We start from the raw sequence: 57,671 nt of genomic DNA on the forward strand, positions 1-57,671 counted from the left end.
CATTTAAATTGTCCAAAACAAAAACATTTCTAGAACTTCTGAACATGGTATCACCTCCAATAAGTTTTGGGTACAATATAATAATACTACAAAAGTAAATCAACACCAAGTGTGGGGGTGATGCCCTTTTTAGAAATAGCTTATAATCAATATTCTGTAAATTGAATTTACACTATTAATCTAATTAATTTTGAGGGGGGATAAGTATGAAAAAACTCATTTATTTTATAATGTTGATAGGATTTGCTTCAATTATCTTTTATGGATGCTTAAATAGTAAAGAAATATTGGCGAATAATAATTTTGAAATTGATTATTCAGAAAATTGGGCTGTAGAGAATGTTGAAGGTGTTCCCGGGGAAATTTTAAAACTTGGAATAATTGGATCCATTAAAACCTTAACTCCATTTGCAACTATTACAGAGAACGAAAGCAAATTAATTAACTTGTTTTTAGATTCGTTAATGTATATTTCAAATGATGGTATACATAGTAAATCTGGATTGGCTAAATCTGTAAATGCAGAAGTAACTGAAGATGGTAGTACAATGTATACTTTTGAACTTGGAGATAATATAAAGTGGTCTGATGGAGAACCACTAACCATAGATGATGTAATATGGACCTTTAAAAATATATGGTTTAATCCTTTATATAGTAAATATGTAGGAATTGAAGATCAAAACGGTGACCTACCCAAAATCGTTAAAATTAATGACAATACTATTCGATTTATTTATAATTCAAAATATAGACTTGGATATGAACGAATAGCATCTGCTAAAATTCTACCAAAACATATTTTAGAAAATTATGTTAATGATAGTGATTTTGAAAATGTTTGGAATTTAGATAACTTGAATTCTGAATTGTTTGTGGGGTCTGGTCCTTTTATACCAAAAAGGTATTTACCAGATGAAGAAATAGTTTTTGAAAAAAATCCTAATTATTATAGGAAAGATAAAAATGGAAATTCTCTACCATATTTAAATCAGATAATTTATAAAATAGCTAATGATGAGGATGAAATGAAAAACTTTTTTATTAATGGTGAGATAGATATTTATGAGTTTTTGCCAAGTGACTATGAAAGTATTAAAAATTTGTCTGAAGAAAAAAACTGGGAAATCATAGAAGGGAAACCTTTGTATGGGACACAATTTATAGCTTTTAATTTTAATGCCAAAGATGCTATCAAAAGACAATGGTTTAGAAATAAGTACTTTAGACGTGCAATTTCCAGAATATTAGACAGAGATAAAATAATTCAAAATGTATATTATAATCATGGAACAGCATTATATGGTCCTTTATCACCTTCATCATTTTTTTATAATTCTAAAGTTGAAAATTTAAATCTTGATTATTCTGTGGATGGGGCAATTTCTGAACTTGATAAAGGCGGATTTAAATTAGAAAATGGCATTTTGTACGATTCAAATGGTAATCAAGTAACATTTAATTTAATAACAAATATCAATAACACTATAAGATTAGAAATCGGTAACATTCTAAAAGAAGACTTAAAGAAAATTGGAATAGAGATTACATTTACACAAATTGAATTCAATGATTTAGTTTCTAAATTAGTTGGTACAGGTGATTGGGAAAGTGTTATTATAGGTTTTACAGGTTCAGTAGATCCAGCATCAAGTTGGAATGTATGGAGGACAGATGGAGGGTTACACTTCTGGAATTTTTCACCAGAAATAAGACCAGATATGTTCGATGATGAATTAAGAGCAGATTATGTAGTGCCTGAATATGAGAAAAGAATTGATGAAATCATGAGATTGCAAGTCGAAACTTATGGAGAAGAACTTGAAAATTTATTTAATGAATTTCAACTATTGGTAAGTGATAATCAAATTTTGGTTTATACTGCATCTCCAAATTATCTTGCTGCATATAATAAAAATATTCATGTATATAATATTGATTCTCCTACACAAGTGGCAGGTATTTTGTGGAAAATTTGGAATATATGGAAAGAACATTAATTTGGTTAGAGGCATTATATATGAAAAAAATATTTATTCTTTTCATTATTTTATTGTTTATGTTTTCATGCACAAAAATAAATAGATTACCTCTTGTAAAAACTAATGTAATATTTGAAATTGATTTATCTGATTTGCGTTTTGAAAATGAAAATATTAATTATGTAAAAATTAAACTATATAATTCATTTAATAATTATGAAAAAGATTTAAATTATTTAAATAATAAAGCTACAGGAAATTATAATAATATTGAAGTTGGTACATATAATTTAATCTTAAAAGCTTATTATAAAAATAATAATGAAAAGAAGTTACTTGCTATTGGTTATAGAAAAAATATTTTTATAGCAGATAATAAAACTAATGTTATAAATACGCTGGATACTTTAAAAACTATATATTTTGACAAGGATTCTATTATAGATTTAACAATTGGGGAACCAGACACATTAGATCCACATCAAGCATACGATACAGCAAGTGGAGAAGTTATTTATAAGGATTAACTGGAAAATCATGGTCAGAATTAGTAAATCCTGAAACAAAAGAACCAGTAAATGATGAAGCAAAACAGATATTATTAGATTTCTATGAAAAATATATAAATTCAAAAGTTGAAGTAGATGGAGATTACGTAGTATTCCATTTAGCAGCACCAAAAGTATATTTCTTAAACATCATAGCTCAGGGTTCATCATGGGGAGCAATATTAGACAGTAAAGCAGCAATGGGATTAGGATTATGGGACGGAAAAGCAGACGGATGGTGGAAATTCCATGATTGGAAAAAAGAAGATTCACCATTATATACAAAAGAAATAGGTTCAGGGCCATATGAATTAGTAGAATGGAACAGAGCAGAACAGAAAGTAACATTAAAAGCATTCACAGAATACTGGAGAGGTCTAGCAAAAGTTGAAAACGTAGTTATCTGGGGAGTAGATAAATGGTCAACAAAAAAAGCATTATTAGAAAAAGGTGAAGCTGATATAATATATGTTCCGTATGAACACATACCAGAAATACAAAACGATTTAGATTTAAAGATAATCAATAATTTATCAACACTTTCTATCACTGCTATGGCTTTTAATTGGAATATATCACAAGATAGTCCCTATATTGGAAGCGGAAAATTAGATGGAAATGGTATACCAGTAGATTTCTTTTCAGATAAAAATGTAATATTAGGATTTATTTATTCTTTTAAATATTCTAAACTAATAGATTCTGTTCTTGGTGGAAACGGTAAAATTATTCCTACCTGTTTACCTCAAGGTGTTTTAGGATATTCTGATACTCTTCATAAACCTGCATATTATTATAATACTGCAATCAGATATTTCAAGGACGCATTTAATGGAGATTTATGGGAAAGGGGTTTTAAAATTACAATTTTATATAATGTTAATAATTTTTCAAGGCAGAAAGTTGCTGAGATATTAGCTGAATCATTAAAAAATATTAATTCTAAATTTGAAATTAAAGTGAAAGAAGTTGATTGGCCAACATTTTTAGATGCAAGAAATAATGGTAAAATGCCTTTATATGTCTTAGGTTGGTTGGCAGATTATCCGGATCCAAACAATTTTATTTATACATTTTATCATAGTAATGGTACATATGGTTACTATTATGGTGAAAAATATACGCAATTTGCAAACAAATCTCAGGCATTTTTTGACGGAAAATCTTTAAATGAAATAATTATTGATGCAACAGAAGAATCAACCATAAATTTTAGAGAAGATATATATATAAAAATTCAAAAGTTTGTTATTAGTGAAGGAATAAATGTTCCATTATACCAACCACTAAAAAATAAGGTTTTTAGAGAATGGTTAAAAGGTTTTGAATTCAATCCTATAGTTCCAGGAGATGACTTTTATAAGTATGAAAAAATAGAATAAAAAATGCGGTGAACGTCGTATTTTTTATTGTTTATTTAATGATTTTTTGAAATATTGGATAGTTTGAATGTACTTGTTCTATTAAAAAATGAGCTTTTGCGAAGGCAAAAGCTCATAAAATATTATTTATAAATTCAACTATAAAATAAATTAAATAGAGTTTTTTCCGGATTTGTTGTATATATAATAATCTTTTTTTCTTCTGGAAAATGATTGAATTTTCTCGAATGTTTTTTAAGCTTCTTGATATCAATATCAAGTGATTTTTTATATTCTATTATTAATGTATTATCATATATTTCAATATTTTTAGCTCCTTTTTGATATGTTATAATTCTTAGTTTTGTATATTTTAATAAATTTTCAAGTTCAATTGGGATTTTTCCAAATCTATCTTCTATATCTTTTTTTATATTTTCTATGTTGTCTATTTTATTTTCATTGGCGATTTCTCTATATATACGCATTCTTTCAATGGGATTAGAGATATATTTTTCAGGTATGATAATAGGCATTTTTATACCTTTTATTTCCAGATCAATTTTCTCAGATACTTGTTGTTTTATATCTTTAGAATAGTATTCAGCTATTGTTTTGTTCAATATTTCTTTATACATATTTAATCCAATATTATTTATATGTCCTTTTTGTTCTATCCCAAGTAAATCGCCAAATCCTCTAATTTCCAAATCATGTAAAGCTAGTTTAAATCCGCTTCCCGGACCTGAAATATTTTTTATTGATTCTAATCTTTTCATGGTTTCTGTTTTTAGATTATTTTTATATAGAAAATATGCAAAAGCTCTTTTATTACTTCTTCCCACGCGACCTCTCAATTGATATAATTGAGAAATTCCATATTTTTCAGCATCATCAACAATTAATGTATTTGCATTTGGTATATCAATTCCATTTTCTACAATTGTTGTGGATATTAATACATCTATTTCACCTTCATAAAACATTTTTATTATTTTTGATAGATATCTTTTAGGCATTCTACCATGAGCAGCAATAATTTTAGCTTCTGGAACTATTTCTCTTAAGGAATTTTCTACATTTTCTATATCGTTAATTCTATTGTGTATATATAGAACCTGTCCTCCTCTGGCTTTTTCTCGCAATATTGCTGTTCTTATAATTTTTTTGGAATATTTGAATACAAAAGTTTCTACAGGAATCCTCCCAAAAGGTGGAGTTGAAATTATTGATAAATCTCTTAATCCAGTTAATGAGAAGTATAAGGTTCTTGGTATAGGTGTTGCACTCATTGTTAAAACATTTATTCCGTGAGATAATTCTTTTAGTTTTTCTTTTTGAAATACTCCAAATCGTTGTTCTTCATCAATCACTAAAAGTCCAAGTTTTTTAAATTGTATTTTTTTATTTAATAAAGCATGTGTTCCTATTATTACATCAATTTTTCCTGAATTTATATTATCTATAATTTTTTCCTTTTCTTTTAAAGTTTTAAAGCGATCTATTAGCTCTATGTTTATACCAATTTCTTCAAATCTCTCTTTTATATTATTATAATATTGTTGAGCCAATATTGTGGTTGGAACAAGGATGGCAGCTTGATAACCAGAACTTACGCATCGGACAACAGCGCGCAATGCAACTTCTGTTTTCCCAAAACCGGCATCACCCGCAATTAACCTATCCATAGGTTTTGTTGAAGATAAATCAGCTAATGTTTCTTCTATAGCTTTTTCCTGATCAATTGTTTCAATATATTCAAATGTTTTTTTGAATTGTTCTTCAATATCTTCATCACCCTTTAATGATATACCGGTAGTATATTCTCTTAATGCATACAATTTTACCAGTTCTTTTATTTTTTGCCTAATATTATCTTCGACTTTTTTCTTTCTTTTTTGCCATGAAGACGATCCAATTTTATCAATTTTAACTAAATCTTTGTCTCCTATATATTTAGTAATTTTGTCTATTCTCTCTACAGGTAAAAATACTTTTGCATTATTTGCATATTCTAATTTTATTAATTCTTTTTCTCCAGAAGTTGTTTTAACTTTTTCTAATCCTTTATATATACCTATTCCATAATTTTCATGAACTATTAAATCATTGATTTTCAAATCTTCCCAATCTAAAATAGGTAAGGATTCGTTTTTTTTGTGTGCTATTTTTTTTATAATAAAGTTATGCTTATCAATTTCTATAGACTTATATTTTAAATTTATAATGTTTTCTAAATTTTTTCCACTGTATTCTTTATATATGATTTTATAAAAATCTGAAGATATAAATTCTAAATTTTCTCTTTCTCTTTCATAAAAAGACTTAATACTTTCTTTTTCATTTATAATAAATATATCTGTTTTTTTTAGATCAATATAATCAAGTACTGTATTTTTTTCTTCATATAATAGACCGGGTATAGTTTCAAATTTCTCAATTTCAATTGGAATATCTTTATGATGATATTTTTCTTTTAATTTTTCTATATTTTTATAAAAATTTTTTTCGAATTTATATATAAACTCAGTGCCAGGAATAAATATAAAGTTTTTAAGATTATTAATACTTTTCTGAGAATTAATATCAAATTGAGTTATCCTTGTAATTTCATTATCAAATAATTCTATTCTAATTGGATTGTTATATATAGGAATAAATATATCTTTTACAAAGCCTTTGTGTGAATACTCGCCAAATTCGTATACATTCCAGACTTTATCATATCCATATAAAAAGGGATTAATACTGAAATCATCATTGAGTGAAAAATTAAAAATATTTTCTTTAAAAATATTTTTTGGTATAGTATATCTTGATAATGCATGAAATGTTGTAAAGATTGTCAATTCTTTTTGATTTAAAATATTATATAAAGTATTTATCCTTGAAGCATTTATTTTTTTTGATATTTTTATAGATTCAAATGGGAAAACATCGTAATTTGGATATAGAAAAATATTTTCTTCTAAAAAGTTTTCTAAATTCCATGTTTCTGGGAAAATTAATATTTTATATTTCTTTTTTGATTTTTTGATTATCTCGTTTATTATTTGAACCACCTCACATATAAAAAACGGACTTTCGTCCGTTAAATTCTTATATCCAATGAATGTCCTCTATATTCATCTACAATTAAACGCTTCTTTTCGGCATTCTCTTTTTTAGACTCCTGTCTCTGTTTATATTCTTGAGATGTGCCTTTATTATCTGCATTAATATTTTTAGATTCTGATTTTTCATCGGTGTTTTTTACCTGAGACTTAGCTTCTTCATTCTTTTTTATGTGTTCTTCCAGATTAGTTGTACGCGCTGCTAAAAGTGCGTTGTTTAAATTCTGTATATTATTTGAAATATCAACATTTGTAATGTATGAAATGCTCAGGTTGATAGGGTCAGGCATGTTAATCACCGCCTAATTTTTTCTTTAATTTGCTGATAATTGAAGTATGAATTTGGGAAACTCGAGATTCCGAAATATCTAAAACTTTACCAATTTCTTTAAAGGTCAATTCTTTTTCATAATACAAAGATAGTATAAGCTGCTCTCTTTCATTTAGACTCAATATAGCTTTTTTGAGTTCATTTTTTAAAATATCTTTATAAGCTAAAATCTCCGGGTCATTTTCATCAATATCAGATTCAACATTTATTTCATTATTTGTTAATAAAAAAGAATCTAAACTCAATATATGGCTTCTATGCAATTCAGCCTTTAATTTTTTTACATCTTTTTCTGAAATCTGAAGAATATTTGCCAGTTCATCATCACTTATATAATCGTCTATATTTTGTTCAGCTAAAATTTCTTCCATTTTTTTTATTTTATGTCTTAACTCTTTTGGAAGCCAGTCAATTTTTCTTAAATAGTCGAGCATAGCTCCCCTTATTCTTTTTATAGCAAATGAATAAAAAGATACCCCTTTTTTTGGATTATACTTATCTAAAGATTGAAGTAGTCCTATAATCCCTTCCTGTATTAAATCATCAAGTTCTACATTTTTTGGAAGGGTGGATAATAAATTTAAAGCTATATATTTTATTTTAGGCAAGAAATTTTTTATTATGTCATCTCTATTTATATTTTTCATTATTTATTAATCACTGCCTTTATAGTTGTATTTAAAATTATGATTACAGCAATACTTATTATAGAGCGTAAAATAGAAGTTATAAAAAAATTTTTTGATATTACTAAATTTATAAATAGAAAAATAAAGAATAATACAGCGTAAAATTTTAATTCAAAATTTGAAAATTTCAACTTTTTCACCACCACCCACCTTTTTAACCATAACTTCACCAGTATCAAGATTAAACTCTATACTTCTCGCTCTGTTTCCTCCAGTATCTTCTGCTATAATTTTGATTCTTTCTTTTTTTAGTTGTTCTTTTACAGCAATAACATTTTTTTGACCCACATCCATTGATGAACCTTTAAACATAGCAGCTCCACCAAATATTTTTGCAGTATAATTAGAACCACCCAACTTTTTTAATTCTTCCAGTAATAAAGGTATTCCAAGATCAGCATATTTTCCCGGTTTAGTTACGTTTGAACCAGGAGACTTTGGTAGCATTACATGAATTAATCCACCAATTTTTTTATTTTTATCCCAGATGCAAACGCCAACGCATGAACCCAAGCCTAAAGTAACTAAAATATCTGGACTTTTTGAAGAAAAGTATTCTCCAATTCCTATTATTTTTTTCATTGTTTAACCCCCATAAAACACTTTTTTTACATAATCAAACAATTTATTTCTGTTTTCTTCATTCATGAGAAAAATAATTTTACCTTTAATGACCTTTTCCCAATCTTCAACACTTATTTCTGTTTCTGTTAATATAACTTCATCTTCAAACGTAATGCTCATTACAATAGATTCAGCAATTAAAGATGCAAATGTATCTACAGCAACCTGAGGGGGGGTAACCTGAATATTTATTTTTAAAAATTGAGAAATAGCACTTACATAAGAGCCAAACATTATATTGCCTAATTCTCCGATCATTGAAGATGACATTTCATCCAATTCTGTAATATTTTGTATTTCTAAACCTACACTTTCTTTTATTAATCTTTTTACAGAATCTTTTTCAATCAAGAATACCAGAGATGAATTTAATTCACCTTCCATTTTTACATAAGAACACGCATATATCTCATCAGGTTCTTCCATATTTAAAAAAATATCTGACAATTTTATTACATCTAAATTTGGTACTGAAATATCAACCTTTTTATTTAACATCATCGATAATGAGCTAACAGCATTTCCCATTCCTATATTGGTAATTTCACTGAAAGCAGACATAAAAAAATCAAAATTTTCATTGTTCATCAGGTTGCACCTCCAGATTTTTTTTATTTTCAAAAAAGTTTTTTCCACTGATGTGTTTTAAATAATGACCAAATAAACCTGTTGGATCCTGTAATATTTTTATTTCATATATAAATTTACTTAAATTAAAAAATTCCTGTCTTATTTTAACAATAGTGCCGTGAAATATTATATTAAAATTTATTATGGATAGTTTAATACTGTGATTTTGTTTTATTTCATTTAGATATTCATTTAATAAAACAATACCAAGAAAATTTTCATTTAAATCCCATAATAATCCTTTAAATTTATCTTCAATTAAAACAGGAATGGCAATGTAATGTCTCTCATTTATACGTTTGTTTTTAATTTTAAATGCACTTGTCAAATTTAATAATAAAAGAATTTCATTATTCCCAAAATTTACAATATCTTTTATTTGAAAATTAGCCTGATAATAAGCGCCTTCAAATATAGATTCTAATATGACTTCATCACCGATTTTGAAGTTATATTTTGGAGATATTAATTCAATTTCTTTTCCTTTAAATGTTTTTATTTTTGCTTTTAAAACATCATCTTTTGCATATATTCTAATGGAATTTCCTGGGAAAAAAACCAGAAAAATTCTTTTAATAAAACTTTTTTTATCCATAATTTCACCTATTATAAAAACCAAAAAGTAAAAGCAGTTTTTTTAATAAATTATCATTTTTACGGTTATTAGATAATTTGTCATTCTCTATTTTTTCAGCAATATTCATTAAGTCATTAGCAACATTAGAAGAAGGTTTAAAACTTGATATAGGAGTTTGTGATTTAACGCTATCATGAACAATATGATCAAAACTTATATAAAAAACATGTCTTATATCTTTAAATAGATATTCTTTTATCGTTTTTCTCAAAACCTGTTCAGCTGTATTTGCTTCAGATTTTTTTCTTATCATATTTATAACAACATCAACAATGCCATCTACTTCCAGAATAGATAAAGCCTTAACTACAGTATATGCATTAACTATAGCTGTAGGTTCTGGAGTGGTAACTAAAAGTATATTATCTGCAGCGATATAAAAGGGTTTTAAATTCTCATTATATCCTGCACTAACATCAATTATTACATAATCATGTTCTTTTGCAATATTAAAAAATTCTTCAATGGCTTTTCGTGTAAAATTTTTTTGAAAAGATATCCAATCTTTAATATCCATTCCTGTACTTAATAATTTTATACCATAAGGAGTTTTTATGATACATTCGTCAAGGGTTAATCTTTTATCAAAATAATCTTTAATACTAACAGATGGAGATACACCTAATAATATAGAAGCATTGGCAAATCCAGCATCTGTATCAAAAATTAAGACTTTTTTATTCATTTTTGCAAGATTTACAGCGGTATTAACCGCAATTATAGATTTTCCGACACCACCTTTTCCTCCAGTTACTAATATTATTTTAGTTTGATTTTTAGAAAATGTTTTTCTAAGGTTTTCTGCCTGATCTTTTATAATACTCATAATGTCAACTCCTCATAAAAGAGGTTAAATAACTTTTGAAAGTTTGGAAATTCAATATCATTTGGAACATTTTGCCCAGTTGTAACATAACTAATTGGCAAATTTGTTTCTTTAATTAAAGAAGGTATCTGTCCATATGATGAAGTTTCATCTAATTTTGTAATTATTAAATGTGTAGGTTTACAAATGGCAAATTTATTATATACATCAACCATATCTCGCAAACGCATATTAGCTGAAATAACCAGAAATATATAATTTGGTTTTATAGAATCAATATACATTTTTAATTCACCTATTTGAATATCATCTTTATGACTTCTTCCTGCTGTATCTATTAACAATATATCATAATTTTTTAAAGATTCAACAGTTGTCTTTAATTCAGTAGGAGTATAACATATAGATGCTGGAATATCCATAATTTCTGCATAAGTCTTTAATTGTTCAGTTGCTGCAATTCTATATAAATCTATTGTGGCAATTGCAACACTTTTATTACTATTCAATTTATTTAAAGCAGCAATTTTAGCTAATGTAGTGGTTTTACCTACTCCTGTAGGACCTATAAGCATTATTGTTCCATAAACATTTGGAACATCTACTTTGAAATTGTTTTTTAATGTTTCAAATAATAAGTTTTTAAATTTTTCATCTGATTTCCAGTTTTCTTTGTTTAATTCGTTTGGAATGTTATTTATTATATCTTCTATAAGTTTGTCAGATAAATCCTGTTTTTTTAGTGATTCAATTAATTCGGATATAAAAGGATTTATACCATTCAAAATAACTCTTTTAGAAAGTTTTTCTATTAGGTTTTTTATTTCGGTTAATTCATTTTGAGAACTTTTTTGATTTTTCGACATATTATTTGATATAGTATTTTTTATATTCTCATTTTTATCAAATATTTTTTTATTAAATGATTTTTGATTATAAAATTGATCAGGGATTCTATTATACGTTACTTTTCTATAATTTAAATTTTCAAATTTATCTTTTTCATAAAAATTTTTTGCATCATTGTCAATTAATTTTGAAACTTCTCTTTGCTGTTCAATTAACTTTAAAATTTCATTTTTCGCGGTTATTTCCAGTTTATCATTACCTGGCGCATAAGAGTTTTCTTCAAATAACTCTTTCTTTTTGGCTCTATTAATTCTTTCGTCAAGTCTTTTGTTTCTTTCAACCATTTCTTTGATTTCGTTAATTTTTCCTTGAGAATTATTAGAAAAACCTGCTCCAGAGGGTCTCTGGCTATTCTTTATTATTGTTTCCACATTATCTTCTAAAACAGCTGTAACTTCTATATATTTTTTTCCACCGAGTCCAAGGAAACCACCTTTATTAATTCGTTTGGTATCTAAAATATAAGCGTTTTCACCTAATTCATTTCGGATTTTTTCCATTGCTTCAGGAATAGTATTAACAATGTATTTTTTTATTTTCATAAACTCACCTCTAAACGTTTATCTAAATGCTTATATTACCGTCTGCGGAAATGGGGATTTCCTGAATTATTTCATTATATGAAATAACATTTACATTTGGAATATTTGACACTAACCATCTTGCAAAATAAAATCTTAAAGGAGAGCTACATAATATAACAGGATTATACCCTTTCATCATTTGTGATTCTAACATTTGGCTTATATTATCAATAAGTGTTTGAGATAATTGTGGAGATAAAGCCAATGTATAGTTTCCTCCATACTCAATTGTGTAATTGTTTAATGTATTTTCTGTATTTTTATCTAGTATAAGAAGATGCAATACACCATCATTTGATTTTACACTTTCACATATTTGTCGCCCCAAGGCACTTCTAACTCCTTCAACAAGCGAAACGATATCTTTAATTTCATTGCTTCCTAATTCCATTAATTTCTCAAATATAACAGGTAAGTTTCTTATTGATATTCTTTCATATAAAAGTTCTTTTAAGACATTTCTAATTTCAAATGTTTTAAATACCATAGGAGTCAGCTCTTCCACCAATGAAGGATCTTTAATTCTTAATCCTTCTATGAGCATTTCAGTTTCTTTAGAACCAAGTATTTCATGAGCGTATTTTTTAATTATTTCTGATAAATGCGTTGCAAAAACACTTGGTGAATCAACAACTGTATATCCAAGATTAACAGCATTTTCTTTTTGATTTTCATCAATCCAGTATGCATCAAGATTAAAAGAAGGCTCTTTTGTATGTATTCCAGGAATTTCTTCAGTAGCCATTCCAGAATTAATAGCTAACAATTTTTCTGGAAATAATTCAAATCTCCCAACTTCAACACCTTTTAATTTTATTATATATTCATTAGCACTTAATAATACGCTATCTCTTACTCTGATTGGACTTATTACAATACCAAGCTCATAGGCTATTTGCTTTCTAACCATTGTAATTCTTTCAAGCAAATCTCCACCCTGGGATGGATCTGCTAATGGAATAAGTCCATAACCAATGTCTATTTCTAAAACATCACTCTGTATTATTTCTGAAACTTCTTCAGCAGATGTTAAAGGTGGTCCTGAGACAGAACTTTGTGTACCTTCAGTTGTTTCAGAAGGAGCTGTCTCAAAACTATCTTTTGGACCAGCTGCAGGTACAACTTTTTGTAAATAACCTTTTGTTGATAGATAAGCTAAAACCAACATTCCCCCGCCCAATAATAAAGCAGGCATTACGGGTAATGGTGTAATAAGTCCTAAAGTTAGAATAACTCCACCAGTCATATATAATACACGTTTTTCAGAAGAAAGTTCTTTTAATAAATCTTTACCAAGATTTTCTTTTGAAGCAGCTCTTGACACAACTATACCAGTTGCAGTTGAAATTAATAAAGCGGGTATTTGAGCTACTAATCCATCACCTACAGTAAAAAGCGTATATAATTGAGCAGCTTCACCTATATTCAATCCCTGTTGTAAAACACCTATAATCAAACCACCTAAAATATTTATAATTGTAATTATAATACCGGCAATAGCATCTCCACGAACAAATTTAGAGGCACCGTCCATTGCACCATAAAAGTCTGCTTCACGTCTAATATCCTCACGTTTTTTTCTTGCTTCTTCTTCAGTGATAATACCAGCGCTTAAATCAGCATCTATACTCATTTGTTTTCCAGGTAATGCATCAAGCGTAAATCTTGCTGCAACTTCAGCGATTCTTTCTGCACCACGTGTAATAACAACAAATTGTATAATAACTAAAATTAAGAATATAACAATACCAACTACATAATTTCCTCCAACGACAAAATCCCCAAATGCCCTGATTACTTTCCCCTGAAAATTTTTCCCCTGTAACAATATTAACCTTGTAGACGATACGTTTAATGATAATCTGAATAATGTCGTAACTAATAATAGTGTTGGAAAAGCGGAGATTTCAAGAGCATTTTTAATATACATGGTAACAAGCAACAAAACAATAGCTAATGATATATTAGCCATTTGAAGAAAATCTAAAAGAAAAGGAGGAATTGGAATAACCATTAATATTACAACACTAACAATTAATAAAGGAACTATAATATCCAATTGTTTAAAAAATCTATTTAAAGCTTCTCCCATTTAATCACCTCGTTGGTTTCAAAACAGAAGCTATTATTTTTGCAATAATTTCATACATATCTTCTGGTATTTCATCATTTATTTCAACTCTTTCATATAATTGTCTCGCAACTGGAGGATTTCTAATAATTGGAACATGATTATCTCTCGCAATTTCTTTGATTCTAAGTGCCAGTTCATCATGTCCTTTTGCCACAACTATTGGAACGTTAGTTTCACTTTCTTCATATTTGACGGCAACAGCGTAATGAGTTGGATTTGTAACAACTACAGTGGCTTTTGGCACTTCTTTCATCATATTTTTATTAATGATCTGTCTTAACATTCTCATTCTTGCGGATTTAACCATAGGATCTCCTTCTATATCTTTCATTTCCTGTTTTACTTCTTGTTTTGTCATTTTTAAATTCTTTTTATATTCTCTCTTCTGATACCAGAAATCAAATATTCCTAATAAGAACATTAATAATCCTAATTTAAAAAATATTTCTATGATTAGAGCATATAAAAAAGAAATTGCTGATTCTATGTTAGAATATGGTAAAGAAATAATATTTTCCCATTTTCCTTTAACAACACTGTAAGAAATATAACCAACTAAAAATAACTTTATTAAAGATTTTAAGAGTTCAAACAAAGTTTTCATAGAAAAAATTCGTTGAAAACCCTTTATTGGATTTAATTTTCCAAGATCAAATTTCATAGCTTTTGGGGCAAATAAAAATTTAGTCTGTATCATTCCTAAAATAAGACTGATAATAGCAGATGAAAATAAAAATAATGAAATAATTATAAATAAGTTTTTTTGTTGAATTAACAAATTCATCAAAGCATTTTCATCTAAAAAACTTGTGTCAAGATTTAAATATCTATTAAAAGAACTTTTTAAATCAATAAATAAATATTTTGAAAGGACATAAAATACTGTAGCTACACCTAAAAAGGAAAAAGCTGTAAGTAGTTCCTTTGAAACAGGAACGTTGCCTTCTTCTCTTGCCTGTTGCAATCGCCTGGGTGTAGGCTCTTCTGTTTTGCTCGGATCAGCAAAAAGCTGAATATTTATTTTAAATTTAGTTATTTTAAAATAAGTGTCATTATAGAATTTATCCATTTTATAATCTCCGACATATTAATACTGAATATTTCTGTCCACACTCCTATAATACTTAATAGAATAAGAGAACCTATTAATATATTTATGGGAAGTCCAACTATAAAAACATTTATTTGTGGAATCATTCTTGAAACAATACCTAAACTAATATTTACACTTAACATAAATGCGCTCATTGGAATTGCAAGTTGAGCTCCTATTTCAAAAATTTTTCCAAATGTAGAAATAATTTCAGGAAAAAATTTAACATCCATAGAAAAAATTAATGGGATAACCTGAAATGAGTTTATTATTACCTGAAACAACAAGACATGCATTTTAAATGATAAAAATGCAAATACGCCTATTAAAAAAGATAATTGCCCTATAATAGGAGATTCTTCTCCGCTTATTGGGTCGAATATTCCGGCCATTGCAAATCCCATTTGAAATGCAAAAAATTGCCCTGCAAATTGAATAGCAGCAATTGGAATGTATGATATTAAACCTATTAAAATTCCAAGAAAAAAATTAATTAGCATTATTGTAAATAAATAAATCAAAGACATATCTGGTATAGTTAGACTTATCAGAGGTAAAGTAATCCAAGATATAAACAATGATGAAAAAAGTCTTAAATAAAACGGAATAGCTCTTGAGCCGATGATCGGTGCTGAAACGCTTAAGCCTATGATTCTAAAAAAAATAATAGCCCAAACCCAGAATTTTGTTTCTAAGAACACAACTATATCCATATTAAATCATTCCAAAAAATGTTGTTAATATTTGATAGGTAAAATCCATTAGTTTTTGTGCAATCCATCCAAATAATAATCCTACAACCAGAAATGTAATAATAATTTTTGGAGCAAATGTTAGTGTTTGCTCATTGATTGAAGTAATAGTTTGAAAAATACTTATAATTAATCCAACACCTAAGCTTACCAGCAGTATTGGTGAAATAATTGTTAAAAATACAGTAATTCCATCTCTAAAAACATCTATAAAAACCTCTAATGTCAATTTTATAGACCTCCTGATGTTTGAAAACTTCTGATTAAACCTCCTATTAATAAATCCCATCCATTTACAAGAATAAATAAAAGTAGTTTAAAAGGAATAGAAATCATTATTGGAGGTATCATAACCATTCCCATTGACAAAAGTATACTTGCTACAACCATATCAACAATTATGAAAGGAATATAAATTAAAACTCCCATTTTAAAAGATATTTCTAATTCGCTCAAAGCAAAGGCTGGAATTAATATTTCTGGTGGTGTATCATTAACATTTTTAATTTCTTTTTTTACACTTGATGCAAGCATAAAAATATTATCCTGATTTTTATGAGAAACAATTTCGTTTATCATAAAATTTTTAATAGGATTCCATGTATTTTCAAACATTTGCGTATATGATATTTTTTCTTCAGAATATGGTATTATAGCATTTTGATATATTTGATTAAAAACAGGTGACATTATTAAAAAAGTTAAAATTAAAGCTATACCTATTAGGACCTGATTTGGAGGGGCCTGACGGCTACCAAGAGCAGTTCGTAAAAACGATAATACAATTATAATCCTCATAAATGATGTAAACATCATTATAAAAGATGGAGCTAAAGTTAGAATAGAAAGTAATAATAATATTTCAAGTGTTGGAATTAAAGTATCTGGACCTGGTGTATTCCCTCCAATGTTTATAGTAATTTCAGGAATGGGCAACGGTTCCTGGGCGCTGCCAATAAAAAACAAAAATAAAAATAAAGTTATTAAAATGTATTTTTTATTAAAATATGTATTTTTAAAACATTTCTTCATTTGTTTTTTTCTCCCTTTTTAAAGCTCCAATAAAAGTATCAAAAAATTCTTTTTTTCCTTTTAATAGTTCGGCAAGCTGTTCATATTCTAATTTATCAAGATATGAGATAGAATTATTGTTTGTTAATATTAAATAATAATTATCCAACACTTTTATAATATTTAAGGTTAAGTTTCTATCAATATAAAATTTTTTTACTATTCTTACAGAAGGAGTGTTTAATAAACCTTTGTTTATTAATTTTTTTTGAATAAATAATAATAATATAATGAATAATAAAAGAAAAAAGATCAAAAAAAAAGCCCACAAAGTCCAACTGCTAATAAAGGTTGTTTGAGTTGATGAAAAAGTAAGGGGCGTAAAATCACCCCCTTGAAACTTTTTGAATAGCTTCGATTACTCTATTAGCCTGAAAAGGTTTGACGATAAAATCTTTTGCGCCTGCCTGTATTGCTTCGATAACCATTGCCTGTTGTCCCATAGCACTACATACAATAATTTTAGCAGCCGGATCTTGTTTTTTAATCTCTTTTATTGCTTGAATTCCATCCATTACAGGCATTGTAATATCCATAGTAACAACATCAGGTTTTAATTCAGTATATTTATCTATAGCTTCCTGACCATTAGCCGCTTCTCCAATAACTTCCATCCCCGCTTTTGTAATAATATCTTTTAATAACATTCTCATAAAAGCAGCATCGTCAACTATCAAAACTTTTATAGCCATTAAAAGCACCTCCACATAATATTATTATACTTCTATTGATTCAAATAGATTTTCAAGGTTGAGATATACAATTAGTCTGTTATTTATTTTTAAAACACCATTAACTTTTCCAATGAATTTTCCGCTCTTTGATGGGAGAATATCCAGCTCTTCATCATCAAAAGAAATTACATTATTTACCTTATTTACCAATATTCCCAATTCTTCTTTATCATGCTTCATTATAATTATACTATCAAATTCAAAATCTTCGTCAATTTCTAAGTCTAAAATTTTTGTTAAGTCAAAAACAGGAACAATTCTTCCTCTTAAATTTACAATTCCCACAATGAATTCTTTGGAATTTGGGACAGGCGTAATATCTTCTTTTTCAATAACCATTTCTACATATTCAACATCGATTCCAAATTCCTGACTTGAAATTTCAAAGGATAAAATTTCTTTTTGCATAAAATCACCTCTTTATATTTCGTTTAAGTTCGTAATGTCTAATATTAAAGCTATTCTACCATCACCTAAAATTGCACCACCACTGAACTCTTTTACACTATTTAAATATTTACCCAGAGGTTTTATAACGATATCGTCCTGTCCTAAAAGGCTGTCAACGACAACACCATATTTTTTATTTGCAGTTTTTACAATAACAACCTTTTCTATATAATTATTATCATTTCTTTTCATTTTAAAGATATCTCTTAATCTTATTAAAGGAATGACCTCACCTCTTAAAACAAAAACTTCATTTCCCTGAACTATTCTAATATCACCATCTGTCATTTTTTGTGTTGTGTCAATATTAGCAATAGGTATTGCATAAACAAAATCGTCAATTGTCACTAACAAAACCTGTATTATGGATAATGTCAATGGAAGTCTTATAATTATTTTTGTTCCAATATCTTTTTTTGAAGAGATAGTAACACTACCATTTAAGGATTCAACAACAGTTTTAACTACATCCATTCCGACGCCGCGGCCAGATAAATCTGTTGCCTGTTTTTTAGTAGAGAAGCCGGGTAAAAATATAAAAGAGAAAATTTCTTCATCACTCATTGTTTGAATCATAGAAGGATCAACAAGTCCTTTTTCTACCGCTTTGTTTGCAATTATTTCTCTATCTAATCCTTTTCCATCATCTTCGACGCTAATTACAACGCCATCACCTTCATGCCATGCAGATAGTTTTATAGTACCAACTTTAGATTTTCCTTTCTTTATTCTTTCGTCAACGGGTTCTATGCCATGATCTATAGCGTTTCTTATTAAATGAATTAAAGGATCACCTATTTCATCTACAACAGTTCTATCGAGTTCTGTATCTTCACCTTCAATTATTAAATTTACTTCTTTTTTTAGTTTTTTTGCAGTATCTCTAACAACTCTTGGAAATCTATTGAAAACAAATGCAATAGGAATCATTCTGATTTTCATAACAATATTTTGTAAATCCAGCGTTATTCTACTTAAATTTGCGAGACTTTCATCCACATCTTTTATTTCGTATTTTCTCAGTGTTTCAGTTATTCTACTTCTGGAAATAACCAATTCAGCCATTAAATTCATCAATTGGTCTAATTTTTCAATATCGACCCTTACTGATTGAAGTTGTATTTTTTTCTTTGATGTGGAAGGATTTTCCGCTGAAACACTCTCTTTTTTATTATTGTTTATTTCCTTTGGGACACTATCCTGTTTTTCAAAATCTTCATTTTTAAAAGTATTTATGGCTATACTTTCAACTTCTGAAATTCCTAAAAGCTGTTCTCTTAATTCATCAGCAGAGACATTTATTATTACGCCTAATTCAATTTCGAGGTCGAATTTTTCATCCTCTATATCCTGCGAAGAAGGGTTGGTATAGACAACTTCTCCTCCTAAATCATCGATTTTGTGTAAAACCATAAAAGCTCTTGCGGCTTTTAACTGTACATTTTTATCAAACTTAACATTAATTAGGAAAAAGTTAAGATTTTTTTCCTTTGCGACATTATATAAATTTTTCAAGGATTCTCTTGTTATGTCATCTAAATGAGATAATTTATCGGAAGCATTAGCAGCTTGAGATGAAACGGTAATGTTTTCATTTGCATTCTGTAATGTTTCTATATTTTCAACAATATATTTTTCTAAAATAGATATTAAATCATCTAAAGAAGTTAAATTTCCTTTTCCACCATTTGAAATATCGGCTATACTTTCATTGAGAGCGTCAAGTGTTTTAAAAAGTAAATCAATTAAATCTGAGGTAACTTTTGTTTCACCTCTTCTTATTTTGTCCAGGATATTTTCCATTTTATGGGATACTTTTGCAATTTTATCAAATCCCATGGTACCCGCCATACCTTTAAAGGTATGCATAACCCTGAAAATTTCATTTACTTTTTCCATATTTTCAGGATTATTCTCTAATTCTAATAATTCATCATTTAGTTTTTGTAAATTTTCATTGGCTTCCTCGATAAAAACATTTAAATAAATATCCATTTCACCCATAAGAAAAACCTCCTATAAAAACAATTTTAAAAATCTTATTAGCGAGTAGAAAGCAGCTTTTCTTTTTATTAATATTCGATTTCCAGAAAATATTTTCTTTTCTATTATTATTTTACCACATAAATTACAATAAAATCCAAAAAAGATAGTTCCTACCGGTAAATGTTTTGTTCCACCTTTAGGTCCAGCAATACCGCTTATCGAAATTGAATAATCAGAATTAAATATTTTTGCGGTATTTATTGCCATTAATTTAACAGTTTCCTCACTTACGGCACCGTAATTCTTTAAAACTTCATTATCCACATATAATAATTTATTTTTTATGAAATTATTGTATGCAACAATAGAACCTTTATATACTCTGGAAGATCCAGGAATATTTGTTATAAAATTGCCAACCAGCCCACCTGTACACGATTCAGCAGTGCTTATGGTTTTGTTATTATTAGATAAGTTGTTTATAATATATTTTAATGGATTATATGGAACGACATATTCTATAAGTTGATTATTTATAAAATCAATAATGGATTTTAATTTTTCTTTATTATCTTTAAATATCAATGAAGGTCCTATATCCAATTCGAGTTTTGTAGAATAATTGATATCTTTTAAATGCTTTTCTAATATAGAAATTAGCTGCGATTCAGTAATATTATAAAATTGTATTTTTTTTGTATATATTATTTTTTTATCGAATTTATCAAAAATATTTTTGAAATACTTTTTGAAAATATAAAGAGCTTCATCAGGAGGACCTGGTAGTAAAATATAATGTTTATTGTTTTTTGTTATATAAAGTCCTGGCGCACTACCAATATCATTTTTTAAAATGATAGAATTTTCAAACACATAAGCCTGTTGTTTTATAAACTTATTTGGGGTTTTTCCGAATCTTTTATAACGATTAATAATATCATTGTAAACATCTGTATTCAGAATTAAGTCAATATTTAAAAATTCAGCAACGGTATTTCTTGTGATATCATCAATTGTGGAACCCAACCCACCTGTAATTATAATCACGTCATTTTTAGTTGAAAGAAAACTCAAAGAAGATATTATATCTTCTTTATTATCCCTTACACACATATGAGTAGAAACTTCAAATCCTTCATTATATAAAATATTTGAAATTTCTTTTGATGTAATATTTGAAATTTCTCCTTCAATAAGTTCATCGCCTGTGCTTAGAATACCTACTCTTATATATATCACTCCTATAAAATTCTTATATATATTTTACCACAAAATACAATTATTTAGAAATTAATACGATTATACTCTTTGTTTTTACAATATAATTATTAGAAACTTTTTGAGGAAAATCAAGAAAATCATCTGGTGAATCGAAATACGTATCAATAACTCGAAACCAGCTTTTATTATTAAGAGCTGGAAGTTCAAAGGACAAATCTTTTTCATAAAAATTTAGGGCAACGTATATATCATTATCTGGAGGAACATTTTGATTTACAAAGTCTATTCCGCTAATCATAAAAGCCAGAGATTTAGAATAATAAGAGAAATCTGGTTGATTTAATTTAATTCCATGCCATGTAATATCAGGTATTCCATCACCACTGTAATCTTTTCCGGTAAAAAAGTGCTCTCTCCTTAATGTATGATGTAATTTTCTGAAATTAATTACTTTTCTTACAAATCGAAAAATATCCGAAAAATCATCCTTTCTCTTCCAATCTACCCAATTCTTAATTGTATCCTGACAATAAGCGTTATTGTTACCGTATTGTGTCCTACAAAACTCATCTCCCATATATATCATGGGAGTTCCTTGCGAAATCATAAGTATTGTAAAAAAGTTTTTTATCTGTTGTTTTCTAACTTTCAATATGTCTAAATTATTGGTTTCACCTTCAATTCCATAATTAAAGCTATAATTATCATTAGTTCCATCCTGATTATTTTCGCCATTTTCTTCGTTATGCTTATTATTATATGAAACAAGATCCCACATTGTAAAACCATCGTGAGAAGTTATGAAATTAACACTTGCCATAGGAGATTTATTCCCATATAGGTCTTCACTACCGGCTATTCGACATGCAATTTCACCTGTTAATCCCATATCACCTCTAACGAACTTTCTAACAGAATCTCTGAATTTTCCATTCCATTCAGCCCAACCTTCTGGAAATGCTCCTAAAAAATAGCCCCCTGCAGCATCCCATCCTTCAGCAATTAATTTAGAGCCAGAAATTATAGGATCCTCAGCAATGTCTTTTAACAATGATAAATCTCCTATCCAATTTCCATTAGAATCTCTACCAAGTATAGAAGCTAAATCAAATCTAAAACCATCAACATGCATTTCTGTTACCCAATATCTCAAACTATCAATGATTAAATTTTTAACAACAGTATTGTTGCAATTGAAAGTATTACCACATCCGGAATAATTTTCATAGTATCTTTTATTTTTACTCAAAATATAGTAAACAGAATTATCAATTCCCCTAAAAGATAATGTAGGTCCTAATTCATTTCCTTCTCCTGTATGATTATATACAACATCTAAAATAATTTCAAAACCTTCTTTATGAAGTATTTTCACAAAATCTTTGAAGAGAAATACCTGCTCTCCTATTTTTAGATCATTGGAATAATTTCCAGTTACAGCAAAAAAAGCCAGAGGATTATACCCCCATACATCTTTTAGTTTTTCACCTGTAATGGGATTATTTCTTATAATGGAATTCGGATTAAATTCAAATATAGGCATCAATTCTACGGCATTAACTCCTAAATCTTTTAAGTAAGATAATTTTTCAATAATTCCGTCAAATGTTCCTCTGTTCTTGATGTTAGAATTAAGATTCATAGTAAACAGTCTTACATTCATTTCATAAATTATCAAATCTTTTAATGGGATTCTTGGATGAACATCATCTTCCCAATCATAAACGCTATCATCTATTACTACGGATTTTGTGGGACTTTTAGCAGAATCAATAGTAGAAAATGAAAGATCTAACAAAGATGATTTTTTATCGTATCCATAAACGCTATCCTCATCCCAATTATAAGAACCAGAAATAGCTTTTGCGTAGGGGTCAGATAATAATTTGTATTTATTAAAACGCAACCCATTAATAGGGTCATAAACACCATCCACTCTCCAACCATAAAACTGCCCATGTTTGATATCATGAATATAAATATGCCATATATTCCCTGTTTTGTTTTTTATTGGATCTAATTCAAATACGTGTGAAGGTATATCATCATAAAAATTCTGGTATAACTCTAAAATTACTTTTGTGCTGTTTTTAGTAAAAATGCCAAAATTAACTCCCCCGGAGTCCACGATAGCTCCTAATTTGGGATACCCCCTACTTGTTTTTAATAATACTGAATTATCAGGATTATTATAATAAAAATTAGAATTTTTCATATAATCATCTCTATTTCCTTTCTTCTATAGCTTTTTTTAAAGCTTTTTTCACCTCTATATCTTCTTGTTTTAATTCGTTTATCAAATCTTTAATTGTCCAATTTATATTTGTTTCTGTAGTTGTTGCGAATATTATTCTCGGCATACCTTCAACATTTTTTATAGCTTTCATTATCTTATTTATTTCATCGCCGGTAAATCCGTTTAATATAATTACAGGTGTTTCTTTTATTTTGTCAAACATCAAAACAACCCCTTCCTTATTTTTATGAAATATCTTATTTTTTATTATATAATTATATCATAAAAATAGGTAAAAAGTTTTTTTATTTTAATTTTTAAAATATAAATTGTCTCTTGACAAAATAAGAAAAAAATAGTATAATATTTTTGTAATCATTACAAAAATAATCGGATTTTATGGGAGGGAAAATTATGAAAAAATATGTATGTACAGTTTGTGGTTATATTTATGATCCAGAAGAAGGAGATCCAACAGCAGATATTCCTGCAGGAACATCATTTGATGATTTACCAGAGGATTGGGTATGCCCAATGTGTGGAGTTGGAAAAGACATGTTTGAAGTTCAAGAATAATATACTATAAAAAATGGCATGCTTAAGCATGCCATTTTTTATAAAAATTTTTATAGAATTTTTTTTAAATATTGACCTGTATATGTATTTGCTTTTATTATATCTTCTACAGTTCCATTTGCAAGTATATATCCCCCATTTTCTCCACCTTCAGGGCCTAAATCGATTATATAATCGGCATTTTTTACGACATCTAAATTATGTTCTATAATAATTACAGTATTACCTTTTTCAACTAATTTGTGTAAGACCTCTATTAATTTCTTTACATCTTCAAAATGTAATCCTGTAGTTGGTTCATCGAGAAAATATAGGGTTCTTCCCGTAGCTCTTTTTCTTAATTCTGAGGTTAATTTAATTCTTTGAGCTTCTCCACCTGATAAAGTAGTTGCTGGCTGCCCAAGTTTAATATAACCAACTCCAACATCATTTAACAGTTGTAATATGTTTTTAATTCTTGGTATATTCTGGAAAAAATCAAGTGCTTCTTCAACTGACATATCCAGAACATCTGCTATGGATTTCCCTTTATATTTAACATTCAGAGTTTCTTTGTTATATCTTTTACCTTTACACACATCACATGTAACATAAACATCAGGAAGAAATTGCATTTCTATTTTTAAATAACCATTTCCATTGCATGCTTCGCATCTACCGCCTTTTACATTAAAACTAAAGCGTCCTTTTTTAAATCCTTTCATACGAGCTTCTTTAGTTGCAGCAAACAAATCCCTGATTAAATCAAAAACACCGGTATAAGTAGCAGGATTACTTCGAGGCGTTCTTCCTATAGGAGATTGGTCAATGGCTATAACATTGTCTATATATTCAATTCCTTCTATTTTTTTATAATAACCGGGTTTGACTTTAGCTTTCCTTAATTCTTTTATTAAAGCCGGATATAATGTATCCATAATTAAAGATGATTTGCCAGAACCAGAAACTCCTGTAATTACGATGAATTTTCCTAAGGGGAACATTACATCGACATTTTTTAGATTATTATGTGATGCACCATATAATTTTAACACTTCATTCCTTTCAATTTTTTTTGTATGATATTTTATAATATCAATTCTTTTTTTTCCTGTTATGTATTGTCCTGTAAGCGAATCTTTTGGGTTTTTCAATAAATTTTTTATCCAACCACTATATACAACTTTTCCACCATTAATTCCAGCGCCAGGACCTAAATCAACTATATAGTCTGAAGATTTTATCACCTCTTCATCATGTTCAACAATTATAACTGTATTACCAAGATTTTTTAATTTTTTCAATGTTTGAATTAATTTATCATTATCTCTTGGATGCAGTCCAATAGTTGGTTCATCTAAAACATATGTAACTCCTGTTAAACCAGATCCAATTTGTGTAGCGAGTCGGACTCTCTGTGATTCACCACCAGAAAGCGTATTTGCAGATCTTGAAAGGGAAATATATCCCAGACCAACATCCGTTAAAAATCCCAATCTTTTTTTTATTTCATTTAATAATTCACCAACTATTTTTTTTTCAAAATCTGTTAATGTAATATTTTCGAAAAAAAATTTTGCTTTTTCAATTGGCATATCTGAAATTTCTTGTATATTTTTTTCATTTAGTTTGATGCTTAGCGGTTCAATTTTCAATCTTTTTCCTCCACAAGTTTGACATATTTTCATAGTCATAAATTCATTTTGGTAATAGTTACGCATTTCATCTGAATCGGTAGATTTATATCTTCTTTCATACATGTTATACAAACCTTCAAATGTTTTTTTGAAAGTATACACGCCATTTGGAGTAATATATTCAAAAGTGATTTTATCCTTTGTGCCATATAATAAAGCGTTTTGTGTTTCAGTTTTTAATTCTCTGATTTTTTTTTCTGGATTGTCGTTATAATGCAAAATCACTTTTTCCAAAGTTTTAATTATATATGTATCTTTTCCGGCTTTCACTGCGCCATTATATATATTTTTATCAGGATCCAGAATATATGAAGGTTCAAATTCATATTTAAATCCCAAACCATGACAATCTTTACAGGCACCATAAGGGCTATTGAATGAAAATAATTTTGGAGTAATTTCTGGAAAAGTAAAACCGCATTCAGGACAAACTAATTTTTCACTATAGATTTTTGATTTAATAATATTTTCATTATTATCAAGTTCTCTAATTTCTACAAAACCATCAGATTCTTTTAATGACAATTCTATAGCTTCATACAATCTTTCAAAATTTTCTTTTTTTAATTTCAATCTATCTATTAATAAGTTGAGTGTATGCCTGTAACTTTTTTTCAAAGAGACAATGTCTTCCAGATCAAATATTTCTCCATCTATTTCAATTCTTTTATAACCATTTTTTTTCATCTGTTCAATTTCTTTTTTAAATTCGCCCTTTTTTTCTTTTGCTATTGGTGAGAACACATAAATCCTTGAACTGTCATCAAACTCCTTATATACTTTATCTATAATTTCGTCTATTGAAGATTTTTCCACTGGAATATTACATTTAGGACAGAAAGGTTTTCCAATTCTGGCAAATAAAACTCTCATGTAATCGTATATTTCTGTCACGGTTCCAACTGTAGATCTTGGGTTGTGTGAAACAGATTTTTGCTCTATTGCTATAGCCGGAGATAAACCTTCAATATATTCAACATCAGGTTTTTTTAATTCTCCCAGGAACATTCGAGCATATGAGGATACTGATTCTAAATATCTTCTCTGTCCCTCAGCGTATATTGTATCCATAGCTAATGTAGATTTTCCTGAACCAGAAAGACCGGATATTACCACCAATTTATTTTTTGGAATTTTTACATCGATATTTTTTAAATTGTGTTCTCTTGCACCTTTTACATGAATATAATTCATAAATTCACCTCAAAATATTAATTGTATAATAATTATAACACAATAATAGATATTAAAATTATTGCAATTTATATATTCTATATAATGCTGGAAAATCGATTAAAAAGTGTAATATAATTGCACTTAACAAACCATATTTAAAATAAACATACGAAAAAAATAAACCAAAACCAAATCTTATAGGAAAAGTTATAAAGAAATATCGTTTGTTTTCAATGCCATTGAATAAGTTAAATATATGTATTAATGCGAATAATAAAGATGAAATCATAACGGCTATATATATATTATTATAGATAAACAGTAATTTTGTATTTAAAATACCTCTAAAAAAAACTTCTTCTACTATTGATGCAGATAATGGTATTAATATCATCCTTTTCCTGTTAATATAAATTCTAAATGAATCACTTTTTATCCATTTTTGTGGAAGAAAAATTATTATTATTCCATATATTATAAAAATAATGTATATATAATAGGGTAATTTTATATGTAATTTTAATTTGTATATGAATATTAAAAGTGTAAATATAACAGATTTTACGATTAAAGATTTTTCAAATGAAAAAAATTTTTCTATTGAGTATATAATAAAAAAGTAAATTAGAATTATAATTAATAAAATTATAATATTCATTTTTTCTCCTTTAAATCATTTAATTTTTTTATGAAAGCTTTAAAGATTGGGTGTGGGGATCCAACTTTACTCTTTAGTTCAGGATGAAATTGAACACCTATGAAAAATGGATGATTTCTTAATTCAACAGCTTCAACAAAATCTGATTTAGCAGAAATAATTAATTTATTATCTATATTTTTTTCTTCTGAATAAGCAAAAAGATCTTTGAATTTATCTAAATTAACTTCATATCTATGTCTATGTCTTTCAAAGACAATATCTGTTTTATATATTTCATATAATTTTGTGTTTTTTAAAATCAATGTTTTTTGAGCCCCTAACCTCATAGTTCCACCTAATTTTAATATCTTTTTTTGCTCTTCCATTATGTCAATAACAGGATATGGTGTTGTAGGATCAAACTCGTACGAATTAGCATTTTTAAGTTTTCCGATGTTTCTTGCAAATTCTATGACCATTATTTGCATTCCCAGACATATACCAAATATAGGTATTTTATTTTCTCTTGCTATTTTAACAGCTTTTATTTTTCCCTCAATACCTCTTTTGCCAAAGCCACCTGGAATAATTATACCATCATATCTGGATAATAATTCTTTTGTTTCTTCCTCTGTTAGGTCTTCAATTTGTTGTGAATCTATTAACTCAGGCTTTTCTGCTCCACATAAAAATATACTTTCTATAATACTTTTATAAGCATCATCGGTTCCAAGATATTTTCCTACTAATGCTATTTTTATTGGTAAAAAGTTTTTAGGATAATTCCAGTTTAGTTTATTATCTATTTTTAAATTTAAATTTTCGGCAATTATATGTTGAACACCGATATTGTATAATTTTTCTGGAACTTCATAAACATTGTCAACATCAGGTAAATTAATCACGTGTTTTCTGTTTACACCTGCAAACAAAGCGATTTTATCAAGACTATTTGAATCAATAGATTTTTCTGTTCTAATAATTAACATATCTGGATGTATCCCGATTTTCCTGAGTTGCTGTACAGACTGTTGAGTAGGTTTTGTTTTGAATTCGTTAGTTACGCTTAAATAAGGAACAAAAGTAACGTGTATGAAAAAAAAGTTTTCTATTCCCGCTTCAAGTGACAATTCTCTTACGGCTTCCAAAAATATTTCACCTTCAATATCTCCAACGGTACCACCAATTTCTATTATTAGTAAATCTGTGTCAATATTTTTTATTCTGTTTTTAATCTCTTCAGTAACATGAGGAACCATCTGTACAGTAGCTCCTAAATATTTTCCTTCACGTTCTTTTTCTATAATACTTTTAAAAATTTGTCCAGCTGTAATATTATTATATCTTTTCATATTGATTCCTAAAAACCTTTCATAATGCCCAAGATCTAAATCCGCTTCATAACCATCATCGGTAACAAAAACCTCTCCATGCTGATTTGGATTCATTGTACCTGCGTCTACATTTAGATATGGATCTATTTTTAAAGAGTTAACTTTAATACCACTATCTTTTAGAATTCTTCCAATTGAAGCAGAAACAATACCTTTTCCAATACCACTTAAAACACCACCAGTTATGACAATATATTTTTTCGCCATATTTATCCCTCCAGCATTTTTATAGTCCTTTTAAATAAAATAAGGGAAGCGAAAGCTTCCCTTATAAGGTTGTTATTCTTCTTCTATTTTTAATTTTTCAGCTAACGAATTAATAACATCCTCTACAGTTTTGATGTTCTCTAATTCTTCATCTTCAATTGTAACACCCAATTCAGATTCAAAAGCCATTGTCAGGTCAACAAGTTCTAAAGAATCCGCATCTAAGTCATCGGTGAATGAAGCATCTAAAGTAACCTCTTCTTCTTCAACATTTAAAGTTTCTACTATAACCTCTTTTACCTTTTCAAAAAGTTCATCTCTTGTCATATTAATACCTCCCTATTAGATTTCACAAGACAGCCATTGCGTTAATAAAATGAATTAATAAAATCGGTATTATTATATTAATATTTTAATACCTTGTCAAGTAAAAAAAATATGTATTTTCTGTAAAATTTAAAACGTTTTCTTTAAAACAACTTTTTAATTTTTTCTGCATCTTCTTTTGAAAGAATATTTTTTTCGAGGAGTTTTTCAAGGATTTTTAATCGATTTTGTACATTCAATTTTGAAATTTCAGAATATAAATAACTCAAAAATTCTTCTTTTGAGTTAAAATTTTCCTGTTTAATGTTTTCAAAGGGATCAGATACATCTTGCTTAATCTCTTTTTTCATTTTTTCTAAATTTATTTCATAAGTTCCATCAGCTTTATATAAAGAATTTGTTTCTTTTAACAACGAAATTAGTAAAAACCATTCATACAAATTAAAAGTTATTAATCTGAGAAACATTATAAAATTAGCATCTCTATATTTTAAAATAGGTTCTTTAATCAAATTTTTCTGAATTTCAATATTTTGTAGGTAAAATTGATCTTTTATTATTCTGTTTATTAATTTTATATAGGTAAACCATATGAAAAATAAAAATAAAAAAAAGAGGAACGTATCAAATGTTGGTAAAACAAATTCAATATTTTTCAGTTCTTCAACAGAAGAAATATTGCTATAAAAACGTTCTAATTGATTTGAAATTTTAATAAAAATTATAGTAAATCCAGAGAATGAAATTATGTAACCAAATAGAATTTTTAAAGAATTGTTTTGTTTAAGATTAAAAAATTCCAGATCCTCAGTTTTAAATAAGATTTTAATTCTTTTTATATGTTCATCTCTATTTTTAAGTAATATATGATATACAAACATGGTAATAGCAAAACTCAAGGGCCATAAATAAGGAATAATATACATAATCATTCCAACAAGAACTATTAATGGATTTAAAAGAATCATAACATCACTCCAATGAAACTTTTTCTTTTAAAATTTGCGGAGCCCAATAATTTTCTATTTCAAATTGCTCTCCAGTATTCATATTTTTAACAGTTATTGTATCTGTTTTTATTTCATTTTCTCCTATTATAACTACAAAATGTGCTTTTATTTTATTTGCATGTTTCATCTGATTTCTAATGCTTCTTTCGGAAATATTTAAAAATACATTTAATCCTTCATTTTTTAAAGTTTTTGAAAGCTTTAAAGCAGCAATATCTGTATTTTCACCAGCATATGCAATATATATATCTATTTTTTCAGGATTTTCAATCTCAATATTTTCTTTTTTTAAGGCTAAAATAATCCTTTCAATTCCCATTCCAAAACCTATCGCAGGAGTGTTTTTGCCACCTATTTCCTCAACTAATGAATTATACCTACCCCCACCTAATATGACAGATTGTGCGCCAAGATCCATATGTTCAATTTCAAAAGCTGTTTTTGTATAGTAATCAAGGCCACGGACTATTTTAGAATCTATCTCATAATTAATGTTTAATTCATCTAAATATTTTATAACTTTATCAAAATGAGTTTTACAATCATCACATAAATGATCTAATATTGTTGGGGCATTTTTAGAATAATTTTTATCTATTTTACAATCAAGCAATCTCATTATATTGGTTTCATATCTTTTCTGACAATCATCGCATAATTTTGATAATAATGGTTTATAATATGCTTTTAGTTTATCTCTATACACAGGACGACATTTTTCACATCCAATACTGTTTATTTTTATTCTGTAGTTTTTTAATCCAAATGATTTTAATAATTCGTCTGCTAAAATAATAGTTTCGGCATCTGAAATAGGTGTATTTGTACCAAAAATTTCAATTCCTATCTGATGAAATTGTCGTAGTCTTCCAGCCTGAGGTTTTTCATATCTGAACATAGGGCCGATATAATATAATTTTATTGGGGAGCCAAGGTTAATCATAGAATTTTCAACATATGCTCTCACTACCGATGCAGTACCCTCTGGTCTTAAAGTAACAGAACGTCCTCCTTTATCTTCAAAAGTGTACATTTCTTTTTGAACTATATCTGTATCTTCGCCAACACTTCTTTTAAATAATTCAGTAGGTTCAATTATTGGAGTTTTAATTTCTTTATAGCCATATTTTAAAAATGTTTCTCTTGCTTTTTTTTCTATAAAGTACCAGTATTTTGACTCTTCACCAAAGATATCCTGAGTACCTTTAAACTTCTTATATTGAGCCATACATCACCCTTTAAAAGGGGTCACCTCCTCTAATTTTCAAAAATTTAATTTGAATTATATCCTTTATATCTCTAAAGATTTTAATTATAGCAAAGAATATTACAAAAAATTCAAGTCTTCCGAGATACATGCCAATTGTTTCTATCCATATAACCCCCAATGGTGAATCTGGAGTTGTTATTCCTATAGAAAGTCCTACTGCAGATAATGCTGATGCATATTCAAATAAAGAATCTTCCATGGAATAACCATAAGATAATAATACTAATACTCCTATAGTATATATTAAAAAATACATAAATACTACTGCAATTACATCTTTTAAAGTATCGTAAGAAATTTTTTTCTTTGAAATACCTTTATATACTTCTATATGGAAAATACTTCCTTCTGGTTTAAAATAATTGTTTATTTGATGAGTGATTATTTTCCATATAACGAATATCCTGAAAAGTTTTAATCCTCCAGAAGTTGAATCCATCATCCCACCTAATATCATTAATATTGTCATAATAAGTAATCCAAAACCATTCCAATTTTCAAACGAAACTGTAGAAAATCCTGTTCCTGTAAGAGCAGAAATAGTTTGGAAAGCAGAATATCTTAATCCACCCCAAAAACCGTATAATAATTTTGTTGTGAAAAATAAGATTAAAGGTATTGATATTATCAATATAAAAAACATAGTTTTTGGTTCGGGATTTTTTTTGAATAAATCTCTACGCTTTAGAGCTGCATAGTGGACTCCAAATCCTGTTCCACCAGCAATCATTAAAACCATAATAATTATTTCAGCGTTAATATTATTAAATTCTCCTATACTATTAACTTTTGTGGAAAAACCACCTGTGGCTAGAGCAGTCAATGTATGGTTAAAAGAATCAAAAAAAGATAATCCTGCTATGAATTTTAATAAAATAATACCTATAATAGCCCATGATATATAAATTCCAAAGATTATTTTTGCAGAATCCCGCAAGTTTGGAACGACATTATCAGTTCTTCCCTCTGCCTGATATAATCCAACACCAAGAGCGCCTGTAGCTATAACCATAATTAATGCAAATCCGGCGCCCCCAAAATATTGCATTAGACTTCTCCATAATAAAAAGATTTTAGGAATTTTTGTAACGTCTACAAGAGTAAGTCCAGTAGTTGTCCAGCCACTTGTTGATTCAAAAATAGCCTGATGTATATTCAATATTCCAGAAAAAACGAATGGTAATGCAGAAAAGAATATTGCTAATGTCCATACCAGAAATATAATAACTATAGCATCCTGAATATTTATTGCAGAATTTTTTGTATTCCAGCTCAATAATATAAAAAAAGAACCTGTGAATATACTTATTAAACCTGCTTCCAAAAAACTATAAAAAGAATTTAAATCTTTATAAAATAGAGCTAACGATCCAAATAAAATTAATCCAATACCAAAATATACCAGCATTAAGCCGGTATTTCTAAAAACTAATTTATATCGATATTTTAAGTTAGAAAGGTATTTTGGCATATTTTCATCCTTTCAATAGTTTCAGCTTAACTTCAGGAACTTTATCTTTTAATGAAAAAATAACCAATTTATCTCCAGTCAATATTTCAGTATTTCCCTGAGGGACAAAAATTTCATTTTCGCGTATAATCATGCTTACAATAGAATTTTCTGGCATATATAAATCTTTTAGCTTTTTATTAGCAGCAAAATCCTGTTTTTTTATTTTTACTTCTATAATTGCTAATTTATCAGCATAGGGATTAAAAAAACTTAAATTTGTTTGATATTCTATAGAAGCTTCTATTAATTTTTCTATCCAATTTGTAATACTAACAGTTTCAATATAATTTTGTAAAAATAATTTTTCATTTTCAGGATAATTAACAAGGGATATTACACGTATATCTTCGTAAAGTTGTTTGATTAACCAGGAAACAACGAAATTTAATGCATCATCACTTGAGAGAGAAATTACACCTCCAACTCTGTTTGGTGCCATATCAAGACTTTCTAAAAAAGTTATTTCTGTTGGATCATGCAAAATTCCATCTAAATTTGAATAATATGCTTTTAAAGATAAAATTCTATTTATATTTTCCTGATTTGCTGAAATATAGTATACATTATGTCCCTGATATAATAAATTTCTCACTATTGAATAAGCAATATTCTCTCCTTCAACAATATAAAAGATTTTATTTTTCATTTATTACACCCTCATTTCCTACCAATTCGTCAACTGCATGCTCAATAGGACAAAATATAGTTAATCCAGCTTTTTCAAAAAGATTTTTTTTATGTGGATCATTAACTCTTGCTATTATTTCCAATTTTTGGTTTTTTGTTTTATAAAAAGTATTGCAGGCATTTGCAAGCATAAAATTTAAATTATCATCTGGAGTGACGATATATATTAAATCGGCTTTTTCGGCTTTTACCTGATCTAAAATAGCAATATCAGAACTGTCGACTACCATCGAAAAACCTGTAAAATTATATTTTTTAAGACGTTCGAGAGCTTCTGGCAATTTATCCACAACAATTACATTATGATCTTTAGAAAAGCGTCGGGCTAATTCAGATCCCAGTCTCCCACATCCAATAATAATAATATATTTCATTTTATTTTTCATTATTATGCCCCTCCAGGATTTTGACAATAACATTTTCAAGTTCCCTGTCTTTAATACTGTTTTCAGAAAGTGCTAATGCTGCTTTATAATGTTTTTTTAGAAGATTTATATTTTTTAGTTTTTTCCAGTATAAATATCCAAGTAAAAAGTGACCTTCATATCTATTAGGATTCTCAAAAATTAAAGTGCTTATTTTATCTTCAAGCATAAAAAATTCCAGATTATTATTTTCGTCAAAATTTATTATTTCATTTCTTAATTTTCTGTATTTTCCTTCAAAAGTTTCACCCTTGAATATAGATTCTGCAAGCATAATAGCAAATTCTTCTGGAACTATCGGTTTTTCAATCCAATCCAGAGCACCAATTTTAAATATATTTTTTATTGAATTTAAGTTCATTTTATTGCTAACAATATATAAAGGAGTTCTGGGTTGATATGTTTTTAACACTTCTAAATAATCTACAATATTCTCACCATGCAATTCTATTTCACTAATTATAAGTGAAAATTTCTCTTTGAAATTATTTTCGTTATCTAAAAAATTTTTAAAATCATTTAGAGTGTAAATAATAGTATTAATATGGTCAATATTCTGGAGATAATTATTGATCATCTTTTCATATAAAATTACAATTTCAGGAGAATCATCGATAATTAAAATTTTATGCATGAAAAACCTCCTAAAGGATAAATTCGCTTAAATCCTTATTTTCTGCAAGATTTCCTACTCTTTGTTTAACATATTCCTTTGTAATTTGTATATCAACTTCTGAACCTAAAGGAGCTTCAAAAGAAACCTCTTCAAGCACTCTTTCTACAACAGTATATAATCTTCTTGCGCCGATATTTTCAATTCTTTCATTTAACTCAAAAGCAATTTTGGCAATTTCATTTATTCCATCATCTGTAAATATTAAATTAACACCGTCAGTTTCCAGCAAAGCTTTATATTGTTTGGTAATAGCATTTTCTGGTTCAACTAAAATTCTGACAAAATCCTTTTCTGTTAAAGCATCTAATTCCACTCTAATAGGGAATCTACCCTGCATTTCGGGAATTAAATCAGAAGGTTTAGAGACGTGAAATGCACCAGCTGCGATAAACAGCATATAATCAGTTTTAATTGGTCCGTGTTTGGTTACAACAGTTGTGCCTTCAACAATAGGCAATAAATCTCTTTGAACACCTTCACGAGAAACATCTGGACCAGATCCTCCAGATTTAGCAGCAATTTTATCCATTTCATCTATAAAGATTATGCCTCTATTTTGTGCTCTATCTATAGCTTCTTGAATCATTTTATCTTTATCGATTAATTTCTCAGCTTCGATAGGTAATAATAATTTTCTTGCATCTTTTATTTTCAATTTTTTTCTAACAGTTTTTTTCGGCATCATATTTGAGAACATTTCTCCAATTTGTATTCCCATATCTTCAAATTCCGGACCCAATCCTGCAAACATTGGAGTTGCAGATTCCTCAACCTCAATTTCAATTTCAATTTCTTCTAATTCTTTATTTTTTAATCTTCTTCTTAATTCTTCTCTTCTTTCATGAACATTTGAATCATGAATTGGCTCTTCCTTTTTAGGTTGATTTTGACCAAACATATTTAATAAATCCATGAAATTTCCAGCAGATGGATGTTTAGGTTTTTTTATTCCCATTAATGAATCTAAAATTTTTTCTTCAACTAATTCTTCAGCATTTTCTTCAACATCTTTCATCATTTCATTTCTTACCATATTGATAGATACATTAACCAATTCTCTTATCATTGATTCAACATTTTTTCCAACATATCCAACCTCTGTAAATCTTGTAGCTTCAACTTTTATAAAAGGAGCATTGGCAATTTGAGCCAATCTTCTAGCTATCTCTGTTTTACCAACTCCTGTTGGACCAATCATTAAAATATTTTTAGGCATAATTTCTTTTTTCATTTTTTCAGGTAATTTTAATCTTCTGTATCTATTTCTTAAGGCTATTGCCACAGCTTTTTTAGCATTTGTTTGACCTATAATATATTTATCTAATTCTTTTACAATTTCTTTTGGAGTTAATTCTATCATAACATATGCCTCCTCATATATTTTTGAAGATACTAACTTTTATTAATTAAATAGAATAAATTTTAATATATAAAGAACCATAATCTAAATCCCCTTCGGGGATTTAGATTATTGTCCTAAGATACTATTAATATTATTGTATGTTGTGTATCCAGCGTTGAAGAAACTCATAAAGTTATTAACAATACTCATAACATTTACAACGTTAGTTAAAATATTTTTAGGAATATATATAATATCGCCAGGTTCTAATAATTTGTTCATATTTTCTGGAACATTTTCACCATTATAAAACTCTTTTAAGTTCAAAACAATTGGTGGTTGATCAGGGCCATCGGTGAATAAAAATACATTTGACAATTCAGCAGTTTGAGTTCTTACACCTGCTTTAAATAAAGCTTCAATAACATTTAAACCTTTAGTATAAGGTATAACTCCAGGCTTTGAAACTTCACCAAATACATATATATATTGATTATGTGTTGATGGAACATATACAACAGTACCAGGCTCAATTAAAACTGTATTCAGATTTTTAACTTTATCCAAATCTATTTTTTCAAAATCTCCATTTGCTTTATATAAATTTATGTATTTTTGAGTTTTCCAATCAATAGATAATTGCCCTAATAATTCAGTTAATGGTATAGGAATTTCACTTTTTATGCTTCTTGGTGTTGTGTTTCCCAACACAGTAATATAGTTTAAATTAACATCCAGAATAAAGTTTACATAAGAGCCTTCAGGTATTTTTGAAAGCGGATTATTAATTACATCTAAAGAGTTATATTCAGCAATTTTTTCATTTTTATTATATACTACAATAGTTCCCTCATTTGATGGGGAAAAACCATTAACACTGCTAAATACGTCTATTAAAGTTACATAATTTTTATTTTTTGGTGTAACAACCTTGATAGATCCGTTTTTATAAATTAAAACTGTATCATTTTTAACTTTTTTTACATTCACATAAATTTCATTTGTTATTGGAGTTTTATTTAATACATTTTCTGCTTTTATACCATTATAAGTATTTATATTATTATTGCTTTTTACCGTTATTTCATATTTCTCCGATGGTACATATCCAGCTTTCAGTAAAATACTCCATAATGAGTCATTTAGTTTAGCAGTATACACACCGTTTGCTATACCTTCACCTAAAATATAAACATCTCTTCTTGAACTTTTTGCCATAATCATAGTTCCCGGTTCTATTATATCATTATAAATTTTATTTTCTTCAATAGTAATCTGTTTTGAAATATCTTTATTGACTAAAAGTAATTCTCCACTAAAACTGTTATTAAAACCTCTTGCTTTTGAAATAATTGCAGAAAGCGTGATTGGTTCTGAAATATCAAAGTCTATTTTTCCTGTATAGTTAAAAGCACCAGAAGTATAAACATAATTCTTTTTAATTTTGATTGTTATGATGCTTCCAGGTTTGAGTGAATCATATTCGAAATGTTCAACATTATTTTCAGTTAAACCTAATTTAGCTAAAATAGTTTTTTTATCAATATTTTCTTTTTTATCAAAATAGATAGTTTTTGATATATCTCCAACAACATATACAAATTTTTCAACAGGAATAAAATCGATATACATATTGTTTTTCAAAGAAATATTGGTTGTAGCGACAAAAGTGTCTTTAGTATCAGGATCAAAAATTCTGATTTCAGTTAAGTCTTTATCAACACCTAACTTGCCAACTAAAGTATCTAAATCAAAGTTTTCAGTTTTTGAGAAAGAAATTTTACCTTTATTATTAACATATACAAATTTTTCAACAGGTGTAAATTTTATAATCATACCTTTGATAAGTGAAATATTTTTCGTAGCTTTAGATGATATTCCGGTTTTTGGATTAAATATTTCAATACTGTAATCTTTTTTATCAATACCCATTTTACCCAATAAAGTATTCAAATCAAAAGTTTCTTTTATATCAAATACGATTTTTCCTCCGCCTTTATTTGAACTAACATAAACATATTTTTCAACGGATTCAAATTCTATAATTTCTCCAATATTTAAATTATAGTCGTCATTAATATTATCCAATTTCCCATTTTCTTTACTATATATTGTATACGTAATGTATTTCGGGTCAATTCCAAGTTTAGCCATCAAAGTTTTCATAGTAAATGGTTCATCTTTATCAAATATTATTTTACCACTTTTATTTAAGCCAAAAACATAAACATATTTTTCTAACTTATTAAAAATAACAGTATCACCTTTTTTTAGAGTTATATTTTTATTATTTTTTAAATCATCAAAAGAATAGTTTAACATTTCATCATTTCTTAATACAATAATGGAATTTTCAAAATTTTCTGGATTAATGTTTGAAAGAGAAATAACATCTTTTAATGTAATTCCGTTAAAATATGGGATAGTTTTTATTCCGAAATTTGTGTATACATTAATATTGGTATTAAATTCAAAAGGTATGACAATGGTTGAATTTTCAGGTACTATAGGATCATTTTCTAATAATAACCCTTTGAATAAATTAGTAATATCAACTTTTTTTTCTGTGCCATCAGGAAATTTAACTATGGCATAAGAACTTTTCCATGGTTCCGCAAATCCACCACTTAAAGAGATAATTTTTGTTAAGGATAATTCAGGTTTGGGCAATTGTATAATACCGGATTTTCTAACATTTCCAATGACTTGAACTTCAAATGGAGCATAATTAACAATACCCAGAGTAACATTAGGTGATTTTATATAAGTGCTTATTTTATCTTTTATTTCCTTTTCAAGTGCTTCAATGTTTTTTCCAATTGCAGTTAATCTTCCAATCGGTGGAACAGTAATCTTCCCATCTGGACCAACCATAATTTTTTGGTTAGAATATTCTGGATAACCAAAAACCCATAATCCCAAAACATCACCCGTTCTAATTGTATAATTTGCAAAAAGTGAAATTCCCATAAGGATAATCAGAATAATAGACATTTTTAGTCGCACTGCTAAAACCTCCTATATATTATTTTTTGAATTAATGATTTTTTCTATTAAATTTAGTTCCTGACTTGAAAATCCATTCATTTTTAAAATTTCTAAAGTATTTTTTGCATATTTATAATTATTTATTTTTAAAGCAGCCTTTATTTTTATTAGGTTCATGTCAATGAAAAATTTATCATTAGCATTAATTTTTAAGCATTCCTCATAGTTACCAGAATTAAATGAAGATTTTAAATAATAGTAATGAGTTTCTTCAGTATTTAATCCATTTTCGATAGATTTTTTAAAATTTTCGAATGCTAAACTTGATTCATTTTTTAATAAATAACATACACCTAAATTATGGTATATTAAAGGATTTTTTGAATCTTCTTTTAAAGCTAGTAAATAGTTTTTAATGGCTAAATCGATATTGTTTAAACTTAGATATTTATTTCCTAAATTAAGATAATAGTTGCTTTTATTCTGCAATTCCAACACCTTCCGAATAATAATACATTGTATCACTCATTATTTTACTATCTATTTGTAAATAAATCTTTACCGGCCTAATTCCAGGAGCTATGGGAGGGTAAATTTTATAGGTAATATTTTGTATTATTTTTTTGTTTATTTTTATGTAGTTTTCAAAGGTCATAAGATATTCTTCTGGGATAAGATAACCACCAGTTAAGTTAATAAGATATCGAAATTTTTTATCTATTATTTTATCTGAAACAAGATATAAAGAAATATTTGTAAATAAAAAAGGTATAATATTCGTAATATTTATATATTTTTCATAATTTGTATTTTCCGTATCATTTAATATGATTATAGAATCGTTTTTTAAAAGAGGAATCATTTCTAAAAATAAATATTCCATATTATCAAAATTATAAATACGAGGTTTTTCTAATTTTTTATTATAGTCAAAAGCATATCGACCTTCTGAATCTGTAATATAAATTTTTCTATTAATGAAATTAATAAAATTACTTCCTGGTGAAATAGTGCTTATTTTTAAATTAATCATCATTTTAGGTACATCAAAATCAATTCCATATAAAAATACATGATAAGGAACTATATCTCCAACAAAATCAACTTGATCCAAAATCAATTTATAACTTGAATAATCAAATTTCATTAGAATTCCGTTATTATAATTTAACAAATAAGAAAAATCAAATAACTTGATGAATTTTCCATTTTGATATAAATAAGTACCATCATTCATAAAAGAAATTAAAAAAATATTATAAGGTAATGATACAATATTCAAAGGTTTATGAGAATTTTTTAGAGGAATAATTGATTCGATTTTTTTCGAATAAGTTGAAAATACAAGAACCTGTTTATTTTTTATATCAATTAAGTTTATATCTTCTTCCGAAAAACTTCCATTTGTTATAATATAGTTATTATCCAGAGCGATTTTTTCCAATAAATTCCCATAGTAATCAAGAATAAGAATACTATTATTTTTTGCATAATAAGTCCAGAATCTTCCGACTTTATCTAATCCAATTAATAAAAGATTATCATATTTGCTAATTTTTTCGAAATAGAACTTTTTTTGTAAAGAAAAATTTTTTATTACATAAAGACCGGTGTTTCCGGAAACATAAAAATAGTCTGTGCGCTCATCATAATATATATTTAGAGGAATAAAATCTTTCCCTATAGCATTTTCAAATTTTATCCAGTTTTCATAAGAATTATCCAGGTTGGTATAGTAAATTAACTTATTTTGTATATCTAATAGATATATATAAGAATTTACTATAAGAAAATCATTAGCCATAAAGTATTTTTCATTAGCATTTATAATATTTTTTATTTGTTTAAATTCTTTTATTTTTATTTCTGGTGAAATTATTTTTTCAATGTTATTCAGGGAGTTTATAAAATTCAAAAGTGATATTGCTTCAGTGTTTGAAGGAGAAAAAAACAGAATGTTATTTAAATCTTCTTTAGCTTTTTCAATATTTCCTAATAAAAGATCCAGTTTAGCAGCAAAATACCAAAAATATGGAACGTCTCTTAAATAAATTTGATTTGACATAGCTTCTTCTAATTTCAAACGAGCTTCATATTTTTTACCAGAAAAAAAACTATTTAGGCTCTCTGAAAATAACCTTCGAGCCATTTTTTCACTATCTGTTAAATTTTGAGAAAAGGCAATTGAATAAAATAATATAAAAATAAATATTATTTTTTTCATCTTTTAAAGGACCTTCTAAAAATTTCTATAATATCTGTTTTCCTTTCATTATGGTTTAATAATCTTTCAATATTGGATCTATGTTTATAAATACTAATTAAAGCTAAAACTATATTTAATAAAGCAAGTTTTGGTGAATAAATAAAGCTAATAATTCCAATTATACTTAAAGTAGAAATTGATGCCAAAGAAACATATTTAGTTGTTAAGGTTAAAGGTATCCATATTAGAAAAAATATTAAAGCTAAAGCTGGGTTTAAAGCAAAATAGACACCAACGGTAGAAGCAACGCCTTTTCCTCCTTTGAATTTTAGCCATACAGGATATATATGACCTATAACAGAAAAGAAAGCTACAAAATATGCAATATCTTTATTAAAATTAAAAGCAATAAATGTTGGAAAAAATGATTTTAAAAGATCTAAAATCATACTTAGTATTCCATAAAATGCTCCCGCATTTCTTAAAACATTTGTACCACCAACATTACCGCTACCAACTTTGGTAATATCTATTCCTTTTAAACGAGCAATTAGAAAACTGAATGGAATTGAACCAAATAGATAACCTAACATTATCCATAAAACAACAGTCAAGATAATCACCTCATTATTTGATTCTATTTTATTATTTGGTTCTATTTTTAAACTTTATAAATATGGGCGAGCCAATAAAAGGATCAATATATCGTCTGATCATATTTTGAATAGCTCTTTGATAAGTTTTAGGAATTTGTTGAGGCATATTACTAAAAAATATGAAAACAGGTGGTTTAATATCAACCTGCGTTCCATAATAAATTTTTATTCTTTTTCCTTTTCGGATCGGTGGAGGTGATACCATCATAAATCTTTCTAAAGCTGCATTTAACGCACTTGTAGGTATTCGTTTTGTATAAGAATTGTAGGCAGTATCTATAGCATCCATTAATTTTTCAATGCCCCAATGTTTAGCAGCTGATGTGAATATAACAGGACTATAATTTACAAAATACAATTCCTTTTCGAATAAATTTAAGTATTCTTCAATTCGTTTATCATGGTATTTTACCAAATCCCATTTATTAAAAGCAATTACAGTAGCCTTTCCTCTGTTTTCTGCTGCACCTATAACTTTTTTATCCTGTTGAGTAATTCCCTCAACCGCATCTATAAGCAAAACAACAACATCAGAATTTTCAATTGCTCGAATAGTTCTAACTGTACTATACATCTCGACACTACCATATTTGGTTTTTGACTTTCTTTTTAAACCAGCAGTATCTATAAAAAGATACTTTTGTCCGTTTATTTCTACTAATTCATCAATGCTATCTCTTGTTGTTCCCGGCACATCTGAAACAATAGCTCTATTAATACCTGTAATAGCGTTAAAAAGAGAAGATTTACCAGCATTTGCACGTCCAATTAAAGCCACCTTTATGATATTTTCGTCTTTTTCTTCCTCAGTTTCATATTGAGGGATTTTTTCAAAAATATTTTCTATTAATTCATCTAAATTTTTATTATGTTCCGAAGAAATAGGAATAGGTTCTCCTAAACCTAATTTATATAGTTCAGGTAATACATTAATTTCAAATTTTTCATAAGATTCAACCTTATTTGCCACTAATAGAACTTTATTTTTAACTTTTCTTAATACATTTGCTAAATAATAATCTTCAGCAGTTAAACCGTTTTTACCATCAACTATAAATAAGATTAGATCTGATTCTTTTAAAGATTCCATTACTTTATTTTTTGCAATTTCTTCTAATTCATTTGTAGGTTCTTCAAATATTCCGCATGTATCAACTAAGGTGAAGGCACGCCCATCATAGCGTGCCTCACTGAATATTTGATCTCTAGTTACACCAGGATAGTCCATTACTATAGCTTTTTTTTCCTTTATCAACCTATTAAAAAGAGTTGATTTTCCTACATTTGGTTTTCCGATAATTAGCACAACTGGTTTCATTTAATTCACCTCTATTATTTTAATAAACTTATAATCATGTTTCCCTTTTGTTCTTCATTTTCAAAATCTATAGATAAAATTTCACCTTCGACTTTAGTACCTATTTTTAAAACATCTTCAATGGTTTCATTTTCAGATAAGTCAATTTTTGATTTTGGAATAAATGCCTCTACTTCGTAATCATCAACAAGTACAACAGCGCCTTTTCCAACATATTTCAAGATTTTTCCGCTTATTTTATCTCCTTTTTTTAATTCATTGGAAACTTTTTTCCATGGATTTTCTTTTGTCTGCTTAATACTTAATTTTATTTTTCTATTATCTTTATCTATATGTAACACTTTAACTTTAATTTTATCCCCTTCTGAGAACAAATCTTCAATATTATCAACAAAATTCCACGATAATTCGGAAACATGTGAAAAACCTGTTAAATTATTATCTAATTTTACAATAATACCATTTGGTAAAAGTTTCTCTACCTGTCCGTTAATAATATCTCCTTCTTTTAACTTATCATCAATATCTTCCCATGGATCTCCTATTACCTGCTTATAACTTAAAGTTATTTTCTTTTTATCTTTATCTATTGAAATAACTTTAACCTTTATTAAATCTCCTATTTTAACTATATCTTCAATTCTACCTTTTCCTGTCCAGAAAATTTCAGATTCATGAACAAGACCTTCCACGCCTTCATCAAGTTTAATTGCAAAACCAAATGGAAAAATTTCAACCACTTCTCCAGTAACAACAGAATCAATCTGGAATTTTTTTTCAATATTTTCCCACGGATCATCTTTTAGTCTTTTTATAGAAATGGAAACCTTTTTTTCCTCTTTGTCTAATTTTATAATAACACCTTTTATCTTATCTCCAATTGAATAGGATTTTGTATGATCGAACTTTTTATCCCAGGATAATTCGCTTCTTGGAGCTAAAGCGGTAACATATGGATTTAAATTAACAAATAAACCAAAATCTTTTATGCCACTTACAATTCCTTCAACAATCATATTTAAGTGATGATTTTCAAAAAATTCATCGACATATTTTTCAATAATGCCTTTTCTTGATACGACAATATTTATTTTTTTTCTTCTCTTTTCATTTTTTAATACAAGAAAGTCCATTTCTTCTTTCGGAAAATCATGACGTGGATTAAGCATTGATAATGAACCCGGTAAAAATGCATTTATAACATTTTCTAATTCTACAATGTAACCTTTTTCAATTTTTTCAACAATTTTACCTTTCACAATTTTACCTTCAACGATATTTTCTATTATAGCATCTCTTTTTGCAGCTTTCTCTGATCCGAATGCCTGGCCTTCAGATTCATTGATTTTTAATAATTTTACAGTAATTTTATCTCCTGATTTATATTCTTTAATATTGTTTAATAAATAATCTTTTCCAACATACACGTCAAAAGGCTTTCCTTCTGCGCTAACAAAAAGACCATCTGAACTAATAGAAATAATTTCACCTTTTATAATATCCCCCTTTTTTATTTGAAATTCTGTTTCCTCGCTTAGTAATTTTTCAAATTCATTTTTATCTTCAACCATCAAAAACCCCTCCTTAAAAATTCGATAACTTCTTTGATAGATTTATTTGGTGTAGAAGTACCTGTTAAAATACCTATTTTTTTTATTCTGGAAAAATCAATATACAATAATTCTTTAACCGAATCTATATGAATAGAATTGTTATTGTATTTTTTAGAAATCTCATATAGTTTTCGAGTATTTGAACTATGTTTTCCTCCTATTATTATAACAAATTCTGACCAAATTGCAATATCTTTAGCTTCTTTTTCCCGGATTTTTGTTTCATAACATATAGTATCTTTTACTACCAATTCATTATATTCCGAAAGTTTTGCAATTTGTGATGCAAAATCTTTAAAATTATTATAATCCATAGTTGTTTGAGTGATTATACATAATTTGTTATATTTAAAAGATTTAGCATTTTTTAATATTTCTATTTTTTTCTCATCTATATTACCTTTTAATCCAATCATTTCAGCATGATCTTTCTTTCCATATGCGACAATAAAGAACCCTTTTTTTTGCATATTGTAAGCATAATTAAAAACCTTTTCAACAATAGGACAGGTTAAATCTACAACACTTTTAAAGTTATTTTTTAAAAAGTTCTTATCTTTTTTAGGAATACCATGAGCACGTATAATACAAATAGCTTCTTTTGAATTCTCTGGTAAATCATTTAAAGAATAGAAAAAATTAATATTTTTAGATACAAGTTCGTCTTTAACACTATTGTTATGTACTAAATCACCATATATATATACATTTTTATTTTTTTTTGCCAGTTCTAGGGCCTTTTCATAAGCTCTTTCAACGCCATAACAAAATCCAATTTTTGAAGCAAGGCGTATTTCCATTTAAATCACTCCAGATTAATCTTTTTCAAGATAATTTCTTTTATTTCATCTACCACAGTTTTTATATCTTTTCCTGTAGTATTAACTATAATTGCATCATCAGCAGGTTTTAAAGGGGCGATTTTTCGCGTAGAGTCAGCGATATCCCTTTTTTCTATCTCTTTCATAACATCCTCTAAACTTACATCTTCACCCTTTTCTATTAATTCTTTAAATCTTCTTTTAGCTCTTTCTTCAATAGATGCAGTTAAAAATATTTTTATTTCAGCATCAGGTAATACAACAGTTCCAATATCTCTGCCATCTATAACAACGCCGTTATTTGAAGCTATATTACGTAATATTTCATTAACTTTTTTTCTAACACCTGGATTTTTTGCTACTATTGAAGCAGCTTTACCGATTTCTGACGTCCTTATCTGAAAATCCAGCTTTTCATCAAACAAATAATAATCTCCATCAATAATTTTTATATCAAAAGATTTTAACGCATTTATTATATCATTTTCATTATTTAAATCAAAACCCTTTTTTTTCAGGTAATATCCAAATGCTCTATATAATGCTCCACTATCCAGATAATATAAATTAAATATATTTGCAATTTCTTTTGCAATAGTACTTTTACCTGAACCAGCAGGACCATCAATAGCTACTTTAAACTTATTCATTCTAATCCTCCTTAAATATCGAGCTTTATTTTTAATTCTTTTAATTGCTTTTCTGAAACAGAAGATGGTGCTCCAGTCATTGGGTTGGAACCACTTGCGGTTTTTGGGAATGCAATAACCTCTTTAATAGAATCTTCACCAGCCATAATTGCAATTAATCTGTCAAATCCTATAGCAGCGCCTCCATGTGGTGGTGGTCCATATTTAAATGCTTCTATTAAAAATCCAAATTTTTCGTTGATTTCTTTTTCACTTAAACCTATTAATTCGAATATTTTATTTTGTAAATCTTTTCTATGAACCCTTATACTTCCGCTTGCCATTTCATATCCGTTGATAACTAAATCATAACATTGAGCTCTTATTTTTAGTGGATTTGAATCCGCAAATTTTTCAAACTCATCTAATTTTGGCATAGTAAAAGGATGATGTTCTGCAACCAGTCTATTTTCTTCTTCATCCCATGTAAACATTGGAAAATCTACAACCCACAATACGTCAAAACCTTCTTTTTTCTCCATTTCTTCTTTAATTAATTTAACTCTAATATGTCCCAAAATTTTGTTTATTTCTTCTTTTTTTCCAACTAAAATAAACGCGATATCATTATTTCCAATATATCCGTTTTTTACTAGTTCATTTAGTTCAGGCTCTGCAAATTTTTTAATTGATGATTTAATATTTCCATTTTCATTTTTTACCCAGATTAATCCTCCTGCGCCAACTGATTTTGCAAAATCTGTATATTCATCGATTCTTTTTCTTGAAAATTTATTTGCTTTTTCTTTTAAAACAATACCTTTAATAGTCTGATTGTTTTCTATAGCATTTTTTATAAATTCTGCATGGGTGTTTTGGAATATTTCTGTAAAATCATTGATTTCAAGGCCATATCTTGTATCGGGCTTATCAGAACCGTATTTATCCATAACTTCATCGTATGTATATCGCTTTAATGGTAATTCTAATTCATAATTTATTAATTCTTTGAATAATTTTTTTAATAATCCCTCAGTAAAATTCAAAATATCATCCATATCAACAAAAGACATTTCAAAATCTATTTGTGAGAATTCTGGCTGTCTATCTGCTCTAAAATCTTCATCCCTGAAACATCTTGCAATTTGAAAGTATCTATCAAATCCAGAAACCATTAACAACTGCTTAAATAATTGTGGGGATTGTGGTAAAGCATAGAAAGTTCCTGGTTTTAGTCTTGATGGAACTAAAAAATCTCTTGCACCTTCAGGTGTGCTTTTAGTTAAATAGGGAGTTTCTATTTCCATAAAATCATTTTTCGAAAAATATTCTCTTGTTATTTGAAGAGCCTTATGACGTAAGAATAAATTTTTCTGCATTTTTTCCTTTCTTAAATCAAGATATCTGAACTTTAATCTTAAATTTTCTGAAATATCTTCATCTTTGTTTATATAAATAGGTGGAGTTTCAGATTCTGATAAAATTTCAAGGTCTTCAACTAAAATCTCGACTTCTCCGGTTTTCATATTTTTATTTATTGCATCATCTGGTCTTTTTCTAACAATACCTTTTATGGCTATAACATATTCATTGCCTAAAGATTTCGCTATTTCATAAATTTTTTCATTATCCGGATCAACAACAAACTGAACTTTTCCATAACGATCTCTTAATAATCCAAACTTAATTCCACCTAAATCTCTGACTCTTTCCACCCAACCATTTAATATGACATTTTCTCCAGTATTATTAATATTCAATTCACCACATTTATGAGTTCTTTTTAAACGCATTGAAACACCTCCGTATTTATATTTTTTAAGGAATTTGTTATAATGATATAGAAAATAGTATTGATAAAAATCAATATTAGGGAAATCAACTTTCAATTTCAATAAAACTTATTAAAGTATATCATAAAAATATGTCTAAAAATACTAATTTATTTTACCATTTTTTTTGATTTTTGTGGTAAAATAAGATTGAGAGTTAGAAAATAATAAAAATTTTTTGGAGGTGTTAGGATGAAAAAGATCTTAATTATTTTAGCCGTTTTATCTTTAGCTGTATTTTCATTTGCGGCAACAACGTATAAAGATGTTCCGGTTAATCATTGGGCATTTGATTCTATTGAAAGGTTATCTTCTTTAGGCATTATTGAAGGATTTCCAGATGGAACATATCAAGGATTATCACAGGTAAATAGATATCAACTAACAGTTGCACTTGATAGAGCTTTGAAATATGTAGAACAACAATTGTTTGCAACATTAGCAGAAAAGGTTGTAAGTCTTGATAAACAGGTTCAGGAAATTGAAAAACAATCAAAAGGCATGTCAAAAATGGAAGTTGAAGCGATGATAAAAAAATCAATAGCAAATATAGACACAACGCAATTAAATTCAAAAATAAACGAATTAGAAACTTCTATAAACGAGTTAAAAAGTGCTTATGATGTTATTAGCTTTTTGAGTACAAAAATTGACAATGTTGAAAAAAAGATAAATGAAATGCAATCAAACAAAATGATTGAACAAAAAATATCAAATTTGGAAAATAATCTAAATATGTTAAAAAATTTATCCGGTGATTTAACTGCTCTTAAAAAGGAAGTTGCTTCAAATAAAACAGCAATAGAATCAATTGGAATACTAGCTAATAAAGTAGCTGATTTAGAAATGAAAGTGAATTCAATAGATTTAGAAAGCATAAAAAATGAAATATCAGATTTTGAATCAAAATTAGCTTTAAAAGCTGATATTGATATGGTAAACACTGCAATTGATACAAAAGTTAGCGAATATTTGAAAGATTATACTAAACTTGAAGATTTGAGTAAAGTTTCATTAGAAATAACTACTTTAAATTCAAAAGTATCATCATTAGAAAATTTATATAATGGATTAAATAGTAAGTTATCAAAATATGAGGAATTAAATTCAAGTTTAAAATCTGTTGAAACATCAGTGGCTGCAAATGCTGAAAAAATAAAGGAATTAACTTTAAATTTTGATAATTATGTAACAAAAGATACATTGAAAGAATATGTAACATTTGGTGATCTAAAACAATATGCAACATTAGGAGATTTAAATGCCAGATTAAAAGATTATGCGTTAAAAACAGATCTTGAAAAATATGCACTTGTTGCTGATGTTGACTCGAAACTCGATAATTATGTAACTAAAGCAAATTTAGAAAAACAATTAGAAAAATATGCAATGTCAGATTCTGTTGTGGATAAAGCAAGAGTTGATAAAATAGAAAAAACAGCAAATCAAGCAAATATTTTAGGTTGGCTTGGAATTGTATTGGGAGTAGCTGGAGTTGCAATTTACTTTATCAACCCATCGAATTATAAATAAAAAAAGGCGGCAATTTAGTCGCCTTTTTTTATTTATAATTGAAATTTTATAACTGTAATAACCTATAAATAGAATATATTTAAATGCAGCTAATTTTATGCTATAATATTATCAGTAGATATAAATATATTTAAAAACTGAATTTCTCATGTGAAAGGATGGTAATTATGAATAAAAAATTTAACTGGAAAGAGAAATTTAATGAATATAAGAATGATGAGGAATTGAGAGAGGATTTAAACAAATTTAGATCCGGATATTATAAAAGAAATGATGATTGTTCCGAATGTTTACAATGTATAGGTACTATTGCTGTTGCTGATACCTGTTGTGAATGTATGGGAGGAGATTTATGCCCTTGTATTTAAGGAACAAAAGTGTTTTAACAGCAATATATTTATCAATTGTAGTAATTCTTTATATTATTGCTAAATTTTTTCATATAGCTCCAAATATTATTCCATTATTAATACCAATATTTATCCCGCTGTTAGATAATTTATATTATTCGATAATATTTACAGTGGGATTTTTATTTATAATGTCTATTTTTGGCTTTTTTATTCAAGTTTCGTCTTTAATTTTTCTCTTTTTTATTCCGATAATAGTTTTCACGTATTCTAAAAAAATAAAATATATTATAACCTCATTAACAGCTTTTATAAGCACAATGATAATAACAAAATTTTATTATTTTTTAATACCAGAATATATGAAAAATAATTTTATGCTATATTTTTTAATAATTTTTTATGTTCTGGGAATAAATATATATGGATTAATTATTTTAGAATTAGCCGGAAAAGTTGAAAACTATTTAAAAAAATATTATGGGGGAGATGAATGATGAAAAAATTTTTATTATTATTTTTTATGCTATATTTTTTAATAATTTTTTCTGAAGATGACCCATTTAAAATACCTGATATGGATATGGATATTAATATGAATTTCAATTCTGATATAGAAAATTTGTTTTCTGAAGAATTTAATAAATATTTTGATGAAATGAATAAAGAATGGGAGGGCCATTTAAAAATAATGGATGAACAATGGCAAGAATTATATGAAGAGAGCCAGAAGGAATGGGATAAATACTATAAAGAATATCTGATAAAAGAAAAGAAATTTTTAGAAAATTTTGAGAAAATCTGGGGAAAACCATTTGAATATTCATCGCAAAAGTGGTTTGAATTTTCTGAAGATTTGAAAACATTTAGTGAAGTGAGTTTTAAAAGTGATGAGAAAAATAAAAATGGATATCTGGAAGTAAAAACAATTATAGAAAAAAATGAGAGTCCAGAAAAAGCTATGGAAAAAATAAAAGAACAATTGAAAAGAACTATCAGCAAAAAAGATGAATTCACCAAAAAGCCAGTTCTTGAGAATCTTATTGACAAAAAACAAATTGAAAATCCGAAAATAAAAAAAGAAAAAGAAACTGTTGATGGTAAAATCATATATAAAACAAAGATTCCAATTATAAAAAATCCTTTTCTGGAAAAGGCAAAGCAATATATTCCAATAGTTAATAAAATATCAAAAAAATATGGATTACCAAAGCCATTTATTCTTTCCATAATACAAAAAGAGTCGTCATTTTTACCATACGCAAGATCAAAAAGTGGAGCTCTGGGATTGATGCAATTAATTCCCAGATATGGTGCAACTGAAGCATATATTTTTCTTTATAAACGAAAACCAAATCCGAGGATATTGGTGAATGAACTATATAATCCAGAAAAAAATATTTTATATGGGTCAGCTTATATATATTTATTGCATACAAAATATTTTAAGTTTGAAAATGATTATTCAAAAAGAAAATATATGGTTATTGCAGGATATAATATGGGACCAGTAGCAATTTCAAAAAGAGTCAGGGGTTTGAATCTTGAAGAGATGAATTTAAAATCTTTGTATAATTATTTATTATCAAATACGAGAAAAGAAACTTCCGATTATTTAAAAAAAGTTTTGGAATATGAACGTAATTGGGTAAAAATTTACCCGTAGAAAAATGAACGCTTCATGCAGAAGCATTCATTTTTTCTTTTAGCTTTTTTTGTTTTTTTCTTAATAAAATTAATTCTATAGTACCGGTAAGTGAAATAATCCCGACCAGAATATATGTAAAAATAGTCCCCTTATAATCAAGTGCCATACCAATAAACGGTGATAATATCGCAAAACTTAAATTAGCTGCAAGACTTACCATTGAAATTACAGTTGCTCTATATTTATCTTCTACTTGGTGATTAATATAAAAATTCATTGTTGGTCTATAAAGACTTCTAACTATTTGTTGCAAAGTCAGAAAAGCTATTGCCAATTTTGATATAAAAATTACTGGTAAAATAAAACTTAAAGTGGTTATTCCAAGTAGAGTTAATAAAACTTTTCTTGGACGAATATCTTTAATTTTCATTGATAAAAATTTAGAAGCCCAGGCGGCTATAATATTAAAAGCAAAAAAAATAACACCATACCATTTAACGTCTATATTTACAATAGAAAAATATGGTTGATATAGCCAGAACCCTATTCTAAAAGTAAAACCAATAAACATGGCGTAAACCAGTGCCCATAAAATCCTTGGTGTGTTTATTGCGAGTTTGAAACTTTTGAAAACATGTATAGTATAGCTGTGCTCACTTTTTTCTCGTTCTGTCTCCACAAAGAGAAATGCTATAAAGGAACCGATTATTACACTGAGTACGCTAATCCAGAATGGAAGAAATTTATTATAAGAATATAAAAAACCGCTGATTATAGAGCCAAATGCATGACCTAAAAATAAATAAGAATTACTTTTTCCTTCAATAACCTGGAAATCATTTTTTCTGTTTAATTTGATTAAACTTTCGTATAATAAAGCTGAGTCTGCCCCGCTTGATAAAGTTAATCCAATTCCAAATAATATCTCAGCTAAGGCAAAAACCCAGAAAGAATTAAAAACAATATACAGAGTCAACCCCAGAGCTGCAAAAACACCAGATAAAAAAAGGGAAAGTTTTCGTGAAACTTTGTCAGCTAAGCTTCCGGTAGGAACTTCAAACAGAAATATAGAAATGGAATAAATGCTCTGCAATAACATTATTTCGGAATAGTTCAGGCCTTTAAATATCATATAAGGAACTACAATAGGACCAATAATTCTAAAGTTAATAAAAAATCTGTAAAATGGGTAAATAATGACGTTTTTGTTATACATTACATCCCCCCCTGAAAAATATTTCAGCAATTATACAGGAGGAATATAACAGATACATTTCATCAAATTTACAAAATATAAAAAGCTGGATCTATACAGATCCAGCTAAATAATTATTAATTAACTATTTTGATTTTGTGTATCTTCGGGGTTTTGATTTGCACTACCCTGTGCTGCTTGAGCTTGCTGATATATATATTGTCCTAATTTCATTGATTCGTTTTTCAAATCTTCCATAACTATTTTCAACTTAGCTATATCATTATTGTTTATAGCGTCTCTAACATCTTTGATCAATGTTTCTAATCTTGTTTTTTGATCTTCAGGAACTTTGTCTTTATTTTCGTTAATTAATTTCTCTACCTGATATGCTAAATCATCAGCCTGGTTTTTAAGCTCGATTTCTTCTCTTTTTCTCTTATCTTGTTCTTCATACTCTTGAGCTTCTCTAATCATTCTTTCAATATCTTCTGAAGATAATTTATTTCTACCTGTAACAACCATTGATTGTTGTTTTCCGGTTCCTAAATCCTTAGCTGAAACGTTAACTATACCATTAGCATCTATATCAAATGAAACTTCAATTTGTGGAACTCCTCTTGGTGCTGGTGGTATACCGGTTAATTTAAAACTTCCAAGGAAGAAATTATCTCTTGCTAAAGGCCTTTCTCCCTGGAAAACTCCAATTTCAACTTCACTCTGGAAATCAGCAGCGGTTGTAAATACTTTACTTTTTCTAATTGGGATTTTGCTGTTTTTAGGAATAATAACTTCCATTAAACCACCTTTAACCTCAACACCTAATGATAAAGGTGTAACATCAACTAAAACTAAGTCTTGTTCCGTGTTTCCAGTCATAATTGCGGCTTGCACAGCAGCACCAACAGCAACTGCTTCGTCTGGGTTAACGCCTTTACTTGGATCTTTTTGGAAAATTGATTTTACTAAATCCTGAACAGCAGGAATCCTTGTTGAACCTCCAACTAATAGGACGTCATCTATTTCCTGTGGAGATAAACCAGCATCTTTTAAAGCGGTTTCAATAGGACCTCTTGTTGATTCAATTAAATCTCTTACCAATTCTTCGAATTTCTTTCTTGTTAATGTTTTTTGTAAATGTACAGGTTGTCCATTTACTACCGTTATAAATGGTAAATTTATTTCTGTTTCTAATTTTGTAGAAAGTTCTATCTTTGCAGCTTCTGCAGCTTCTTTTAAACGTTGCATAGCCTGTCTGTCATTTGATATATCTGAAGCATGTTCTTTCTTAAATTCTTCCACTAACCAGTTTATTATTCTCTGGTCAAAATCATCTCCACCAAGGTGGTTATTACCAGAAGTAGATACAACTTCAATAACACCTTCGCCAACATCTAAAATAGAAACATCAAAAGTTCCTCCACCAAGATCATACACAACAATTTTTTTATCTTCATGAACCTTATTTAATCCAAAAGCAATTGAAGCAGCTGTTGGCTCGTTGATAATTCTCAAAACCTCCAAGCCTGCTATTTCTCCAGCTTCCTTAGTTGCCTGTCTTTGAGCGTCGTTGAAATAAGCAGGTACTGTAATAACAGCTTTTTTGATTTTTCCGCCTAAGTATGCTTCAGCATCTCTTACTAATTTTTGTAAAACAAATGCACTTATTTGTTGAGGAGTAAAGCTTTTATTATCTATACTTACTTTATAGTCAGACCCCATTTTTCTTTTTATTGATCTAATAGTCCTTTCAGGGTGTAAAACAACCTGCCTTTTTGCTGGTTCCCCTGCGATAACTGTTCCATCTTTAGAGAAATGAACAATTGAAGGAGTTGTTCTTTTTCCTTCTGCATTTGGAATAACTTCAACATTTCCGTCTGGTTTCATCCAGGCAATAGCTGAATTAGTAGTACCCAAATCAATACCAACAACATATTCTTTTTCAGCCATATTATCAACCTCCTTGATTAATCTTTTTTAACTTCCGTATATATTATACTCCAAAAATATAAAAAATGTTCAATTGAAAAGAAAAATTAACCAAAGCATAAAATCATTTATATTACACATTTATATATTAAAATAATATATATTTTACGAAAATTTATAGCAATCTTAACTATTAACTGCTATATAAATATGAATAAAAAAATAAAAAACTAAGAAATCCATAAATTAATTTATACTTTTTTTAACAAAATCTATGTTATAATTATAATATAAATTAGTAAAAATGAAAGGAGTGTTTGTTTATGAAGTTGATTGAAAAAATGTTAGAAGAATTGTTAATAGAGTCAGTAAAAAAAGTATATCCAGAAATAGAAATAAAAAATCCAGTTGTTCAAAAAACGGCGAACGAAAACTTTGGTGATTTTCAAACGAATTATGCAATGATAAATGCAAAAACTTTGAAGAAATCACCGAGAAGTATTGCGCAGGAAATTGTAGATAATCTTCCAGAAAATAATATAATAGAAAAAGTAGAAATAGCTGGACCAGGATTTATAAATTTTTATATAAGAAATGAATTTTTAACAGGTTATTTACTAAAAATAGAAAATGAAAACCCGGATTTTTCCTTTATAAAAGATAAAGGAACTGTAGTAATAGATTATTCCTCACCCAATATTGCAAAGCCAATGCATATAGGCCATTTAAGGAGTACTGTAATAGGGGATTCAATAAAAAGAATATATAAATATTTAGGATATAATGTAGTTGGAGACAATCACCTGGGTGATTGGGGGACGCAATTTGGAAAATTGATAGTCGGTTATAGATTATGGTTAGATAAAGAGAATTACGAAAAAGATCCTATTGGCGAGATGGAAAGGATTTACGTAAAGTTTGAAAAAGAATCAGAAAAAAAACCAGAATTACTTGAAGAAGCAAGATTAGAATTAAAAAAATTACAGGATGGTGAGCCTGAGAACAGAAAATTGTGGCAGGAATTTATAGATTTATCATTAAAAGAATACAATAAAATATACAAAAGAATGGATATAGAATTTGATACATATTATGGTGAGTCTCATTATCATGAAATTATGCCAGAAATAGTTAAGATGCTTCTTGAAAAAGGTATAGCAACATATAGCGAGGGTGCTGTTGTTGTATTTTTTGATGAAAAAGAAAATCTTCCGCCGGCAATAATACAAAAGAAAGATGGAGCATTTTTATATGCAACATCGGATTTAGCCTGTATAAAATTTAGAAGAGAAACATACAAACCAAATAGAATACTATATGTCACCGATGAAAGACAACAAACACATTTTAAACAGGTATTTAATATCGCAAAAAAATTGGGATGGGATGATAATTATCAACATATATGGTTTGGATTAATGAGATTTGCAGATGGGGTATTTTCCACAAGAAAAGGTAATGTTATAAAATTGGAAGAATTGCTTGATAAAGCTGTAGAAAAAGCGAGAAAAATAGTTGAAGAAAAAAATCCAAATTTAACAGATGAAGAAAAAAATGAAATAGCAGAGGCAATAGGTATAGGAGCGGTAAAGTATTCAGATTTAAGTCAGAACAGAATAAGTCATATAATATTTGACTGGGATAAAATGTTATCTTTTGAGGGAAATACAGCACCATATTTATTATATACATACGCAAGAATACAGTCATTAAAAAGAAAAGCAAGCGAAAAAGGATATAAAATTGAAAACTCTGAATTGATTATAAATGAAAAAATAGAGAGAAAATTAGGTCTATTATTAACTCAATTACCTGTAATAACAATGAGAGCAGCAGAAGATTACAAGCCAAATTTAATAGCTGATTACTTATTTGAATTAGCGCAAACGTATAATTCTTTCTATAATAATTTACCTGTTTTAAAAGAAAAAGAGGATATATTAAAATCAAGATTGTTGTTATCTCATCTGGCAGGAGAAGTATTGAAAAAAGGATTGGATTTATTGGGGATAAGAGTTGTAGACAAGATGTGAGGTGAAAGAATGATTTATTCTGTTGCATTTTCTTTATTATTATCAGGATTAGCAGCATATTATCTTAAAACAAATATATTTTTGATGATT

General features: G+C 27.6%; 52 protein-coding genes (1 of these 52 running past the window's edge). 10 read left to right on the forward strand and 42 right to left on the reverse strand.

Going from position 1 to position 57,671, the window contains the following annotated elements; genetic code table 11:
• The first annotated feature begins 206 nt into the window (after window positions 1–206).
• From X274_RS01260 to X274_RS11745, 3 genes are all read left to right on the forward strand, one after another.
• A complete protein-coding gene (locus X274_RS01260) occupies window positions 207–2,000 on the forward strand; it encodes an ABC transporter substrate-binding protein (protein ID WP_047264991.1) in 1,794 nt (597 codons plus the stop codon).
• Window positions 2,001–2,020: 20 nt separating this feature from the next.
• Window positions 2,021–2,509 carry a hypothetical protein gene (locus X274_RS12225; protein WP_231580363.1) on the forward strand — a complete coding sequence of 163 codons (489 nt, stop codon included), beginning with the start codon at window positions 2,021–2,023 and terminating at the stop codon, window positions 2,507–2,509.
• A gap of 68 nt (window positions 2,510–2,577) precedes the next feature.
• A complete protein-coding gene (locus tag X274_RS11745) occupies window positions 2,578–3,912 on the forward strand; it encodes an ABC transporter substrate-binding protein (RefSeq protein WP_231580364.1) in 1,335 nt (444 codons plus the stop codon).
• Between the two features lie 134 nt (window positions 3,913–4,046).
• Here the strand turns inward: X274_RS11745 and mfd are convergent, their stop codons facing one another.
• The 20 genes from mfd to X274_RS01365 form a co-directional block, all read right to left on the reverse strand.
• Window positions 4,047–6,953, reverse strand: a complete 2,907-nt coding sequence (gene mfd / locus X274_RS01270) for a transcription-repair coupling factor (RefSeq protein ID WP_047264992.1) — start codon at window positions 6,951–6,953, stop codon at window positions 4,047–4,049.
• Window positions 6,954–6,982: 29 nt separating this feature from the next.
• Window positions 6,983–7,294: a hypothetical protein gene (locus X274_RS01275; RefSeq protein WP_047264993.1), complete on the reverse strand. Its 312-nt coding sequence runs from the start codon at window positions 7,292–7,294 to the stop codon at window positions 6,983–6,985.
• Window position 7,295: 1 nt separating this feature from the next.
• Window positions 7,296–7,982, reverse strand: coding sequence for a sigma-70 family RNA polymerase sigma factor (locus tag X274_RS01280; RefSeq protein WP_047264994.1), 687 nt, complete (start codon window positions 7,980–7,982; stop codon window positions 7,296–7,298).
• A gap of 153 nt (window positions 7,983–8,135) precedes the next feature.
• A complete protein-coding gene (gene cheD, locus X274_RS01285; protein ID WP_047264995.1) occupies window positions 8,136–8,606 on the reverse strand; it encodes a chemoreceptor glutamine deamidase/glutamate methylesterase CheD in 471 nt (156 codons plus the stop codon).
• A gap of 3 nt (window positions 8,607–8,609) precedes the next feature.
• Window positions 8,610–9,236, reverse strand: coding sequence for a chemotaxis protein CheC (locus X274_RS01290; protein ID WP_047264996.1), 627 nt, complete (start codon window positions 9,234–9,236; stop codon window positions 8,610–8,612).
• A complete protein-coding gene (locus X274_RS01295) occupies window positions 9,226–9,873 on the reverse strand; it encodes a hypothetical protein (protein ID WP_047264997.1) in 648 nt (215 codons plus the stop codon). The genes X274_RS01290 and X274_RS01295 overlap by 11 nt, the downstream gene beginning before the upstream one ends.
• A gap of 4 nt (window positions 9,874–9,877) precedes the next feature.
• Window positions 9,878–10,741, reverse strand: coding sequence for a MinD/ParA family ATP-binding protein (locus X274_RS01300; protein ID WP_052913114.1), 864 nt, complete (start codon window positions 10,739–10,741; stop codon window positions 9,878–9,880).
• Window positions 10,738–12,192 (reverse strand): flagellar biosynthesis protein FlhF, encoded by a 1,455-nt coding sequence (flhF, locus tag X274_RS11380; protein ID WP_052913115.1) that lies wholly within the window; start codon window positions 12,190–12,192, stop codon window positions 10,738–10,740. Before flhF ends, X274_RS01300 begins: the two co-directional genes overlap by 4 nt.
• A gap of 22 nt (window positions 12,193–12,214) precedes the next feature.
• Entirely contained in the window at window positions 12,215–14,326 is a 2,112-nt protein-coding gene (gene flhA / locus X274_RS01310) for a flagellar biosynthesis protein FlhA (RefSeq protein WP_047264998.1), read from the reverse strand.
• 4 nt (window positions 14,327–14,330) lie between these two features.
• Entirely contained in the window at window positions 14,331–15,437 is a 1,107-nt protein-coding gene (flhB, locus tag X274_RS01315; RefSeq protein ID WP_047264999.1) for a flagellar biosynthesis protein FlhB, read from the reverse strand.
• Window positions 15,401–16,174, reverse strand: coding sequence for a flagellar biosynthetic protein FliR (fliR, locus tag X274_RS01320; protein WP_047265000.1), 774 nt, complete (start codon window positions 16,172–16,174; stop codon window positions 15,401–15,403). Before fliR ends, flhB begins: the two co-directional genes overlap by 37 nt.
• Window position 16,175: 1 nt before the next feature.
• A complete protein-coding gene (gene fliQ, locus X274_RS01325) occupies window positions 16,176–16,442 on the reverse strand; it encodes a flagellar biosynthesis protein FliQ (RefSeq protein WP_047265001.1) in 267 nt (88 codons plus the stop codon).
• A gap of 2 nt (window positions 16,443–16,444) precedes the next feature.
• Window positions 16,445–17,245, reverse strand: coding sequence for a flagellar type III secretion system pore protein FliP (fliP, locus tag X274_RS01330; protein WP_047265002.1), 801 nt, complete (start codon window positions 17,243–17,245; stop codon window positions 16,445–16,447).
• Window positions 17,229–17,540, reverse strand: coding sequence for a flagellar biosynthetic protein FliO (locus tag X274_RS01335; protein ID WP_047265003.1), 312 nt, complete (start codon window positions 17,538–17,540; stop codon window positions 17,229–17,231). The genes fliP and X274_RS01335 overlap by 17 nt, the downstream gene beginning before the upstream one ends.
• A 70-nt stretch (window positions 17,541–17,610) precedes the next feature.
• The gene (locus X274_RS01340; RefSeq protein ID WP_047265004.1) at window positions 17,611–17,976 is read right to left on the reverse strand and encodes a response regulator; all 366 of its coding nucleotides are present in this window, start codon (window positions 17,974–17,976) and stop codon (window positions 17,611–17,613) included.
• 24 nt (window positions 17,977–18,000) lie between these two features.
• The gene (locus tag X274_RS01345) at window positions 18,001–18,426 is read right to left on the reverse strand and encodes a chemotaxis protein CheW (RefSeq protein WP_047265005.1); all 426 of its coding nucleotides are present in this window, start codon (window positions 18,424–18,426) and stop codon (window positions 18,001–18,003) included.
• Between the two features lie 12 nt (window positions 18,427–18,438).
• Window positions 18,439–20,472 (reverse strand): chemotaxis protein CheA, encoded by a 2,034-nt coding sequence (locus X274_RS01350; RefSeq protein ID WP_047265006.1) that lies wholly within the window; start codon window positions 20,470–20,472, stop codon window positions 18,439–18,441.
• Window positions 20,473–20,484: 12 nt separating this feature from the next.
• Entirely contained in the window at window positions 20,485–21,693 is a 1,209-nt protein-coding gene (locus X274_RS01355) for a nicotinamide-nucleotide amidohydrolase family protein (RefSeq protein ID WP_047265007.1), read from the reverse strand.
• A 40-nt stretch (window positions 21,694–21,733) separates the two neighbouring features.
• Entirely contained in the window at window positions 21,734–23,890 is a 2,157-nt protein-coding gene (gene glgX, locus X274_RS01360; RefSeq protein ID WP_047265008.1) for a glycogen debranching protein GlgX, read from the reverse strand.
• Between the two features lie 10 nt (window positions 23,891–23,900).
• Entirely contained in the window at window positions 23,901–24,134 is a 234-nt protein-coding gene (locus X274_RS01365; protein ID WP_047265009.1) for a DUF3783 domain-containing protein, read from the reverse strand.
• A 191-nt stretch (window positions 24,135–24,325) separates the two neighbouring features.
• Between X274_RS01365 and rd the strand changes: the two genes are divergently transcribed.
• On the forward strand, window positions 24,326–24,487 hold the full coding sequence (gene rd, locus X274_RS01370) for a rubredoxin (RefSeq protein WP_047265010.1): 162 nt from the start codon (window positions 24,326–24,328) through the stop codon (window positions 24,485–24,487).
• A 50-nt stretch (window positions 24,488–24,537) separates the two neighbouring features.
• On the opposite strand, the gene uvrA is transcribed toward rd, so the two are convergent.
• The 20 genes from uvrA to aspS form a co-directional block, all read right to left on the reverse strand.
• Window positions 24,538–27,357 carry an excinuclease ABC subunit UvrA gene (gene uvrA / locus X274_RS01375; protein ID WP_047265011.1) on the reverse strand — a complete coding sequence of 940 codons (2,820 nt, stop codon included), beginning with the start codon at window positions 27,355–27,357 and terminating at the stop codon, window positions 24,538–24,540.
• A gap of 58 nt (window positions 27,358–27,415) precedes the next feature.
• Window positions 27,416–27,997, reverse strand: coding sequence for a CPBP family intramembrane glutamic endopeptidase (locus X274_RS01380; protein ID WP_047265012.1), 582 nt, complete (start codon window positions 27,995–27,997; stop codon window positions 27,416–27,418).
• A complete protein-coding gene (locus X274_RS01385) occupies window positions 27,994–29,580 on the reverse strand; it encodes a CTP synthase (RefSeq protein WP_047265013.1) in 1,587 nt (528 codons plus the stop codon). The genes X274_RS01380 and X274_RS01385 overlap by 4 nt, the downstream gene beginning before the upstream one ends.
• A 72-nt stretch (window positions 29,581–29,652) precedes the next feature.
• Entirely contained in the window at window positions 29,653–29,907 is a 255-nt protein-coding gene (gene acpP / locus X274_RS01390) for an acyl carrier protein (protein WP_047265014.1), read from the reverse strand.
• A gap of 143 nt (window positions 29,908–30,050) precedes the next feature.
• Complete coding sequence (locus tag X274_RS01395) at window positions 30,051–30,875, reverse strand: hypothetical protein (protein ID WP_047265015.1); 825 nt, start codon at window positions 30,873–30,875, stop codon at window positions 30,051–30,053.
• Window positions 30,876–30,879: 4 nt separating this feature from the next.
• Complete coding sequence (gene hisS, locus X274_RS01400; RefSeq protein WP_047265016.1) at window positions 30,880–32,145, reverse strand: histidine--tRNA ligase; 1,266 nt, start codon at window positions 32,143–32,145, stop codon at window positions 30,880–30,882.
• Window positions 32,146–32,155: 10 nt separating this feature from the next.
• Window positions 32,156–33,658, reverse strand: a complete 1,503-nt coding sequence (locus X274_RS01405) for a TrkH family potassium uptake protein (protein ID WP_047265017.1) — start codon at window positions 33,656–33,658, stop codon at window positions 32,156–32,158.
• A gap of 4 nt (window positions 33,659–33,662) precedes the next feature.
• Window positions 33,663–34,346 (reverse strand): potassium channel family protein, encoded by a 684-nt coding sequence (locus tag X274_RS11385; RefSeq protein WP_052913116.1) that lies wholly within the window; start codon window positions 34,344–34,346, stop codon window positions 33,663–33,665.
• Entirely contained in the window at window positions 34,336–34,773 is a 438-nt protein-coding gene (locus X274_RS01415) for an NAD(P)-binding protein (RefSeq protein ID WP_047265018.1), read from the reverse strand. The genes X274_RS11385 and X274_RS01415 overlap by 11 nt, the downstream gene beginning before the upstream one ends.
• Window positions 34,763–35,446, reverse strand: a complete 684-nt coding sequence (locus X274_RS01420) for a response regulator (RefSeq protein ID WP_047265019.1) — start codon at window positions 35,444–35,446, stop codon at window positions 34,763–34,765. Before X274_RS01420 ends, X274_RS01415 begins: the two co-directional genes overlap by 11 nt.
• A gap of 10 nt (window positions 35,447–35,456) precedes the next feature.
• Complete coding sequence (gene hslU, locus X274_RS01425) at window positions 35,457–36,848, reverse strand: ATP-dependent protease ATPase subunit HslU (RefSeq protein ID WP_047265020.1); 1,392 nt, start codon at window positions 36,846–36,848, stop codon at window positions 35,457–35,459.
• Between the two features lie 108 nt (window positions 36,849–36,956).
• A complete protein-coding gene (locus X274_RS01430) occupies window positions 36,957–39,836 on the reverse strand; it encodes a polysaccharide biosynthesis/export family protein (RefSeq protein WP_156166110.1) in 2,880 nt (959 codons plus the stop codon).
• A gap of 12 nt (window positions 39,837–39,848) precedes the next feature.
• A complete protein-coding gene (locus X274_RS01435) occupies window positions 39,849–40,307 on the reverse strand; it encodes a tetratricopeptide repeat protein (protein WP_047265022.1) in 459 nt (152 codons plus the stop codon).
• Entirely contained in the window at window positions 40,297–42,042 is a 1,746-nt protein-coding gene (locus X274_RS01440; protein WP_047265023.1) for a hypothetical protein, read from the reverse strand. Before X274_RS01440 ends, X274_RS01435 begins: the two co-directional genes overlap by 11 nt.
• Window positions 42,039–42,638 (reverse strand): glycerol-3-phosphate 1-O-acyltransferase PlsY, encoded by a 600-nt coding sequence (plsY, locus tag X274_RS01445; RefSeq protein ID WP_084822589.1) that lies wholly within the window; start codon window positions 42,636–42,638, stop codon window positions 42,039–42,041. The genes X274_RS01440 and plsY overlap by 4 nt, the downstream gene beginning before the upstream one ends.
• 31 nt (window positions 42,639–42,669) lie before the next feature.
• Window positions 42,670–43,998: a ribosome biogenesis GTPase Der gene (gene der / locus X274_RS01450; RefSeq protein WP_047265024.1), complete on the reverse strand. Its 1,329-nt coding sequence runs from the start codon at window positions 43,996–43,998 to the stop codon at window positions 42,670–42,672.
• A gap of 14 nt (window positions 43,999–44,012) precedes the next feature.
• Window positions 44,013–45,569, reverse strand: a complete 1,557-nt coding sequence (locus tag X274_RS01455) for a S1 RNA-binding domain-containing protein (RefSeq protein ID WP_047265025.1) — start codon at window positions 45,567–45,569, stop codon at window positions 44,013–44,015.
• Window positions 45,569–46,411 carry a 4-hydroxy-3-methylbut-2-enyl diphosphate reductase gene (gene ispH, locus X274_RS01460; protein ID WP_047265026.1) on the reverse strand — a complete coding sequence of 281 codons (843 nt, stop codon included), beginning with the start codon at window positions 46,409–46,411 and terminating at the stop codon, window positions 45,569–45,571. The genes X274_RS01455 and ispH overlap by 1 nt, the downstream gene beginning before the upstream one ends.
• 5 nt (window positions 46,412–46,416) lie before the next feature.
• Entirely contained in the window at window positions 46,417–47,082 is a 666-nt protein-coding gene (cmk, locus tag X274_RS01465; RefSeq protein ID WP_047265027.1) for a (d)CMP kinase, read from the reverse strand.
• An 11-nt stretch (window positions 47,083–47,093) separates the two neighbouring features.
• Window positions 47,094–48,854 (reverse strand): aspartate--tRNA ligase, encoded by a 1,761-nt coding sequence (gene aspS / locus X274_RS01470; RefSeq protein ID WP_047265028.1) that lies wholly within the window; start codon window positions 48,852–48,854, stop codon window positions 47,094–47,096.
• A gap of 231 nt (window positions 48,855–49,085) precedes the next feature.
• Between aspS and X274_RS01475 the strand changes: the two genes are divergently transcribed.
• From X274_RS01475 to X274_RS01490, 4 genes are all read left to right on the forward strand, one after another.
• Window positions 49,086–50,426, forward strand: a complete 1,341-nt coding sequence (locus tag X274_RS01475) for an S-layer homology domain-containing protein (RefSeq protein ID WP_047265029.1) — start codon at window positions 49,086–49,088, stop codon at window positions 50,424–50,426.
• 167 nt (window positions 50,427–50,593) lie between these two features.
• Window positions 50,594–50,794, forward strand: a complete 201-nt coding sequence (locus tag X274_RS01480) for a hypothetical protein (RefSeq protein ID WP_047265030.1) — start codon at window positions 50,594–50,596, stop codon at window positions 50,792–50,794.
• On the forward strand, window positions 50,779–51,273 hold the full coding sequence (locus X274_RS01485) for a hypothetical protein (RefSeq protein WP_047265031.1): 495 nt from the start codon (window positions 50,779–50,781) through the stop codon (window positions 51,271–51,273). Before X274_RS01480 ends, X274_RS01485 begins: the two co-directional genes overlap by 16 nt.
• The gene (locus tag X274_RS01490) at window positions 51,270–52,442 is read left to right on the forward strand and encodes a transglycosylase SLT domain-containing protein (protein ID WP_047265032.1); all 1,173 of its coding nucleotides are present in this window, start codon (window positions 51,270–51,272) and stop codon (window positions 52,440–52,442) included. The genes X274_RS01485 and X274_RS01490 overlap by 4 nt, the downstream gene beginning before the upstream one ends.
• Window positions 52,443–52,455: 13 nt before the next feature.
• On the opposite strand, the gene X274_RS01495 is transcribed toward X274_RS01490, so the two are convergent.
• Both X274_RS01495 and dnaK read right to left on the reverse strand, forming a co-directional pair.
• Window positions 52,456–53,640 carry an MFS transporter gene (locus tag X274_RS01495; RefSeq protein ID WP_047265033.1) on the reverse strand — a complete coding sequence of 395 codons (1,185 nt, stop codon included), beginning with the start codon at window positions 53,638–53,640 and terminating at the stop codon, window positions 52,456–52,458.
• Window positions 53,641–53,760: 120 nt separating this feature from the next.
• Entirely contained in the window at window positions 53,761–55,569 is a 1,809-nt protein-coding gene (gene dnaK, locus X274_RS01500; RefSeq protein ID WP_047265034.1) for a molecular chaperone DnaK, read from the reverse strand.
• 302 nt (window positions 55,570–55,871) lie between these two features.
• On the opposite strand from dnaK, the gene argS reads away from it, so the two are divergent.
• Together argS and X274_RS01510 are read left to right on the forward strand one after the other, a co-directional pair.
• Window positions 55,872–57,581: an arginine--tRNA ligase gene (gene argS, locus X274_RS01505; protein ID WP_047265035.1), complete on the forward strand. Its 1,710-nt coding sequence runs from the start codon at window positions 55,872–55,874 to the stop codon at window positions 57,579–57,581.
• A gap of 9 nt (window positions 57,582–57,590) precedes the next feature.
• Window positions 57,591–57,671: the start of a hypothetical protein gene (locus tag X274_RS01510; protein WP_047265036.1), read on the forward strand. 375 nt of this gene lie beyond the right edge of the window; 81 of the gene's 456 nt are visible here — the first part of the coding sequence; its start codon is at window positions 57,591–57,593; the stop codon falls past the right edge of the window.

The sequence above is a fragment of the Marinitoga sp. 1155 genome (assembly GCF_001021175.1).
GTDB lineage: Bacteria > Thermotogota > Thermotogae > Petrotogales > Petrotogaceae > Marinitoga.

Bases quoted from the DNA above. Each gene is read 5' to 3' on its own strand.
- X274_RS01395 (WP_047265015.1), bottom strand. From the start codon at position 30,875: ATGATTCTTTTAAATCCATTAATAGTTCTTGTTGGAATGATTATGTAT.
- X274_RS01295 (WP_047264997.1), bottom strand. From the start codon at position 9,873: ATGGATAAAAAAAGTTTTATTAAAAGAATTTTTCTGGTTTTTTTCCCA.
- hslU (WP_047265020.1), bottom strand. From the start codon at position 36,848: ATGATAGAATTAACTCCAAAAGAAATTGTAAAAGAATTAGATAAATAT.
- acpP (WP_047265014.1), bottom strand. From the start codon at position 29,907: ATGACAAGAGATGAACTTTTTGAAAAGGTAAAAGAGGTTATAGTAGAA.
- X274_RS01385 (WP_047265013.1), bottom strand. From the start codon at position 29,580: ATGGCGAAAAAATATATTGTCATAACTGGTGGTGTTTTAAGTGGTATT.
- X274_RS01420 (WP_047265019.1), bottom strand. From the start codon at position 35,446: ATGCATAAAATTTTAATTATCGATGATTCTCCTGAAATTGTAATTTTA.
- flhB (WP_047264999.1), bottom strand. From the start codon at position 15,437: ATGGATAAATTCTATAATGACACTTATTTTAAAATAACTAAATTTAAA.
- X274_RS01290 (WP_047264996.1), bottom strand. From the start codon at position 9,236: ATGAACAATGAAAATTTTGATTTTTTTATGTCTGCTTTCAGTGAAATT.
- X274_RS01345 (WP_047265005.1), bottom strand. From the start codon at position 18,426: ATGCAAAAAGAAATTTTATCCTTTGAAATTTCAAGTCAGGAATTTGGA.
- X274_RS01475 (WP_047265029.1), top strand. From the start codon at position 49,086: ATGAAAAAGATCTTAATTATTTTAGCCGTTTTATCTTTAGCTGTATTT.
- glgX (WP_047265008.1), bottom strand. From the start codon at position 23,890: ATGAAAAATTCTAATTTTTATTATAATAATCCTGATAATTCAGTATTA.
- rd (WP_047265010.1), top strand. From the start codon at position 24,326: ATGAAAAAATATGTATGTACAGTTTGTGGTTATATTTATGATCCAGAA.
- flhA (WP_047264998.1), bottom strand. From the start codon at position 14,326: ATGGGAGAAGCTTTAAATAGATTTTTTAAACAATTGGATATTATAGTT.
- cheD (WP_047264995.1), bottom strand. From the start codon at position 8,606: ATGAAAAAAATAATAGGAATTGGAGAATACTTTTCTTCAAAAAGTCCA.
- X274_RS01275 (WP_047264993.1), bottom strand. From the start codon at position 7,294: ATGCCTGACCCTATCAACCTGAGCATTTCATACATTACAAATGTTGAT.
- X274_RS01455 (WP_047265025.1), bottom strand. From the start codon at position 45,569: ATGGTTGAAGATAAAAATGAATTTGAAAAATTACTAAGCGAGGAAACA.
- X274_RS01480 (WP_047265030.1), top strand. From the start codon at position 50,594: ATGAATAAAAAATTTAACTGGAAAGAGAAATTTAATGAATATAAGAAT.
- X274_RS11385 (WP_052913116.1), bottom strand. From the start codon at position 34,346: ATGAAAAATAAAATCTTTTATATTGTTGAAGGAGAGAATATTGCTTAT.
- X274_RS01300 (WP_052913114.1), bottom strand. From the start codon at position 10,741: ATGAGTATTATAAAAGATCAGGCAGAAAACCTTAGAAAAACATTTTCT.
- aspS (WP_047265028.1), bottom strand. From the start codon at position 48,854: ATGCGTTTAAAAAGAACTCATAAATGTGGTGAATTGAATATTAATAAT.
- fliR (WP_047265000.1), bottom strand. From the start codon at position 16,174: ATGGATATAGTTGTGTTCTTAGAAACAAAATTCTGGGTTTGGGCTATT.
- X274_RS12225 (WP_231580363.1), top strand. From the start codon at position 2,021: ATGAAAAAAATATTTATTCTTTTCATTATTTTATTGTTTATGTTTTCA.
- X274_RS01495 (WP_047265033.1), bottom strand. From the start codon at position 53,640: ATGTATAACAAAAACGTCATTATTTACCCATTTTACAGATTTTTTATT.
- fliP (WP_047265002.1), bottom strand. From the start codon at position 17,245: ATGAAGAAATGTTTTAAAAATACATATTTTAATAAAAAATACATTTTA.
- X274_RS01380 (WP_047265012.1), bottom strand. From the start codon at position 27,997: ATGAATATTATAATTTTATTAATTATAATTCTAATTTACTTTTTTATT.
- hisS (WP_047265016.1), bottom strand. From the start codon at position 32,145: ATGGCTCAATATAAGAAGTTTAAAGGTACTCAGGATATCTTTGGTGAA.
- argS (WP_047265035.1), top strand. From the start codon at position 55,872: ATGAAGTTGATTGAAAAAATGTTAGAAGAATTGTTAATAGAGTCAGTA.
- uvrA (WP_047265011.1), bottom strand. From the start codon at position 27,357: ATGAATTATATTCATGTAAAAGGTGCAAGAGAACACAATTTAAAAAAT.
- flhF (WP_052913115.1), bottom strand. From the start codon at position 12,192: ATGAAAATAAAAAAATACATTGTTAATACTATTCCTGAAGCAATGGAA.
- X274_RS01280 (WP_047264994.1), bottom strand. From the start codon at position 7,982: ATGAAAAATATAAATAGAGATGACATAATAAAAAATTTCTTGCCTAAA.
- X274_RS01350 (WP_047265006.1), bottom strand. From the start codon at position 20,472: ATGGGTGAAATGGATATTTATTTAAATGTTTTTATCGAGGAAGCCAAT.
- dnaK (WP_047265034.1), bottom strand. From the start codon at position 55,569: ATGGCTGAAAAAGAATATGTTGTTGGTATTGATTTGGGTACTACTAAT.
- der (WP_047265024.1), bottom strand. From the start codon at position 43,998: ATGAAACCAGTTGTGCTAATTATCGGAAAACCAAATGTAGGAAAATCA.
- X274_RS01485 (WP_047265031.1), top strand. From the start codon at position 50,779: ATGCCCTTGTATTTAAGGAACAAAAGTGTTTTAACAGCAATATATTTA.
- X274_RS01365 (WP_047265009.1), bottom strand. From the start codon at position 24,134: ATGTTTGACAAAATAAAAGAAACACCTGTAATTATATTAAACGGATTT.
- X274_RS01440 (WP_047265023.1), bottom strand. From the start codon at position 42,042: ATGAAAAAAATAATATTTATTTTTATATTATTTTATTCAATTGCCTTT.
- X274_RS01340 (WP_047265004.1), bottom strand. From the start codon at position 17,976: ATGGCTATAAAAGTTTTGATAGTTGACGATGCTGCTTTTATGAGAATG.
- ispH (WP_047265026.1), bottom strand. From the start codon at position 46,411: ATGGAAATACGCCTTGCTTCAAAAATTGGATTTTGTTATGGCGTTGAA.
- X274_RS01490 (WP_047265032.1), top strand. From the start codon at position 51,270: ATGATGAAAAAATTTTTATTATTATTTTTTATGCTATATTTTTTAATA.
- X274_RS01260 (WP_047264991.1), top strand. From the start codon at position 207: ATGAAAAAACTCATTTATTTTATAATGTTGATAGGATTTGCTTCAATT.
- cmk (WP_047265027.1), bottom strand. From the start codon at position 47,082: ATGAATAAGTTTAAAGTAGCTATTGATGGTCCTGCTGGTTCAGGTAAA.
- X274_RS01405 (WP_047265017.1), bottom strand. From the start codon at position 33,658: ATGCCAAAATACCTTTCTAACTTAAAATATCGATATAAATTAGTTTTT.
- X274_RS01415 (WP_047265018.1), bottom strand. From the start codon at position 34,773: ATGAAAAATAAAATGAAATATATTATTATTATTGGATGTGGGAGACTG.